A 44,068-nucleotide genomic window follows, 5' to 3' on the forward strand; every position below is an offset into this window, starting at 1 on the left:
ATCGGGTTGCGCTCGGAAGGGCTTTAAGCCACTCGATTGGCTTGAATTTCAGGCATGGCGGCGACAATCCGGCGATTGCGGTCGGCGCCGTCCGTTGTTGCATTCTACATTTGGCGTCAGCCAGTTAAGGCATTCAGGTGATAGCGCCTCCGCACCAAGCGCGCTATATGGTCCGCCGCGGACCGCCGTTTTCGTGTTTCGGGCGGCAATCGGCCTGAAAAACCGTCCGCGCGCAGGAGTTGAAGGCATGACTGAGCCGAGCGAGACCACGCATTTCGGCTATCGCGACGTTCCGCTGGACGAGAAGCAGACGCTGGTCAACGACGTGTTTCACAGCGTCGCCGGCCGCTACGACCTGATGAACGATCTGATGTCGGGCGGCATGCACCGGTTGTGGAAGGACGTGATGATCACGACCCTCAACCCGCCGCGCGACGACACGCCGTTCCGGCTGCTCGACGTTGCCGGCGGCACCGGCGACATCTCGTTCCGTGCCGCAAAGGCCTCGGGCGCTGGCTTTCACTCCACCGTCTGCGACATCAACACCGACATGCTCGAAGTCGGCCGCCAGCGCGCGGTCGAGCGCAATCTCGACGACAAGGTCGATTTCGTCGAGGGCAATGCCGAGAGCCTGCAGTTCGACGATCGCAGCTTCGACGCCTACACCATCGCGTTCGGCATCCGGAACGTGCCGCGGATCGATCTGGCGCTGAAGGAGGCCTATCGCGTGCTGAAGCCGGGCAGCCGTTTCCTGTGCCTCGAGTTCTCGTCGGTCGACGTGCCGGGCCTGTCCAAGCTGTACGATCTGTTCTCGTTCAAGGTGATCCCGGAGATCGGCCGCGTCGTCACCGGCGATGCCGACAGCTATCAGTATCTGGTCGAATCGATCCGCAAATTTCCCAAGCCGTATGATTTCGCCGAGATGATGCGCGACGCCGGCTTTGCGCGCGCCAACTGGCAGGTGATGAGCGGCGGCATCGTCGCGCTGCATTCGGGCTGGCGTTTGTGATAGCAGCACTTACTCATGTGGCGCGGCTCGGCCGCGCCGCCTTCGTGTTCGCGCGCGAGGGCGTGTTCGGCGTGGTCGATCCGGCGTTGATTCCGCCCGCCGGTCAGGTGCCGATCCGGCTGGCGCGGCTGATCGAGCGGCGCGGCGCCAAGTCCGGCCCGCGGCTGTCGCGCGCCCTGACGCGGCTCGGCCCGGCGTACTTGAAGCTCGGCCAATTCCTCGCCACGCGGCCTGACGTCGTCGGCGTCGCGATGGCGCGCGATCTCGAAGCGCTGCAGGACCGGCTGCCGCCATTCTCGCAGGACGAAGCCAACGAGGTGATCGCGACCTCGCTGGAGCGGCCGCTGCGCGATCTGTTCGTCAGCCTCAGCCCCCCGGTGGCGGCCGCTTCGATCGCCCAGGTGCATCGCGGCGAGGTCGAGATCGACGGCGTCCGCAAGCAGGTCGCCGTGAAGGTGTTGCGGCCGAACGTGTCGGCGCGGTTCAGGCGCGACCTGTCGGATTTCTTCTATGTGGCCGACAAGGCCGAGCTGTATTCCGCCGAGGCGCGGCGGCTGCGGCTGGTCGAAGTCATCAACACGATGTCGCGCTCGGTCGCGATGGAGATGGACCTGCGGCTGGAAGCGGCCGCGGCGTCCGAGATGGCCGAGAACACCAAGGACGATCCGGACTTCCGCGTCCCCACCGTCGATTGGGATCGCACCAGCCACAACGTGCTGACGATGGAGTGGATCGACGGCATCCCGCTGAACGATCACGCCCGTCTGAAGGACGCCAACGTCGACACCATCGAGCTCGGCCGCAAGGTGATCCAGAGCTTCCTGCGCCACGCGCTGCGCGACGGCTTCTTCCACGCCGACATGCATCCGGGCAACCTGTTCCTGGATCGCGACGGCAAGCTGGTGGCGGTCGATTTCGGCATCATGGGGCGGCTGCTGCCGAAGGAGCGGCGCTTCCTCGCCGAGATCCTGCTCGGCTTCATCACCCGCAACTATCGCCGCGTCGCCGAGGTGCATTTCGAGGCCGGCTACGTGCCGGCGCATCACTCGGTCGAGAATTTCGCGCAGGCGATCCGTGCGATCGGCGAGCCGATCCACAATCGCACCGCCGAAGAAATCTCGATGGCCAAGCTGCTGACGCTGCTGCTCGAGGTGACCGGCCTGTTCGACATGCGGACCCGGCCGGAGCTGATCCTGCTGCAGAAGACCATGGTGGTGGTCGAAGGCGTGGCGCGGTCGTTCGATCCCAAGCTCGACATCTGGAAGGTCGCCGACCCGGTGGTGCGCGAGTGGATCCAGCGCAATCTGGGGCCGATCGGCAAGGTCGAAGGCGCGCTCGCCGGCGCCGGCGAGCTCGGCCACACCCTGACCAGCCTGCCGACCATCGTGTCGCGCGCCGTCACCGTGCTGAATCAGCTCGAGGTCATGACCAAGGACGGCCTGGTGCTGGCGCCGGAGACGATTGCTGCGATCGGCCGCACCGAGCGCGGCCGTACCCGGGGCCGGACGGTGGCGCTCTGGGTGATCGCGGCAACCTTCATCGGGGTTCTAATCGCGCTGTCGCGGATGATCTGATCGCATTGCATTCATGGCTTGAATGCAATGCCTGCGTCCGCTAGCTTTTCGTCATGGCCAATCTGACGATCCGCAAGCTCGATGACGTCCTCAAAGCCGAACTCCGTCAACGAGCGGCTGCCAATGGCCGCTCAATGGAAGACGAAGTCCGGGTAATCCTGCGCGACGCCTGCCACAGGCGGCTCGGCTTCGCAGAGCCTTCGTCGGCCGACCCTTCCGTGCCCTCAGTCCCGACCCCGGAAGCTCCGCCGGAAGGCGCTCGCGCCCAGCCACAGCTGGGCAGCGCGCGGGTGACGCTGATCGTTGGTGGCGGCATTGCGGCCTACAAGGCGATGGACCTGATCCGCCGGCTGAAGGATCGCGGTGCCGATGTCCGTGTGGTGCTGACCAAGGCGGCCCAGCAGTTCATCACCCCGCTGACCGCGAGCGCGCTGTCGCATCAGCGCTGCTACACCGATCTGTTCGACCCCTCGAGTGAGTTCGATGCCGGGCACATCCGCCTTGCCCGCGACTGTGACCTGATTGTCGTCGCGCCGGCGACCGCCGACCTGATGGCCAAGATCGCCGGCGGTCATGCCGATGACCTTGCGACCGCGATTCTGCTCGCCACCAATCGCCAGATCCTGCTGGCGCCGGCGATGAACCCGCTGATGTGGAATAACGCCGCGACCCGGCGCAATGTCGCCCAGCTCAAGCAGGACGGCGTCGCGATGGTCGGCCCCAATGCCGGCGAGATGGCCGAGCGCGGCGAGGCCGGCGTCGGCCGGATGGCGGAGCCGATCGAGATTGCCGCCGCAGCCGAGACGCTGTGGCGGCCGCAGCCGCCCAAGCCGCTGCTCGGCAAGCGCGTGCTGATCACCGCAGGCCCGACCCACGAGCCGATCGATCCGGTGCGCTACATCGCCAACCGCTCGTCCGGCAAACAGGGCTACGCGATCGCAGCCGCGGCGGCCGCCGCCGGCGCCGAGGTGTCGCTGATTTCGGGGCCCGTCGAGCTACGGGCGCCGGCAGGTGTCGCCCTCACCCGGGTGGAGTCGGCGCGCGAGATGCTTGCTGCCGTTCAATCGGCGCTGCCGGCGGATGTGGCGATCTTCGCCGCCGCCGTCGCGGACTGGCGTGTTGCTAGTGAAGGAATACAGAAGCTCAAGAAGGGCGCCGGCGGGCCGCCACCGCTGCAGCTGACCGAGAACCCCGACATCCTGGCCACGATCTCGAAGCTGACTGAAGGCCGGCCGCCGCTGGTGATCGGCTTTGCGGCCGAGACCGAAAACCTGATCGACAACGCCACCGCCAAGCTGGCCCGCAAGGGCTGCGACTGGATCGTCGCTAACGACGTCTCGCCGGCCACCGGCGTGATGGGCGGCGACCGCAACACCGTGCATCTGCTGATGCGCAACGGTGCCGCCACCGATCTCGAATCGTGGCCGCTGATGACCAAGGACGAAGTCGCGACCGCGCTGGTGGCGCGGATCGCTCAAGCAATGGCAGTTCCCGCATGACCCAAAAGATCACCGTTTCGATTCGCCATCTGCCGCACGGCGAAGGCTTGCCGCTGCCGGAGTATCAGACCGCGCACGCCGCCGGGCTCGATCTGACCGCCGCTGTCCCGCAGGACGCGCCGCTGACGCTTCAACCCGGCCGCTACGTGCTGGTGCCGACCGGACTCACCATCGCGCTTCCGGAGAACTACGAGGCTCAGGTGCGGCCGCGTTCGGGCCTTGCCGCCAAGCACGGTGTCACCGTGCTGAACGCGCCGGGCACGATCGACGCCGATTATCGCGGCGAGATCGGCGTGCTGCTGATCAACCACGGCACCGAGCCATTCACGATCCGCCGCGGCGAACGCATCGCTCAAATAGTGATCGCTCCCGTCAGCCGCGCTCAGTTCGTGGCGGTCGAGGTGCTGCCGGAAACCGGCCGCGGCGCCGGTGGTTTCGGCTCGACTGGCCGCTGAGTGGCGGCGCCGCGTTGAGGTGTTACTTCCCCGACTCAACTAGATTTAGTGTCAAGCACGCCAGGAATCGGCTCGGAGAAATATAAATCGTCCGTTTGCGGACGGTCATGAGTCCGTTCACGGTCTGGACTCTTACCCCCCGAGTCTCGATGGCGATAATGTCCTCCGATTCGGCTATGGCGCGGCTTGTCAGTTGCGCCGTGCGGTTTGGGGCAATCGATGTCAGGCGTATTGGGGTCCATACGTCGGACCAGTCTGTCGTGCACCTCCCTGGTGCATGGTTTGGCTGGGACGGCCGTGATGGTCGCGTCCTCGCCGGCGCGAGCCGCAGACGATCACCTGGCCGCCATCACGTCGTCGCTGCTGCTGGACCTCAACCGCCACGAGATGATGACGTTGATCATCGCGCTCGCGGCGCTGGGCTTTTCGGTGATGTCTGCGATCATGCTGGTGCGGACGCGGCAGCGCGCGCTTGCGCGCGAAGCGGGGCTGCGCGCCGACCTGCAGGGGCTGCAGGCGGAGTCCGATCGCTTTCAGGCGCTGCTGTTCGCCGAGCCGCAGGTGCTGATCTCCTGGGCCGCCGGTGACAGCCGGCCGCAGATCAGCGGCGACACCGCGCTGTTCCTGCCGCCGGAGACGCAGAGCCGCCAGCCGCAACGCGTGCTCGCGTTTGGAACCTGGCTACCGCCCGAGCCGGCGCTGCAGATGGATCACGCCGTCGACGCGCTGCTCGACAAGGGCGAAGGCTTCCTGCTGCAGCTCGTCACCTCGACCGGCCGCTCGATCGAGGCGATGGGGCGCGCCGTCGGCGGTCAGGCCGTCGTCCGCATCCGCGAACTCAGCGGCGTGCGCCGTGAACTTGCCGATATGAGCCGGCGGTTCAAGGCGCTGCAGGACGAAACCGAGATGCTGCGCGGCTTCGCCACCGCCGCGCCGTGGCCGATCTGGACCCGCCGCTCCGACGGCACGCTCAGCTTCGCCAACGCCGCCTATGCGCGGGCGACCGATGCCAGCGACGCCGCGGACGCGATCGGCCGCAATCTCGAATTGCTCGATTCTTCCGATCGTGCCGCGCTGGCGCGGGCGCTCAGCGACGGCTACGAATACTCTGGCCGGCTGCCGATCGTGGTCGGCGGCGAGCGCCGTTACTTCGACGTCCGCGCCCTGAAGGTGACCGGCGGCAGCGCCGGCATCGCGGTCGACGCCAGTGAAACCGCCGCGCTCGGCGCCGCGCTGGAGCGGATGGCCGATGCACATCGGCGCACGCTCGATCAGCTGTCCTCCGGCGTCGCGGTGTTCGACGCTCAGCGCAGGCTGTCGTTCTACAACGACTCCTATCGCAAGCTGTGGGACCTCGACCGCATCTTCCTCGACAGCCATCCCGACGACTCCACCGTGCTCGACCGGCTGCGCGCCGAGCGCAAGCTGCCGGAGGAGCGCGACTTCAAGGCGTGGAAGAACAAGCTGCACGAAGCCTATCGGGCGGTCGAAGCCGAGAAGGACGTCTGGTACCTGCCGGACGGCCGCGCGGTCAGCATCGTCACCACGCCTAATCCGGAAGGCGGGGTCACCTATCTGTTCGACGACGTCACCGAAAGCCTCGATCTCAAGCGCCGCTATGGTGGCCTCATCGACGTCCAGCGCGAAACGCTCGACAATCTTTCGGAAGCCGTCGCGGTGTTCGGCTCCAACGGCTGCGCGCAGTTGTTCAACCCGCCGTTCGCGCGGATGTGGAACCTGTCGGCCGAGGCGCTGCAGAGCCAGCCGCACATCGAGGCGATCGAAGAGTGGTGCCGGCCGCTGTTCGACGACGAGGTGTTCTGGCAGGCGCTGCGCGGCGCCATCACCGGCATCGACGATCGCCGCCATGTCCTGCTCAAGCTCGAGCGCAAGGACGGCAGCGTGCTGGCCTGCAAGACCATGCCGCTGCCCGACGGCGCCACGATGCTGACGTTCCAGGACATCACCGACACCGAGAACGTCGAGCGGGCGCTGCGCGAGCGCAACGAGGCGTTGGAGACGGCCGATCGCATCAAGATCGATTTCGTCCACCACGTCTCGTACGAACTGCGCTCGCCGCTGACGACGATCATCGGCTTCGCGCACTTCCTCAGCGATCCCTCGACCGGGCCGCTGACCGAGAAGCAGGCCGAGTACGTGAACTACATCACGACCTCGACCAATGCGCTGATGGCGATCATCAACAACATCCTCGATCTCGCCAGCATCGACGCAGGCGCGATGACGCTCAATCTCGGGCCGATCGACATCCGCAAGGTGATCGATGCGGCCGCCGAGGGCATTCAGGACCGGCTGGCGCGCGATCAGATCGCGCTGCAGGTCGATATCGATCCGGCGATCGACAGCTTTGTCGGCGATGAGCGGCGGGTCGTGCAGGTGCTGTACAATCTGCTCGCCAACGCGGTCGATTTCTCGCCGCCGCAAGGGGCGGTGCGGCTGACGGTGCGCAGAGGAGAGACCCGCGTCGCGTTCACCGTCACCGACTCCGGTCCCGGCATCGCGCCGGCGTTCAAAGAGAAGATGTTCGATCTGTTCGAGAGCGATCCGCAGGGCTCGCGACATCGCGGCGCCGGGCTCGGCCTGTCGCTGGTGCGCTCGTTCGTCGAGCTGCACGGCGGCAAGGTCCAGGTCGAGTCGGCGATCGGCCGGGGCACGTCGGTGACTTGCGAATTTCCGATCGAGCCGGCCGCTCGACGCCACGCGGCCGAATGAGCGCGGCAGCGACATTCTCGGTCGCGCTCGCCAACGAGACGGCGACCGCGCGGCTGATGGCCGAGGTCGCGCTGCTGATCGGCCCCGGCGATGTCGTGACCTTGTCGGGCGATCTCGGTGCCGGCAAGACAGCCGCGGCGCGGGCGATGATCCGTTATCTCGCGGACGACGACGCGCTCGAAGTCCCGAGCCCGACCTTCACGCTGGTGCAGACCTACGATCTGCCGCCTTATCCGCTGCTGCATGCCGATCTGTATCGGGTCGAGGATCCATCCGAGCTCGAAGAAATCGGGCTGTCGCCGCTGCCGGACGGCACCGTGGCGCTGATCGAATGGCCCGAGCGCGCCGGCGCCGCGTTGCCCGAAGACCGCATCGACATCGCGCTCAGTCATCGTCCGGCCCTGGGCCCGTCGGCGCGCGCGGCGGAAATCACCGGGCACGGCAAAGCCGTGAAGCAAGTCGAACGGCTCGCGGCGCTGCGCAGCTTCATTGAGACCGCCGGCTACGCCGATGCCGAGCGCCGGCACATGCCGGGCGACGCTTCGACGCGCTCCTACGCGCGGCTGCAGCGCGGCGCCGAAAGCGTGATCCTGATGAACGCGCCGCGCCGTCCGGACGGTCCGGCGCTCTATGCCGGCAAGAGTTACAGTGCCGCGGTGCATCTGGCCGAAGATGTCCGGCCGTTCGTCGCGATCGGGCAGGGCCTGCGCGAGCGCGGTTTCTCGGCGCCTGCGATCCATCACGCCGATCTCGATGCCGGCTTCCTGATCACCGAAGATCTCGGCCGCGTCAGTTTCGTCGAGGGCGATCCGCCGGCGCCGGTGACGGCGCGCTATCAGGCTGCCACCGACATGCTGGCGGCGCTGCACGCCAAGCCGCTGCCCGATCACCTGCCGCTGTCGACGCGCGAGAGCTACGCGGTGCCGACGTTCGACGAAGCCGCGATGATGATCGAGGTCGGCCTGATGCCCGAGTGGTATCTGCCGGATCGCGGCGCGCCGCCGTCTGAAGCGTTGCGGGCCGAATTCGTTGCGCTGTGGCGCAAGCTGCTCGCCGGCATAGCGGCCGCGCCGCGGACCTGGGTGCTGCGCGATTATCACTCGCCGAATCTGATCTGGCTGGAGGATCGTCCCGGCATCGAGCGCGTCGGGGTGATCGACTTCCAGGACACCGTGCTGGGCCCGGCCGCCTACGACGTGGTGTCGCTGCTGCAGGACGCCCGCATCGACGTGCCGGAAGCGACGGAATTGTCGCTGCTCGGCCGCTACGTCAAAGCCCGGCTCGCCGCCGATCCGGAGTTCGACGCTCCCGGTTTCGCGCGGCTCTACGCGGTGATGTCAGCGCAGCGGAACACGCGGCTATTGGGAACTTTCGCCCGGCTCAACCGGCGCGACGGCAAGCCGCAATATTTGAAGCATCAGCCGCGGGTGTGGGCGTATCTGGCCCGCTCGCTGGCGCATCCGGCGCTTGCCGAAGTCCGGGCCTGGTACCGGGACCACGTGCCGCCACCGCTCTGATTCGGCGGATTTCCTTTACGCATCTTTAGAATGGGCCCCGTAGTGTTCCGGGGTCGCCGAGGCATGGCCCGGCGCCGCCAAGACCGAACTGCAGGACTTCGAGATGGTTGCCGAACGCAATAAGGACGGCCGCGTCGTTTTCGATCGTGGGTTGCGCGCGCAGATGATGGCGATCGACGGCACCTGGCGTCGTCCCTGCCTGATCGAGGACGTCTCCGAACTCGGCGCCAAGCTGACGGTCGAAGGGACGGTCGAGGGTCTCAACCTCAAGGAATTCTTCCTGCTGCTGTCGTCGACCGGACTGGCCTATCGCCGCTGCGAGCTGAGCTGGATCAACGGTGACCAGATCGGCGTCACATTCCTGCGTCTCGACCGGAAGAAGAAGCGCGCCGCGCAAGTCGAGAACGCCTGAGCCGCGTCTGCGCTGCCTAATGCTCCCGCGCCGAACCGCGCGCCGTCGTATCGTCGTCATGATCGCCGACTACCCAATGACCGCCTCCGATAGACCGTTCGGAGCCGCGTGATACAATCGATTCGCGCCGCCCGGCGCGTTCCGAGTCGGAGACCATGACCGTTCGTCCCCACAAAGCCATGGTGCTGGCCGCCGGCCTCGGCCTGCGGATGCGCCCGCTCACCGATCATATGCCGAAGCCGCTGGTGCGCGTCGCCGGCCGTCCGTTGCTCGACCACGTGCTCGACCGGCTGGCCGAAGTCGGCGTCGCCGAAGCCGTCGTCAACGTCCACTATCTGCCGGATCAGATCATCGATCACGTCGCCGGGCGGACCAGCCCGCGGGTGATCATTTCGGACGAGCGCGATCAGGTGCTCGGCACCGGCGGCGCGGTGGTGAAGGCGCTGCCGCTGCTCGGCGATGCGCCGTTCTATCATCTCAATGCCGACACGATGTGGATCGACGGCGTGCGGCCGAATCTTGCGCGGCTCGCCGAAGCGTTCGATCCGGCCCGGATGGACATCCTGCTGCTGATGGCGCCGACCGCGAACAGCATCGGCTACGCGGGCAAGGGCGACTTTGCGATGAGCCCCGACGGCAGCCTGCACAAGCGCAAAGAGACCGAGGTGGTGCCGTTCGTCTATGCGGGCGCCGCGATCATGTCGCCGGCGATCTTCAAGGACGCGCCGCTGGGCGAGTTCTCGCTGACCAAGATGTTCGATCGCGCCGGCCAGCAGCATCGCCTGCACGGGCTGCGACTCGACGGCTTGTGGATGCATGTCGGTACGCCCGACGCGGTGCCTGCGGCCGAACGGGCGTATCTCGCCAGCGTCGCCTGAGAGGTCGGCCCGCGCCGGCCACCTCCTTTCGCCGGATTTGCCGTGCCATGATGGCGGAGGCGAATCAGGACATCGATGCACCTTTTCAGCGTTCCATCTTCGGCGCCGTTTTTGCGCACGACCATCGCGGCGCTGGTCGACGGCCGGCTGGTCGACGGTTTCGAGGCACGCACCGCGCCGGAGCGGCTTGCCGACGCCACGCTGTATCTGCCGACGCGCCGCGCCGGCCGGATGGCGCGCGAGATTTTCTTGGACGTGCTCGGCGCCGACGCCGTGCTGCTGCCGCGGATCGTCGCGCTCGGCGATATCGATGAAGATGAGCTGGCGTTTTCGCAGGCCGCATCCGGCCTCGCCGATCTGGAGATTCCGCCAGCGCTCGACGGGCTGCCGCGACGGCTGTTGTTGGCGCAGGTGATCGCGAGCTGGGCGGCGCGGCTGAAGCCAGACGATCCGGCGCAGGCGCCGCTGGTGGTTGGCGGTCCGGCCTCGGCGCTGGCGCTCGCCGACGATCTGGCGCGTCTGATCGACGACATGTCGACCCGCGGCGTCGACTGGTCGGCACTCGAGACATTGGTGCCCGATGCGTTCGATCGCTACTGGAGCCTGACGCTCGATTTCCTCAAGATCGCCGGCCACGCTTGGCCGCAATATCTGAAAGAGACCGACCGGATCGAACCGGCGGCGCGGCGCGACCGGCTGATCGACGCCGAGGCGCAGCGGCTGGCGACCCAGCGCAGCGGCCCGGTGATTGCCGCCGGTTCGACCGGCTCGATGCCGGCGACCGCGAAGCTGCTCACCGCGATCGCGCGATTGCCTCACGGCGCGGTGGTGCTGCCCGGCCTCGATGTCGATCTCGACAATGCGGCGTGGGATCTGATCGGCGGCAGCCGCGACCGGCAGGGCAAGCTCATCACGCCGCCGTCGCCGAACCATCCGCAATACGCCATGCATGGCCTGCTCGACCGGATGGGCGTGACACGTCGGGATGTGCAGCAGCTCGGCACGCCCGCTCGACACGGCCGCGAACTCCTCGCCTCCGAGGCGCTGCGGCCGTCATCGGCGACGGCGGTGTGGCACGACCGGCTGAAGGATGCCGAGGTCGATCGCCTGATCGGCGAAGGCACTGATGGACTGACGCTGATCGAAGCGCCGAATTCGGAAGCCGAGGCGCTGGCGATCGCGGTGGTGCTGCGCGAGGCGCGTGAGCAGGGCAAGACCGCAGCGCTGGTCACGCCGGATCGCGCGCTGGCGCGCCGCGTCGTCGCCGCGCTCGGCCGCTGGCATCTGCCGGTCGACGATTCCGGCGGCGACTCGCTGATGGACACGCAGCCAGGCATTTTCGCGCGGCTCGCGGCTGAGACTGCGCTCGAAGGTTGCGAACCGGCGACGCTGCTGGCGCTGCTCAAGCATCCGCTGCTGAGGCTCGGCCGCGCCGATCATGGCTGGCGTAGCGCGATCGAGACCCTGGAGCTGGCGCTGCTGCGTGGGCCACGGCCACCTGCCGGCTGCGACGGGCTTGCCAAGGAATTCGCGATCTTCCGGGACGAGCTTGCCAAGCTGAAGCGCGGCGAGGCCAGCGCGCTGCATCCGTCCGAGCCGCGCACGCGATTGTCCGAACCGAGCCTCGATGAAGCGCAGCAACTCATCGCCGAGCTCAAGGCCGCGCTCGCGCCGCTGGAGACGTTCGGACCGAGCCCGCTCGACCTGTGTGAGATCGGCGCGCGGCATCGCGACGTCTTGAAGGCGTTGACGGCCGATCATGACGGCATCGTCGAAGCGTTCGAAGGCCCGCAAGGCTCGGCACTGCTGCGGGCATTCGACGATCTCGCCGCAGTCGGACCGGCGAGTGGCGTATTGGTCGCGGCGCGCGACTATGGCGAAGTGTTCGAGACCGCTTTCGGCGATCGCGTAGTCCGCCGTCCCGAACGTGCCGAAGCGCCGATCCGCATTTACGGTCCGCTCGAAGCCCGCCTGACGCAGCGGGATCGGGTTGTGCTCGGCGGCCTGGTCGAGGGTATCTGGCCGCCGGCGCCGCGGATAGACCCATGGCTGAGCCGCCCGATGCGGCACGAATTGGGCCTCGATCTGCCGGAGCGCCGCATCGGCCTGTCGGCACACGACTTCGCGCAGGCGCTCGGCGCCGACGAGGTATTCATCACCCACGCCGCCAAGGTCGGCGGTGCGCCCGCAGTGGCGTCGCGCTTCCTGCACCGGCTCGAAGCGGTCGCCGGCGAGGATCGCTGGAAGGCGATGAAGGGGCGCGGGCAGACCTATCTGGACTACACGCACGAACTCGACCGCCCTGAGAGCGTGGCGCCGATCGCGCAGCCTGCACCGAGGCCGCCGCGGATCGCACGGCCGCTGAAACTGCCGGTGACGGCGATCGAGGATTGGCTGCGCGATCCGTACACGATCTACGCCAAGTACATCCTGCGCCTGTCGCCGCTCGATCCGGTCGACATGCCGCTGTCGGGCGCCGATCGCGGCTCCGCGATCCATGCGGCGCTCGGCGAATTCACCGAGCGCTACCAGGACGCTCTGCCGGACGATCCGGTAACTGCGCTGCGCCAAATCGGCCAGAAACATTTTGCGCCGCTGATGGATCATGCCGAGGCGCGCGCGCTGTGGTGGCCGCGCTTCTTGCGGATCGCGACTTGGTTCGCCGCGTGGGAGCAGCAGCGCCGCACCGGCGTCGTGCAGGTGCAGGCGGAGCGCCGCGGCACGCTGATGATCCCGCTTGGTGGCGAGCGCAATTTCGAACTATCGGCGCGCGCCGACCGCATCGAACGGCGCGACGACGGCAGCTACGCGATCCTCGACTACAAGACCGGCCATCCGCCGACCGGCAAGCAGGTGCGAATGGGGCTGTCGCCGCAGCTCACACTGGAGGCGGCAATTCTGCGCGACGGTGGTTTTGAGGATATTTCGGCCGCGGCTTCAGTGAGCGAGCTCACCTACGTCAAGCTCAGCGGCAACACGCCGCCGGGCGATGAGCGCGTGCTGGAACTCAAGATCGAACGCAAGGACGAGCCGCAGCACCCTGACGATGCCGCGGATGAGGCGCGTGCCAAGCTGGAAGGATTAGTCCGCCGCTTCGAGGACGAGAAGCAGCCCTATCGCTCGCTGGTGCTGTCGATGTGGTCGCAGCGCTACGGCACCTATGATGATCTGGCGCGGATCAAGGAATGGTCGGCGGCCGGCGGTCGCGGAGACGCGTCGTCATGAGCCGTGTCATTCCCAACGAAGCCCGTGCCCGGCAGGAGATCGCCTCCGATCCGTCGGCATCGGTGTTCGTCTCCGCCAATGCCGGCTCGGGCAAGACCCATGTGCTGGTGCAGCGCGTGATCCGGCTGCTGCTCGACGGCGTATCGCCGGAGCGCATTCTGTGTATCACCTTCACCAAGGCGGCCGCCGCCAACATGGCGGAGCGGGTGTTCACCACGCTCGGCCATTGGGTGAAGCTCGACGACGACGCGCTGTCCGACGCGATCCGCGCCACCGGCGTCAAAACGGTCGGTCCTTCGCTATTGGCACAGGCGCGAAAACTGTTCGCCTGCGCGTTGGAGACGCCCGGCGGGCTGAAGGTGCAGACCATCCACGCGCTGTGTACGCGGTTGCTGCAGCAGTTTCCGTTCGAGGCCAACGTGCCGGCGCGGTTCAGCGTGCTCGACGACCGCGATCAGGCCGAACTGATGCAGCGCGCCAGCCTCGACGTGCTGCTGCGCGCCGCCGCGGCGCCGGAGAGCGACGCCGGGCGGGCACTGGCGTTCGCGATGACCAGCGCCGCCGACGTCACCTTCCGCGATGTGGTGCAGGAAGCCTGCATGAGCCGCGATCGCTTCATGGCGTGGGTGGCGCAGGCCGGCAGCGTCGAACGCGCGATGGCGCAATTGTCCGCGACTCTCGGCGTTGCGCCGGACGATAGCTGCGATGCCGCCGATCGCGACATTGTCGATGGCCCGAACCTGCCGCGATCCGAATGGGCTGCGGTCGCGGCGACCTTCGAAGGTGGCAGCGCTAACGATCAGGCGCAGGGCAGGCGGTTGCGCGCCGCGCTGGCGCTGGCGGATGCGGCGCAGATCGAGGCTTATCTCCAGGTGTTCTTCACCAAGGACAATGGGCTGCGCAAAAGCCTGATTACCAAAAAGCTCGGTGATGGCGCGCCCGGCCTCGCCGAAAGGCTGCAGCGCGAAGGCGCCCGGCTTGCCGGGCTGCTCGAGCGACGCCGCGCATTGGCGTTGCGCGAACGCACGCGAGCGCTGCTGGTGATCGCCGCGCAGGTCGCGGGCAACATCGCGCGCGAGAAACGCGAACGCGGTCTGCTCGATTACGACGACCTGATCGACAAGACGCTGGCGATGCTCGACAACGGCGCGGCCGGGTGGGTGCATTTCAAGCTCGACCGCGGCGTCGATCACGTGCTGATCGACGAAGCGCAGGATACCTCGCCGAAGCAGTGGAAGATCGTCGCCCGGCTGATCGACGAATTCACCGCCGGCGAGGGCGCGCGCGACGGCGTCCGGCGCACCATCTTCGCGGTCGGCGACGAGAAACAGTCGATCTTCTCGTTCCAGGGCGCGGTGCCGAAAGAGTTCGCCGAGTGGCGTGACCTGTTGCAGCGACGATTCACCGGCGCTGGCCTGACCTTCGAAAAGGTTTCGTTCAACTACTCGTTCCGCTCAGGTGCGGCGATCCTGCAGTCGGTAGATCACGTATTTCGTGACCCGGCGATCTACCGCAGCATCCACGCCGACTCGACCTACCCGCTGCATCAGTCGCTCGCCGATGCCGGGCCGAGCCTGATCGATCTGTGGCCGCTCGAAGTGCCGGACGATCGTCAGCAGATCGAAGGCTGGCAGGCGCCGTTCGACGCGGTGTCCGAAACCAGTCCCGAGGTCCGGCTTGCCGACAAGGTGCGGGCTGAGATCGGTGCACTGATCGCGCGCGGCACCCAGACCGGTCCGATGGGCCGACGCCGGCCGCTGAGCTATGGCGACGTGCTGATCCTGGTGCGGCGGCGCGGGTCGGCGTTCGACGCGGTGATCCAGGCGCTGAAGCGCGGCGGCATTCCGGTCGCGGGCGCCGACCGGCTGAAGCTGACCGAGCACATCGCGATCATCGACCTGATGAACCTCGCCGACGCGCTGCTTTTGCCGCAGGATGATCTGGCACTGGCGGTGGCGCTGAAGAGCCCGCTGTTCGGGCTCGATGACGACGACCTTTTCAAGCTGGCCTGGCAGCGCAAGGGCTCGCTCCGTGCCGCGCTCGCCGATCATGCTGCGGGCGATCAGAGGTTTGCGGCCGTGCAGCGCCGGCTGGAGAGCTACGCGGCGCGGGCGCAGGCCGAAACGCCATTCGGATTCTACGCCTGGCTGCTCGGCGGCGATGGCAGCGACAGCGGCCGCGCCCGAATCCTGCGCCGGCTCGGGCCGGAGGCCAACGATGCGCTCGACGAGTTTCTCGAACTGGCGCTGAGCTTCGAGCGGAAGCGCGCGCCGTCGCTGCAGGGCTTTATGGCGTGGCTGCGTGAGGCCGACACCGAGATCAAGCGCGACATGGAGATCTCCCGCGACGAAGTCCGGGTGATGACGGTGCACGGCGCCAAGGGGTTGGAAGCGCCGGTGGTGTTCCTGATCGACACCACTTCGTCGCCGGCCGACACTCAGCGGCTCAACCTGATCCGGCTGCCGGGCGGCAACGCCGCGCCGGGCTCGGTCGCCGCGATGGTGTGGGCGGGCCGCAAGGCCGACGATCCGAGCGTCGTCGAGCAGGCGCGCAGCGCGATGATCGAGGAGACCGAGGACGAGTATCGCCGGCTGCTCTATGTCGCGATGACCCGCGCGGCCGACCGGCTGATCGTTGGCGGCTGCATGCCGGGCAATCGCAACGAGGTGCGGCCGCACTCCTGGTACGACCTGATCAGCAAAGGGCTGGAATCCTCCGGGCTGGAGATGCAGCCGGTCCCGCCCGACGGCGTGATCAAGCGCTATTGCCGCCCCGAGGACGTGATCGAGGAAACCGGCGCGGCGATGCAGAGCCACGAGACCGCGGTACCGTCCCTGCCGGACTGGCTGCGCCGGCCGGCGCCCGGCCTGCCGTCCGCCGAACAGGTGTTGCGGCCCTCGGATGCGGACGATGATGATCGGCGCCGGTTGCGGCCAGGGGAATCCGACGCCAGTCGCAGCCGCGCGCTGCAGCGCGGCACCTTGGTGCACCGGCTGCTGCAATCGCTGCCGGAGATCGCCGCGGCCGATCGCCCTGGGGCGGCAGCCCGGTTTCTCAGCCGCAACGCGGCGGACTGGAGCGAGGAGGAGCGCGGCGCGCTTGCCGCCCAGGTGCTGGGGCTGATTGCTGATGCCAGGTTTGCGGCGGTGTTCGGTCCAGGCAGCCGCGCCGAGGTGCCGATTGTCGGCCGGCTGCAGCGGCGCGGCGGGCCGGTGCTGGTGTCCGGCCAGATCGACCGCTTGGTGGTGACCGAAACCGAGGTCCTGATCGTCGATTACAAGACCAACCACGCGCCGCCGCGGGTCGAGGCCGAGGCGCCGCGCAGTTACGTCCGCCAGCTCGCCCGCTACCGGGCGGTGCTCGGCGCGATCTATCCACAGCGCACCGTCCGGGCCGCTCTGCTCTGGACCGAAGTCGCTGAAATCATGGAGATTTCGGCCTCTGCGCTGGACGCGGAGCAGGCCGATCTGACGGTGCCGTGAGCCGTGCTTGACCGCACCGCGGCGCGTTCCTACGTTCACCCGTCATCACGGCGCGATTCCCGCCGCCGCTCTTCATCCGGTTTCACGAGGTATCCTATGGCCGTTGGTAAGGTGTCAGACGCCGATTTCGAAAACGAGGTTCTCAACGCCCAGGGGCCTGTGGTGGTGGACTTCTGGGCCGAGTGGTGTGGCCCGTGCCGCATGATCGCGCCGGCGCTCGACGAAATCGCTGGGGCGATGGGCGACAAGGTCAAGATCGTGAAGCTCAATGTCGACGAGAGCCCGGTCACCGCCTCGAAGTACGGCGTGATGTCGATCCCGACCCTGATGATCTTCAAGGGCGGCGAGATGGCCTCGCGCCAGGTCGGCGCCGCGCCGAAGGCCAAGCTGCAGCAGTGGATCAGCGCAGCGGTCTGAACTTGGACGCGCCACGAACGTTCTGAAACGGCCGGCATTCCGCCGGCCGTTTTGCGTTTCGGCCTCTCGTCATTGCGAGGAGCGAAGCGACGAAGCAATCCGGCCCCGTGCTCGGCGCACTGGATTGCTTCGCTACGCTCGCAATGACGGGGATGGGGCGATTAGCAACCAGTGGGTTCGTATCGTGGCAGAGCGGAAATCATCCACCAAGACCTGCGCCGCACCGCTCGCGCCGATGGAAGCGCGGTCGGTCGATGCGATTCCGATCGGGCCGCAATGGCAGTACGAGCCGAAATGGGACGGCTTTCGCTGCCTGATGGTGAGGAGCCGCGATGCTATCGCGCTGTGGTCGAAATCGGGGGAAGACCTCACCCGCTACTTCCCCGAGTTAGTTGTGGCGGCCCTGCGGCTGAAGGCCGAGCGCTTCGTGCTCGATGGCGAGATCGTCGTGCCGCAGGGGCGGAGGTTTTCGTTCGATGCGCTGCTGCAGCGGATTCACCCTGCCGCGAGCCGCGTGAACAAGCTCTCGGTCGAGACGCCGGCGCTGCTGTTGGTGTTCGATCTGTTAGCGAGCCCGCGCGACGACGCGCTGGCGGCGCAGCCGCTGACGCAGCGGCGCAAGGCGCTCGAAGTCTTTGCGAAAGCGCAGTTCAAGGGCCATCCGACGTTCCGGCTGTCGCCGGCCACCACCAGCGACAAGCAGGCCGCGAAGTGGCTGGCGCAGGCCGGCGGCGGCTCCGACGGCGTGATCGCCAAGCGGCGCGACCTCGCGTACCAGTCCGGCAATCGCGACGGCATGCAGAAGATCAAGAAGTTTCGGAGCGCCGATTGCGTGGTCGGCGGCTTCCGCTACGCCAGCGCGCCGCTTAATGGCCGCAAAGTGGTCGGCTCGCTGCTGCTCGGTCTCTATGACAAAGCCGGCCTGCTGCATCACGTCGGCTTCACCTCGGCGCTGAAGCGGACCGAGAAACCGGCGCTGACCGACAAGCTCGAAGAGCTGCCCGGCGAAGGCTTCACCGGCAATGCGCCGGGCGGACCGAGCCGATGGTCGACTGCGCGCTCGGCCGAGTGGCAGCCACTGCGGCCGAAGCTGGTTGTCGAAGTCTGCTACGATCATTTCAGCGGCGAACGCTTCCGCCACGGCACCAGCCTCTTGCGCTGGCGCCCCGACAAGGCGCCGCGGCAATGCACGATGGATCAGCTCAAGCAGAAGCAGGTCGAGCCGATCAAGCTGTTGGCGTGAGCCGAACGATTAGTTCGGTGGTGTGCCGTTGAGGTTCAGCACATGGCCGGCGAGATACAGTGATCCGGTGATCAGGATGCGCGGCGGCAGTTCGTAGGCCAGCGACGCGATGCGTCGCAGCGCGGCCGGCACATCATCGGCCAGTTCGACCCGCAGGCCGAGCGCGCGGCCGGCGTCGGCGAGGCGCTCCGGCGGCATCGCGCCGTCGCGGTTCGGGATCGGCACCACGATCAGGTGTCGCGTCAGCCCGGTGAAGTTGGCGAGAAACGCCGCTGCGTCCTTGTTCGCCATCATCCCGGCGATCAGCACCAGCGGCCGCGATACGCGCTCTTCGAGATCGCCGAGCGCCGCCGCAGCGACGCGTCCGCCGTCGGCATTATGACCGCCGTCGAGCCACAGCTCGCAGCCGGGCGGTGCGTCGTCGAGCAGTTTGCCGGATGTGATCCGCTGCATCCGCGCCGGCCAGTCGGCCGCCAGCAGCCCGGCCTGATAGGCGTCTTGCGGAATTGTGAAGTGCGGTTGCGCGCGTAGCGTCGCGATCGCGAGGCCGGCATTGTCGATCTGGTGCCGGCCGAACAGTTTGGGCGCGGTGAGATCGAGCAGGCCGCGTTCGTCCTGATAGACGAGCCGGCCGTGTTCAAGCTGGACGTGCCATTGCTGGCCGCACGCGAACAGCGGGGCGCGCAGCCGCTTCGCCTCACGTTCGATCACCTCCATCGCCTCGTCGCGCTGCTCGGCGACGATCACCGGCGCGCCGCGGCGCAGGATGCCGGCCTTCTCGGCGGCGATGTCGGCGACGGTCGGGCCGAGAAACTCGGTGTGGTCAATGCCGATCGGCGTCAGCACGCAGGCGAGCGGATGTTCGATCACATTGGTGGCGTCGAGCCGGCCGCCGAGCCCGACTTCGAGCAGGGTGACATCGGCGGGATGCTGCGCGAACAGCCACAATGCCGCGGCGGTCTCGATCTCGAACAGCGTGATCGGCGCGCCGGCATTGACGCGTTCGCAATGCGCCAGCGCGGCGATCAGCTCGTCATCGCGGACCAGCCGGCCGGCGATCCGAATGGTCTCGTTGACGCGGACCAGATGCGGCGAGGTGTAGGCGTGGACCTTGAGGCCGGCGGCTTCCAGGATCGCGCGTAGGAACGCGACGGTCGAGCCCTTGCCGTTGGTGCCGGCGACATGGATCACCGGCGGGAGCTGACGTTCAGGATGGCCGAGCGCGGCGAGCAGCCGCTCGATCCGCCCGAGCGTAAGGTCGATCGCGACCGGATGCAGCCGCGCCAAGCGCGCGCGCAATTCGCCGAGCGAGGCCGGCGGCGCGGTGCCTTCGCTCACGCCTGCGGCGCGGCCGGCTGGGCCGGCGGCTCGGTCGGGGCCGGAGCGGCGGGCTGCTCGGTGGCAGTGGTCTCCGGCTCGGCTTTGGCGGCAGCTTCGGCCGGAGCCTCGACCGCGGTGGTGACGGTCAGGGCCGGCGACTTGGTCAAGATCCGGCACAGCCGTGCCAGGGTCGGGCGCAGGTCGTGGCGATGCACCACCATGTCGACCATGCCGTGGTCTTTGAGATATTCGGCGCGCTGGAAGCCGTCGGGCAGCTTCTCGCGGATGGTCTGCTCGATCACGCGGGCGCCGGCGAAGCCGATCAGCGCGCCCGGTTCGGCGATGTGGATGTCACCGAGCATCGCGTAGGAGGCGGTGACGCCGCCGGTGGTCGGATTGGTCAGCACCACGATGTAGGGCAGCTTGGCTTCGCGCAGCATCTGCACCGCGACGGTGGTGCGCGGCATCTGCATCAACGACAGAATGCCTTCCTGCATCCGCGCGCCGCCGGAGGCTGCGAACATGATAAAGGGCGCGTGCTTTTCGACCGCCAGCTCCATGCCGCGGATGATCGCTTCACCCGCCGCCATGCCGAGCGAACCGCCCATGAAGTCGAAGTCCTGGACGGCGACCACGACCGGGGAGGTTTCGAGCTTACCGAAGCCGACGCGCACGGCGTCATGGGCGCCGGTCTTGGTGCGGGCATCCTTGATCCGGTCGGCGTATTTGCGCTCGTCGCGGAATTTCAGCGGATCGGCCACAACTTCGGGCAGGGCGACGTCATACCAGGTCTCGTTGTCGAAGATCGACCGCAGACGCGCCAGCGCGCCCATACGCATGTGATAGTTGGAGCCGGGAATGACGAACTGGTTCTGCTCGACGTCCTTGTAGAACACGAGCTGCCCGGTATCCGGACATTTGATCCAGAGGTTCTCCGGAGTCTCGCGCCGCAGAATGTTGCGGATCTTCGGACGGACGACGTTGGTCAACCAGTTCATGACGTGCTCCGCGCGTCGCCGGACAAGGCGCCGCCTGGGTTCATGGCGTTGTCAGGATATGGCGGCGGGGCACGGCCCCGTCCAGACCACCGTCCTGCTTCGATTGCTGCTATTCCGCAGCCTGTTTCGCACCGCGAACGCCGGCCGCAAGCGAGGCGACCAGATCCGCCACCGCACCGACCGTGGCCTTGGTGGCGCGGCCTTCGGCGTCGAGGCTGCCCTTGAGCGCATCGATCAGCGCCGAACCGACCACCGCGCCATTCGCCTGCGCGGCGATCGCTTGCGCGGCTTCCGGCGTGCGGATGCCGAAGCCGACGCAGACCGGCAGGTTGGTGTGACGCTTGATCCGCTGCACCGCTGTGCCGACCGCCGAGGCATCCGCCGAGGCCGATCCGGTGATGCCGGTGATCGAGACGTAATAGACGAAGCCCGAAGTGTTGGCGAGCACCGCCGGCAACCGCTTTTCGTCGGTGGTCGGGGTGGCGAGGCGGATGAAGTTGAGCCCCGCCTTCATGGCTGGCAGGCACAGCTCCTCGTCCTCTTCCGGCGGCAGATCGACGATGATCAGGCCGTCGACTCCGGCCGCCTTGGCATCCGCCAGGAAGGCATCGACGCCGTAGATGTAGATCGGGTTGTAGTACCCCATCAGCACCAGCGGCGTGGCGTTGTCGGTGGCGCGGAAGTCGCGGACCAGCCCCAGCGTCTTCTTCAGCGTGGTGCCGGTCTTCAGGGCGCGCAGGCCGGCGGCCTGGATCGCCGGACCGTCCGCCATCGGGTCGGTGAACGGCATGCCGATCTCGATCACGTCGGCGCCTGCGGCCGGCAGTGCCTTGAGGATCTGCAGCGAGGTGTCGAGATCGGGGTCGCCCGCCATCACGAAGGTGACGAGTGCCGGGCGGCCCTGCTGCTTCAGTTCGCCGAAGCGGGTGTCGATGCGGGTGGTCATCAGAACTTGCCCCCGAGATGTTCGGCGACCGACGCGAGGTCCTTGTCGCCGCGGCCGGACATGTTGACGACCATCAGGTGATCCTTCGGCAGCTTGGGCGCGAGGTCGGCGACCTTGGCGAGCGCGTGGCTCGGCTCCAGCGCCGGGATGATGCCTTCGAGCCGGCAGCACAGCTTGAACGCGTCGAGCGCTTCGGTGTCGGTGGCGGACAGGAAGTTGACGCGTCCGACATCGTGCAGCCAGGAGTGCTCGGGCCCGACGCCCGGATAATCGAGGCCGGCGGAGATCGAATGCGCTTCCTCGATCTGGCCGTCAGCATCCATCAGCAGATAGGTGCGGTTGCCGTGCAGCACGCCCGGCTTGCCGCCGGCGATCGACGCCGCGTGCAGCTTGTCCAGACCGTGGCCGGCGGCTTCGACGCCGTAGATCGCGACGCCCGGATCGTCGAGGAACGGATGGAAAAGTCCCATCGCGTTGGAGCCGCCGCCGATGCAGGCGACCAGCGAGTCGGGCAGGCGGCCTTCGGCCTGCATGATCTGCTCGCGGACTTCCTGCCCGATCACCGCCTGGAAGTCGCGTACCATCATCGGATAGGGATGCGGGCCGGCGACGGTACCGATGCAGTAGAAGGTGTTGTGGACGTTGGTGACCCAGTCACGCAGCGCCTCGTTCATCGCGTCCTTCAGCGTGTTGGCGCCGGAGGTGACGGGACGGACTTCGGCGCCGAGCGCCTTCATCCGCAGAACGTTGGGCTGCTGGCGTTCGACGTCGACCGCACCCATGAACACCACGCATTCGAGACCGAACTTGGCGCACATCGTCGCGGTGGCGACGCCGTGCATGCCGGCACCGGTCTCGGCGATCACCCGCGGCTTGCCCATGCGCTTGGCCAGCATGATCTGGCCGAGCACGTTGTTCACCTTGTGGGCGCCGGTGTGGTTGAGGTCTTCGCGCTTGAAGTAGATCTTGGCGCCGCCGAAATGCTCGGTCAGCCGCTCGGCGAAATACAGCGCTGAGGGACGTCCGACATAGTGCTTGAGATGGCCGTCCATCTCGGCGCGGAACGCCGGATCGACCTTGGCTTCCGCGTAGGCCTTTTCCAGATCGAGGATCAGCGGCATCAGCGTCTCGGCGACGAAGCGGCCGCCATAGATGCCGAAATGCCCGCGTTCGTCGGGGCCGGACCGGAAGGAATTCGGCAAAGCTTGGTTCATGTCAGCTCTTGGGTTAGGCCGCGCGGGCGGCGCGGATGAAGTCGCGGATCATGTCCGGGTCCTTTTCGCCGGGTGAGGTTTCAACCCCCGACGACACGTCGACGCCCTGCGCGCGCGTCACCCGCAGCGCTTCGGCGACGTTGCCGGCGTTGATCCCACCGGAGACCAGGAACGGCAGTTTGAGATTGACGCCGTCGAGCAGCTTCCAGTCGAACGTTGCACCGAGCCCGCCGGGGCGGGTGGCGTCCTTCGGCGGCCGTGCGTCGAACAAGATGCGGTCGGCCACCGCCGCGTAGTCCGGCAGCACTGAAAGATCTTCCGGGCCCGCCACCGCAATCGCCTTCATCACCGGCAGGCCGTAGATGCGCTTGATCGAACGCACCCGCTCCGGGCTCTCGCTGCCGTGGAATTGCAGCCAGTTCGGCCGAAGCTGCTCGACGATGGCGTCGAGCAGGTCGTCGTCGGCATCGACAGTGAGCGCGACCTTGGCGGCGCGGCTGCGGACTTGACGGCCGAGCGCATCGGCGAAGTCGATATCGAGGTGACGCGGCGAAGCGGGAAAGAATACGAAGCCGACCATATCGGCGCCGGCTTCGACCGCTGCTTCCAGCGTGTCGGCGGTCGTCAGACCGCAGATTTTTACAATGGTGGACATGGCTGTGCGCTGAATCTGGGTTGCCGGCGCGCTAGGGCGCCGCAGAGAATGCGCAGTCTTACAACGTCGCGCGGGACTTGTCGCGCCCAGCGCCGCTGGAACCGCTCTCGAGCAGCAGGCGGCGCGGCTCGCTCTGCGCCGGCGTGGCGATGCTGGCACGCAGGCTGGCGAGCTGGTTCTGGGCTTCGATCGCTTCGGCCTGATGTCGGCGGGCGGCGCGTCGCCAGCGCCGTTGTCCGAACCAGGTGGCGATACCGCCGAGGATGACGCCGACGATGGCGGTAACGATGATCACCACGAACAGCGGCAGCCGGATGTGACCGAGCGGGTTGCTGGGGTCGAGCGGATCGAACGAGACGTCCACCATGTGGCGGTTGGCGACCGCGAACACCACGAGGATCAAACCGAGCGGGATCAGCACCAGGGCCGTCAGGAATTTCTGCATGTCATTCGCTCGCCTGGCTCGGCAATGGGGCGTCGCGCTACGCGGTATCGCTGGTTTCAGCGTCGTCGCCGCCGTCGCGGTTTAGGCGCTCACGCATTTCCTTGCCTGTCTTGAAAAACGGCACGGTCTTCTGCTCGACCGGCACATGAGCCCCGGTGCGCGGATTGCGCCCGGCGCGTGCCGGACGATGCTTCACCGAGAATGCGCCAAAGCCGCGAAGCTCGACCCGATCCCCACGCGCCAACGCTTCGACGATCTCATCGAGGATCGCGTTGACGATGTTCTCGACGTCCCGCTGGTACAGGTGCGGGTTGTGCTCGGCGATACGCTGAACGAGTTCGGATTTGATCATCGAGGATGTGGTCCGTGCGTGCGGACCGCCATTTCCGTGAAAATGCCGTGAACTGTCAAGACGCTAAATCGGACAGACGCCCCGGCGAAGGGCGTCCGAGGGGCGTCATTGAACCCGCTTTCAGGGTCAAAATACCGCACGGGCTGCACGCCCCGCGGGCAGAGATCACTGACCCGCGGACGGCGCCCACAGCGCCAGCATGCCGTCGAGGCCGAGCCGTTCGACCGACTGCATGGCGCCGGTCTGTTCGACGCGGCGTGCGATCACGCCGAGGCCTGCAGCGTCGAACGCGACGGAGGCTGCGGCGCGCAGGAAGGTGAGATCGCCGAATTGCGGTGAGAGCTTGTAGTCGCGCACCGGCAGACCGGATTTGACGTTCTTGGCCTTCTCCAGCCACGCGATCGCGGTCTTCTCGTCGCCGAGTTCGTCGATCAGTTTGAGCCCTACGGCCTGGCGTCCGGTGAACACCCGGCCGTCGGCGACGACGTTGAGCTGATCGTCGGTCATCTTGCGGCTCTGCTGCACCATGCCGCGGAACCACGCGTAAGAATCCTTCACCAGCGCCTCGATGGCGGCGCGCGCCTCAGGACTGGTCGGCTCGAAACCGTTCGGCGCAGCCTTCAGCGGCGACGATTTTACTTCCTCGACCTTGACCCCGACGGTCTTCAGCAGCTCGGACACGTTCGGATATTGGAACAGCACGCCGATCGAACCGACCAACGAAGTCTGCTGTGCGACGATGTGTTCGGAGGCCAGCGCGGCGATGTAGCCGCCGGACGCGGCGAGCCCTTCGACCACCACGACCATCGGCTTCTTCGCTTTCAGCCGCGCCAGTGCGTCGTGCAATTCCTCGGAGCCCGCGGTGGTGCCGCCGGGCGAATTGATGTGGACGATCACGGCCGAGTAGGACGACTTGCCGAGCCGGTCGAGCGCTTCGACACGCTCGTCATTGCTGCGGATCAGACCCTCGATCTTGATGCGGGCGATCGAACCGGTCGAGGTGAGTGCACCGCGTCCCGCCGGCGACACCATCGCACCGATCGCCACCACGGCGATGATCGCGACCAGCACAGCCGCCACGCGCCAAAACGTCAGCTTCCTTCGCATCCGGCGGCGATCGACGATCACATCGGAATCAAGCGACATCAGCGGTTCTCCGGTCGGCGGCTATCGTTTCGGTTGTCGGATGGGATCGTTGCCGTCCCATGAGCGAAATACATCAATTACAATCCAATATGAAGAAAACATGGTTCGTGCGGCGGCCTGCCCGAACTGCTGCGACCACCGGCGCCGGTCGTCGTATGGCGGGTCACGTGCAACGAAAAAGGGCCCCGGCAATGCCGGAGCCCTTGATGTCGTGAGGTAAGCCTGAGGCTTACTTGTCGCGCTGCTTGAGCGCGGTGCCGAGAATGTCGCCCAGCGTCGCGCCCGAATCGGACGAGCCGTACTGCGCGATGGCTTCCTTCTCCTCGGCCACTTCCAGCGCCTTGATCGACACCTGGACCTTGCGGGCCTTCTTGTCGAACTGGATGACGCGGGCGTCGACCTTCTCACCAACCGCGAAGCGGTCGCTGCGCTGGTCGTTGCGGTCGCGCGCCAGCTCCGAGCGCTTGATGAAGGTGTTGAAGTCGGTGCCGACGATCTGCACGTCGATGCCGCTTTCCTTCACGTCGAGCACTTCGCAGGTCACGACAGCACCCTTCTTGACGTCGCCCGGCTCGGCGAAGGGGTCGCCTTCGAGCTGCTTGACGCCGAGCGAGATGCGCTCCTTTTCGACGTCCACGTCGAGCACCACGGCCTTGACCATGTCGCCCTTCTTGAAGTTGTCGATCACCTGCTCGCCCGGCAGCTTCCAGTCGAGGTCCGAGAGGTGGACCATGCCGTCGACGTCGCCGTCGAGACCCAGGAACAGACCGAACTCGGTCTTGTTCTTGACCTCGCCTTCGACGGTCGAACCGACCGGATGCTTCTCGACGAACACTTCCCAAGGATTGCGCATGGTCTGCTTGAGACCGAGCGAGATACGGCGCTTGACCGAATCCACCTCGAGCACCTGCACTTCGACTTCCTGAGAGGTCGAAACGATCTTGCCGGGGTGCATGTTCTTCTTGGTCCACGACATCTCGGAGACGTGGATCAGGCCTTCAATGCCCGGCTCGAGCTCGACGAACGCACCGTAGTCGGTGATGTTGGTCACGCGGCCGGTGAAGCGCGCGTTCAGCGGGTACTTGGCCTCGATGCCCTGCCACGGATCGTCCAGCAGCTGCTTCATGCCGAGCGAGATGCGGTGGGTCTCGTGGTTGATCTTGATGATCTTGACCTTGACGGTCTGGCCGATGGTCAGCACCTCGGTCGGGTGATTGACCCGGCGCCAGGCGATATCGGTCACGTGCAGCAGGCCATCGATGCCGCCGAGGTCAACGAACGCACCGTAATCGGTGATGTTCTTGACGACGCCGTCGATCACCTGACCCTCTTCGAGGTTCTGCACCAGCTCCTGGCGCTGCTCGGCGCGGGTCTCTTCCAGCACGGTCCGGCGCGACACGACGATGTTGCCACGGCGGCGATCCATCTTGAGGATCTGGAACGGCTGCGAGTTGTTCATCAGCGGCGCAACGTCGCGGATCGGACGGATGTCGACCTGCGAGCGCGGAAGGAACGCCACGGCGCCGTCGAGGTCGACCGTGAAGCCGCCCTTGACCTGATTGAAGATGACGCCGAACACCTTCTCGTTGTTCTGGAAGGCCTTCTCGAGCTTGCCCCAGCTCTCTTCGCGGCGCGCCTTGTCGCGCGACAGCACGGCTTCGCCGAGCGCATTCTCGATCCGATCGAGGAACACCTCGACGGTATCGCCGACCTTGATCTCGTTGTCGCGGCCCGGACCTGCGAATTCGCGCAGCGGCACGCGGCCTTCGGTCTTCAGGCCGACGTCAATGACGGCCATGTCCTTCTCGATCGCGACGACCTTGCCCTTGATAACAGAGCTTTCCTGCAGGTTGCCGCCGGCGAAGGACTCGTCGAGCATCGCGGCGAAATCGTCGCGGGTCGGGTTGTAAGTGTCAGTCGAAGCCATTTGTTCTCCAGATGCGGATGTCGCCGGCAGTTTGGTTGAGGGCCGTCTCGCGCGCACAGTGTCAGGGGTCCGCGAACCTGACGACCGCCCAGCACATCAATGCGGAGCGGGCCGGCAGCATGCCTGCACGGTCGAGACGTTGATCCGCGGTGAAGCGGATCGCAGATTGGGGCATTCCAGCAGAACGTCCGGCGGCAAAAGAAGCGACGAATCCGAGAGGGATCTCGCGGTCTTCATCCGGCCATCGCGGCGGTGGCGGCGGAGCGGGCGAACCTCCAATGACGGCGTCGGTTTGGTCGATTAGACCCGACGCCGGCCCGCTCGAACGGCCTCGACAATGTCGATGGCGGCCCGGACGCCGCCTTCTATATCCAAATAGGAATTATCGAGCAAGACTGCATCCGGTGCTTGCTTGAGCGGCGCCGCCGAGCGGCTCTTGTCGCGTTCGTCGCGCTTGATGATGTCGGCCAGGATCACCGCCTCATCGGCGGGCTCGCCGCGGGACTGGGCTTCCAGGAACCGGCGGTGGGCGCGAACCTCGGGTGAGGCGACCACGAAGATCTTCACCTCGGCGTCGGGACAGATCACCGTGCCGATGTCGCGGCCATCCAGCACGGCGCCGGGCGGCGCGGCGGCGAAAGCCTGCTGGAACTCGACCAGGGCGGCGCGGACTTGCGGATGGGCCGACACCACCGAGGCGGCTTCGCCGACCGCGTGGCTCTTCAGCGCCGGATCGTCGAACCGCGCCGGGTCGAGCGTGCGCGCCACCTCGGCGGCGCGCGCCTCGTCGGTGAGGTTGGCGCCGGCGTCCAACATCGCCTTGGCGACCGCGCGGTAGATCACGCCGGTATCAAGATGCCTGAGGCCGTAATGTGCGGCCAGCCGCTTGGCGAGCGTGCCTTTGCCCGATGCGGCCGGTCCGTCGATGGCGATGATCATTCTCTTGTGCATTCCAATTGGCTTGGTGAGCCTTTCCGGCGGCGGGCGTCCCGACGAGGTTTTGCAGCCGTGAACGACTGGGTATAAACCCGCGATCCGCCGAAGCCAGCCTCGTTGGCGATTTCCTATCAATCTCTGCCCGGACCCTTCCTGGATGGCCACGCCCGCTTTCGTCAAACGCATTACGCGATCGGATGCGGTCCTGTCGCTCGGCGTCAACTTTTCCAAGATCTATTTTAAGTTCGTGATGTGGACCGGCCGATACGACCGACAGGCCGCTCCGATCCCCGAGCCTTACATCCTGGCGATGTGGCACGGGCGGCTGATCATGGCGCCGATGCTGCAGACCAAGAGCAAGCCGCTGGTCGCGCTGATCAGCGGGCATCGCGACGGTAAGATCATCTCCCGGGTCGGGGCCGCGTTCGGGATTCAGACGGCGGTCGGTTCGTCCTCGCGCGGCGGCATGCGGGCGGCGCGCGAAATGATGCGGCTCGGCAAGTCCGGCCACAGCCTGTTCGTCACGCCCGATGGCCCGCGCGGTCCGCGGATGCGCATCAACAGCGAGGGCGTTCTGGATATGGCGCGGCTGACCGGGCTGCCGATTCTGCCAGTCTCGGTCAGCCTGTCTCGTCACAAGCTGCTCCGGAGCTGGGATCGGCTGATGCTGCCCGGCCTTTTTGCCAAGGTCGCGATCCGGTTCGGCGAGCCGATCACCGTCGAGGCGGGCTCGCCGACCGCAGAGATCGCGGAGCGGCTGCAGGCGGCTCTGACCGCCGCGCAGAACGAAACCGACCGGATCGTTGGCCTTCAGCCGGTCGAAGCGGCCTGAGGCTTAGCCGAATTCGGCACCGAGCCGCTGCATCATCGGAACGAAGTCCGGGAAGCTGGTGGCGATGAAGGCGGTGTCGTCGACCGTCACTGGCTTGTCCGAGGCGAGGCCCATCGCGAGCGCCGACATCGCGATACGATGATCCATGTGGGTGGCGACCACGCCGCCGCCCGGCACATGCCCCTTGCCCTCGACGATCAGATCGTCGCCGGCGATCTCCACCGCGACGCCGTTGACCCGCAGCATCGCCGCCGTCGCTTCCAGCCGGTCGCTTTCCTTGACCCGCAATTCGTGCAGGCCGCGCATCACGGTGGTGCCCTCGGCGAACGCAGCGGCGACCGCCAGCACCAGATACTCGTCGATCATCGACGGCGCCCGCTCCGGCGGCACCTCGACGCCCTTCAGCTTCGATCCACGCACGCGGAAACGGGCCATCGGCTCGCCGGCATCGCCCCGGACGTCGCTGTCCTCGATCGAGGCGCCCATTTCGCGCAGCGTCGTGATCAGCCCGGTCCGCAGCGGGTTGGTCATCACGTCGGTCAATTCGATGTCGGAGCCGGGCACCACCAGCGCCGCCACCATCGGGAAGGCGGCCGACGACGGATCGGCCGGCACCACCACCGGGGCGCCGCGCAATTCGGGCTGGCCGGTTAATGAAATCTTACGGCCATGGGCACCTTCGGCTTCGGTGACGATCGTGGCGCCGAAGTGCTGCAGCATCAGCTCGGTATGGTCGCGGCTGGCTTCGGCCTCGATCACCGTCGTGACGCCGGGCGCCGACAGGCCGGCGAGCAGCACCGCGGATTTGATCTGCGCCGACGGCACCGGGGTGCGGTACAGAATCGGCAGCGGATCGCGGGCGCCCTGCAGGGCCAGCGGCAATCGGCCGCCCTCGCTGCTTGACACCACCTTGGCGCCCATCAGCTCCAGCGGATCGACGATTCGCCGCATCGGCCGGCTGCGCAGCGACGCATCGCCGTCGAACGTCGCCAGGATTGGCGATCCGGCGACCGCGCCCATCGCCAAACGGCAGCCGGTGCCCGAATTGCCGAAATCCAGCGGGGCTTCCGGTGTGGCGAAGCCGGCGACGCCGACGCCATGCACGCGCCATTCGCAGTCGCCGGTGCGTTCGACCTTGGCGCCCAGGGCGCGCATCGCCTTGGCGGTGTTGAGAACGTCCTCGCCCTCGAGCAGGCCGGAGATTCGGGTCTCGCCGACCGCCAGCGCACCGAGAATCAGCGCCCGGTGCGAAATCGACTTGTCGCCCGGGACGCGCGCGGTGCCGTGCAATGCGCCGCTCTTGCGCGCCTGCAGCGGCGTCGGCTGGTTCGAATCAGTCAAGATTGTGGTCCCTCGCGGCTGCGGGTGATTCGGCCTGGCATTGCGGCCGTCCTCGCGGCCTTCGGCATAAACCGCTATTGACAGCGGCGTGCCAACTAGCCAAGTGAAGCACCGTTTTTCAAGAAATCCCAAGGTTGCACAAGTGGCGAAATCCGATCTCGGAACCAAACGCATTTGCCCGACGACGGGCAAAAAGTTCTACGATCTGAACAAGAATCCCGTGATCTCGCCCTACACCGGCGAGGTGGTGCCGATTGCACCGGTCACGGCGCCGCGCACCCGTGCGGATCAGCGCTCCGCGGCCCCCATGGACACCGAGGCGCCCGAGGCGATGGAAGCCGAAGAGCTGGTGTCGCTGGAAGAGGCCGATGCCGAGGAGAACTCCGGCAAGGTCAAGGCCGTGGTGCCGGAATCCGAGGACGACATCGAAATCGACGAGGCCATCGACGACGATGACGACGATTCGACCTTCATCGCCGATGAAGAAGAAGAGGATGAAGACGTCACGGACATCATTGGTGACGTTTCTGGCGATGAGGAGACTTGAGATCGTCGCCGATATGTGATCAACGATTGCCGCGCGGCCGATTTTGATTTGCGCCGCGCACCCAGGGTAAGGGGCCATAGCTCAGCTGGGAGAGCGCTTGCATGGCATGCAAGAGGTCGGCGGTTCGATCCCGCCTGGCTCCACCATCCTTCCCTCAGGCTTCCGTAGCTTTTGTCTCGCTCAGGCGCACACCCAGCGCCGCCGCTCAGGCCCGCAGCACTGAAGCCTCTCACGCGCTGCGAACGAAGCCGACGCCCGCCGGGCATTTGCCAAGACGGTGTTGGGGGCGATAAGTTCTCCGCTCCTGCAAAGCTTCGGTAAGAAAGCCCTTATGACCTCTGCATCGATGCCCGGCGCGATCGCCGGATTGCGCGTAATCGATCTGACCCGCGTGCTTGGCGGGCCCTACTGCACCCAAATCCTCGCCGACCACGGCGCCAACGTCATCAAGGTCGAACCGCCGGCCGGCGACGAGGTGCGCGACTGGGGGCCTCCCTTCCATGACGAGGACGCGGCGTATTTTCTCGGCGTGAATCGCAACAAGCGGTCGATCGGCCTCGATCTCGCCTCGCCCGGCGGGCGCGAGGTGCTGTTGAAGATGCTCGAAGACGCCGACGTGCTGATCGAGAACTTCAAGCCCGGCACGCTCGACAAATGGGGCCTCTCCAACGAGGTGATTCGCGAGAAGTTTCCGCGGCTGGTGCATTGCCGGATTTCGGGCTTCGGCGCCGACGGCCCGCGCGGCGGCAACCCCGGCTATGACGCCATCATCCAGGCGATGACCGGCATGATCGCCGCGACCGGCTCGCCGGAGAGCGGACCGGTGCGAATCGGTGTGCCGCTGGTCGACATCACCACCGGCCTGTATGCGACCATTGGTATCCTGATGGCGCTGGCGGAACGTGAGCGCTCCGGCAAGGGCCAGTTCGTGGAGACCACGCTGTACGAAACCGGTCTCGCGATCATGCATCCGCATACCGCGAACTATTTCCTGCATGGCAAGCCGCCGGCGCTGACCGGCAACGAGCACCCGAACCTGGTGCCGTATTCGACCTTCAACGCCCGCGACGGCCAGATCTTCACCGGCGTCGGCAATGACGGCACGTTCCGCAAGCTGTGCAAGGAAATCGGCAAGCCGGAGCTCGGCACCGATCCGCGCTTCGCGCGCAACAAGGATCGCATCGCCAACCGCGCTGCGCTCCGCGCCGAACTCGAGGCGGTGTTCAGCCAGCACGATGCGGTGCCGCTGTGCGACCGGCTGCTCAACGCCGGCCTGCCCGCCGGCCCGGTGCAGTCGATCGACAAGGCGTTGACGAGCCCCCACACCGCCTACCGCGGCGATGTGATCGAGAAGGATTGGTACAAGGGCGTTGCCTCGCCGATCCGGTTCGAGCGCACCAAGGCCAGCTTGCGCGGCCTGCCGCCGACGTTCAGCCAGCACGCCAACGAAGTGCTCGGCGAGTTCGGCTATTCGGCGGACGACATCGCCAAGCTGAAGGCCGACGGCATCGTCAGCGGCCCCGAGCGCAAACGCTGATGAGAGCGGCGCCGGCCGCGATGCCGGCGCCGTTCATTCTGCTTTCGCTACGCACCCAGCTGCGATTACCGCAGTGCAGGAACTCTTGCACTGCATCATAAGCTGTTGCGACGACAGCGATGCCGCCGCTTCCTCCCCGGCGGAGCCTCGCTTATACGGTCATGTGTCTGTCATCGCGCACTGCTACGCGCGCCCACCACGACAGCACGTGCCCAACCGGGAGGTTTTCATGGCATTTCGATCCTTTGGCCTGACCGCGGCCGCCGCGACGGCGATCGCCGCGACGCTGGCGATGGCTGCGCCGGCATATGCGGTCACCGAAATTCAGTGGTGGCACGCGATGACCGGCGGCAACAACGACGTCATCGTCAAGCTGGCCAATGACTTCAATGCCGCGCAGAGCGACTACAAGGTGGTGCCGACCTACAAGGGTGGCTACGCCGATACCATGAACGCCGGCATCGCCGCGTTCCGCGCCGGCAACGCGCCGCACATCCTCCAGGTGTTCGAAGTCGGCACCGCCACCATGATGGCGGCGACCGGCGCCGTGAAGCCGGTCTACAAATTGATGCAGGAAACTGGCGAGCCGTTCGACCCGAAGGCGTATCTGCCGGCGATCACCGGCTACTACTCGACCTCCAAGGGCGAGATGCTGTCGTTCCCGTTCAACTCGTCGTCGATGGTGATGTGGGTCAATCTCGACGCGCTGAAGAAGGCCGACATCGCTGAGATCCCGAAGACCTGGCCCGAGGTGTTCGAAGACGCCAAGAAGCTGAAGGCTGCCGGCTACGCCACCTGCGGCTTCTCCACCGCCTGGGTCACCTGGGCCAATCTCGAGCAGCTCTCGGCCTGGCACAACGTGCCGCTGGCCAGCAAGGCGAACGGTCTCGACGGCTTCGATACCAAGCTCGAATTCAACGGCCCGGTTCAGCTCAAGCATCTGCAGAAGCTGATCGAGCTGCAGAAGGACAAGACCTACGACTATTCCGGCCGCACCAACACCGGCGAGGGCCGCTTCACCTCGGGTGAGTGCCCGCTGTTCCTGACCTCGTCGGGCTTCTTCGGTAACGTCAAGTCGCAGGCCAAGTTCAACTGGACCAACGCGCCGATGCCCTACTATCCGGACGTCAAGGGCGCGCCGCAGAATTCGATCATCGGCGGCGCTTCGCTGTGGGTGATGGGCGGCAAGAACGCCGCCGAGTATAAGGGCGTCGCCAAGTTCCTGGCGTTCCTGTCCGATACTGATCGCCAGGTCGCGATCCACAAGGCCTCTGGCTATCTGCCGATCACCAAGGCGGCCTACGAGAAGGCCAAGGCCGACGGCTTCTACAACGAGCAGCCGTATCTCGAGACACCGATCAAGGAACTGACCAACAAGCCGCCGACCGAGAATTCGCGCGGCCTGCGGCTCGGCAACATGGTGCAGCTCCGCGAGCTGTGGGCCGAGGAGATCGAGCAGGCGCTGGCCGGCAAGAAGACCGCCCAGCAGGCACTCGACGCCGCCGTCGAACGCGGCAACGCCATGCTGCGCCAGTTTGAGAAGACGGCGGTGAGGTAAGCACCGTTACCCCTGGCGTCATGCCCCGCGAAGGCGGGGCACCCAGTATTCCAGAGCGTTGCGATTTGAACAGCAACGACATGGAGTACTGGGTCGCCCGGTCAAGCCGGGCGATGACGGACAGGATGCTTGTCGAGTCTTCCGGCCACAGGTAAGCAACTCGTCACATGCTCAAGCAGGCCGTCTTTCAGTCGAAACTGCTGCCTTATTTGCTGGTGCTGCCGCAGCTCGTGGTGGTGCTGGTGTTCTTCTATTGGCCGGCCGTACAGGCGGTGATCCAGTCGTTCCTGCTGCAGGACGCCTTCGGCCTGTCGACCATGTTCGTCTGGTTCGACAATTATCGCGAACTGCTCGATCAGCCCGACTACTTCGCCGCGATCATCCGGACCTTCGTTTTTTCCTTCGCGATCGCGCTGTCGTCGCTGTCGCTGGCGCTGCTGCTGGCGGTGATGGCGGACCGCCCGCTGCGCGGCTCGACGTTCTACCGCACCATGCTGATCTGGCCCTACGCGGTGGCGCCGCCGGTGGTCGGCGTGCTGTGGGTGTTCATGCTTAATCCGTCGCTCGGCGTCATCGCCCATGGGCTGCGCGCGCTCGGCGTCGATTGGAACCCGCTGCTCGATGGTGATCAGGCGGCGCTGCTGATCGTGCTCGCGGCGGCCTGGAAGCAGATCTCTTACAATTTCCTGTTCTTCCTCGCCGGGTTGCAGGCGATTCCGTCCAGCGTGATCGAGGCGGCGGCGATCGACGGCGCCCGGCCGATGCGCCGGTTCTGGACCATCATCTTCCCGCTACTGTCGCCGACCATCTTCTTCCTGGTGATCGTCAACGTCGTGTACGCGTTCTTCGACACCTTCGGCATCATCGACACCATGACGCGCGGCGGGCCGGCGAAGGCGACCGAAACCCTGGTCTACAAGGTGTATCAGGACGGCCTGCTCGGCTCGAACCTCGGCAGTTCGGCGGCTCAATCGGTGATTCTGATGGCGATCGTGATCGCGCTGACGGCGATCCAGTTCCGCTTCGTCGAGCGCAAGGTGAATTACTGATGGTCGAGCACCGGAAGTTCGGAAACCTGGTGCCGCACGTGATCCTGTGGATCGGCGTCGCGATCGTCGCCTTCCCGGTCTATCTGGCGTTCGTCGCCTCGACCCAGGACAACGCCACCATCGCCAACGGCCAGATGTCGCTGCTGCCCGGCGGCCACTTGCTGGAAACCTATTACAAGACCATCTTCGTCGGCTCCTCCGGCACCACCCGCGAGCCGGTCGCCAGCATGCTGTTCAACTCGTTCGTGATGGCGATGTCGATCGCGCTCGGCAAGATCGCGATCTCGATCATCTCCGCCTATGCGATCGTGTATTTCCGGTTTCCGTTCCGGATGACGATCTTCTGGCTGATCTTCATCACCCTGATGTTGCCGGTCGAGGTCCGGATCTACCCGACCTACAAGATCGCCGCCGACCTCAATCTGCTCGACAGTTACGCCGGGTTGGCGCTGCCGCTGATCGCGTCGGCGACCGCGACGCTGCTGTTCCGGCAATTCTTCATGACGGTGCCGGACGAACTGTTGGAAGCGTCGCGGATCGACGGGGCCGGGCCGCTGCGGTTCTTCTGGGATACGCTGCTGCCGCTGTCGCGCACCAACATGGCGGCGCTGTTCGTGATCCTGTTCATCCTCGGCTGGAATCAATATCTCTGGCCGCTGCTGATCACCACGCGCGACGACATGCAGACCATCCAGATCGGCATCCGCAAGATGATCGTGACCTCGGACGCGCTGACCGAGTGGCCAGTGGTGATGGCGACCGCCGTGCTGGCGATGCTGCCGCCGGTCGCCGTGGTGGTGCTGATGCAGAAACTGTTCGTGCGCGGACTGGTCGAGACGGAGAAGTAGCAACAGTGGCCAACGTCGTTCTCCGCTCTGTCCGCAAGACCTATCCGGGTGGTTTTGAGGCAATTAAAGGCGTCGATTTCGAAGTCGGCGACGGCCAGTTCTGCGTGCTGGTCGGGCCGAGCGGCTGCGGCAAGTCGACCCTGCTGCGAATGATCGCGGGGCTCGAAACCGTCACCGGCGGCGAGATCGGCATCGGGGATCGCGTCGTCAACGACGTCGAGCCGGCCGATCGCGACATCGCGATGGTGTTCCAGAACTACGCGCTCTACCCGCACATGACCGTGTACAACAACATGGCGTACGGCCTGCGCAACCGCGGCATGGCCAAAGCCGAGATCGACGCACGGGTGCAGGAAGCGGCGCGCATTCTCGAACTCGGTCCGATGCTGACACGGAAGCCACGGCAATTGTCCGGCGGCCAGCGCCAGCGGGTCGCGATGGGCCGCGCCATCGTGCGGCATCCCAAGGTGTTTCTGTTCGACGAGCCACTGTCGAATCTCGACGCCAAGCTGCGGGTCGCGATGCGGGTCGAGATCCGCAAGCTACAACGCCGGCTCGCCACCACGGCGATCTACGTCACCCACGACCAGCTCGAAGCAATGACGCTCGCCGACATGCTGGTGGTGATGAACGCCGGCCAGGTCGAACAGATCGGCTCGCCGCTCGACGTCTATGCCAAGCCGGCGACGACCTTCGTGGCCTCGTTCATTGGCGCTCCGCCGATGAACCTGCTGACCCTGGCAGACGACCTGCGGAGCCAGCTCGGTGGCGCGCCGGCCGAGGCGGGCATTCTCGGCGTCCGCCCGGAGGACCTCGTCATTGGCCCAGGGGCGGCAGCTCACGGCGGGCTGGCGCTCCACATCACCGTCGAGGCGATCGAGCGGGTGGGACCGGAGACGTTCGTCTACGGGGTCCGCGCAGGGCATGAGGCGCAACCGGTGGTCGCCGGGAAGCCCGGCGAAGGGGCCGGCGGCGACATCATCGTCCGGATTCCCGGCCAGGTCGCGCCGGCGGTCGGAGAGCGCATCACGGTCGCGGCGCCGCCGCCCAGCCTGCATCTGTTTTCCGCCGACGGGCGCCGCCGGATTGCCGGCTAGCCGGCCAGTAAGCTACTGGTGGAATTCGCTGTTCTGGCCTTCTTGAACAGTTCTTTTGCACTGCCCATATTGGTTTGGACTGGACGGCGAGGTGCCGGACGGTCGATGGGGTGCCGCAAGGACCCCCTCAAAGTCGCTTCGAGAGGACTTTGTGATGTCTCGTGTTCCTTCGTTATCTAGTCCCTTTCTGCTGGGATTCGACGAGATCGAGCGTGCGCTCGACCGCGTCGTCAAAGGCGCCGACGGGTACCCCCCGTACAACATCGAACGGTGCGAACGCAGCAACGGCGATCCCGAAAAGCTGCGCATCACACTGGCGGTGGCTGGATTCACCCGCGATCAACTCGATGTCACAGTTGAGGAAAATCAACTGGTGATCCGGGGCCGGCAGCAGGATGACAAAACTCGGCAATACATCCACCGCGGCATTGCCGCGCGTCACTTCCAGCGGACGTTCGTGCTGGCCGACGGGATGCAGGTGTTGGGTGCGGACCTGAAAAACGGGTTGTTGTCCATCGACCTGATCCGACCTGAGCCGGAAAGGGTCATTAAGACAATCGCCATCACCGAACACGAATAATGGAACGAGTAGCGGACTCGACCGCTTAGTCTCCTAGAGGAGTCGAGACCATGACTGAAGCTGGTACTACGCTTGAAAATGTGGGCGTCACGCCGGAAGCGTTGGCGCATCTGGGCGAAGGCCACATCGCCTATGTGAAGCAGATCCGCTCCGAAGACGTACCTGGGCTATTCCCGCAGGCGCCGCAGATCGCGCCGGGCCTCAAGCTGTTCGCGCTGCATTCGGCCGATGGCACGCCGATCATGCTGACCGACAGCCGCGAAGCGGCGATCGCGAATGCCTGGAGCCAGGAACTGCAGGCCGTCAGCGTCCACTGAGTTGCGGCATTATGAGCTGGATGGGCAGGGCGCTCCCTGCCCTTATCCGGTTTGTTGCGAACCGATTAGGGATCAACAGCCTCGGCTCACGGCCGAGGGATTTTTGGTAGCTGAGCTTTCCCTTCCAGTTGGTAATCAGCGAGCTTTCGCACTCTTCGGAAGACCGACATTAGGATTTTTAGAGAGACCAGAGGTTTATTTGTTCGAAGATGAATGGAGAATGCTGAATCCAACTGAAGAATTTCAGCCATCTCCTGAGAGTACTTGATTACGAGTTTTAGTTCTTCATCTGCCAGGGCGATTTTTTCTTTTTCTACCTCAATGCGCAGCAATTGCCGCCTCGTGAGATCTGCGACTATCTTGTGATAGACTGCAGCGCACGCTCCAATTGAGCCTGCTACACCGGCAACGATGCCTGCTACTTTCGCGGCTTGTTCCAAGAACAAAAGCAATTCCATGTAGCCGGGTGAGGCGTATTGGATTGCTACAATCTGTGGCCTATATCGAGGCGGAGTGGCGTATTTAAGCTGATTATAGAAATTTACAGCGCTATAGCCGCCGCGCCATGGGAACGCTTGAAAAGCTCGACTGATGCGCTCTTCATCAGAGTTGCTTTCTGAAGGCGTGATCGCCTCAAGCGCGAAGTAGACTTGCTCATAGGTGCGGGGGAAGACGTAGAGATCATCAAGGGTCCAACGCTCATCCATCAGGATGCGGTACCCGCCGAAGTGCGCCATTTCACACCAATCGCCTGAAAATATCCCTTAAATATCTTCTGTGTTGCCGGCTGCGAACAGAGCCAACAAACAGAACCACTATTCAAGTCTCAGAGCATTGTAAATCTAGGCGCCGCCAATCAGCTCGGCAGCTGCCGGCCAGCAATGCCCCGCGCTGTTACGCCGCGGTGGCCGGGGGCAGCGCGAGCACCGAATAGATCGCATGGGCGTCGCGGGACGCGCGCAGCTTCTTGGCGACGTCCTGGTCGCGCAGCAGCCGGGCAATCCGCGCCAGCGCCTTGAGGTGGTCGGCGCCGGCACCTTCGGGCGCCAGCAGCAGGAAGATCAGGTCGACCGGCTGGCCGTCCATCGCTTCGAAATCGATCGGCCGTTCCAGCCGCGCGAACAGCCCGAACAGCTTTTCGAGCTTCGGCAGTTTGCCGTGCGGAATCGCCACCCCGTAGCCGACCGCGGTGGTGCCGAGCTTCTCGCGCTGCAGCAGCACTTCGAAGATCGAGCGCTCGTTCTGACCGGTGAGTTCAGCGGCGCGCGCCGCGAGTTCCTGCAGCGCCTGCTTCTTGCTGATCACCTTGAGCGCCGGGATGACGGCCTCGGGCGCGACAAGATCCGTAATCGTCATCAGGCGTTCCGGGGGTGTTGGTGCGGTCCGGGTGAAATAGGACGGCGGTGGGTTGCGTCAAGCGTTCGATCCGAGAAGCGCCGCGCGATTTCCTGATCGCGGCTAAAACGCTTCTGAAATCATGATCCTAACTTAAGTCTAGCATTCCTGCCGGCGGCCGTAAAATGCCGTCGGCGGTCCGCCGAAAAGCGGCGGACCATAGGCAGAGCGTTGCACGGGCGTCAATGCCTCGCGGAGGTTCCGCTTGCGGCTTTCCCGCGAGGCAATGCGCGGGTCAGTTCGTGCCGTTCAGCACCGGCGGGTCGATCCAGCCGATATTGCCGTCGGCGCGACGATAAATGATGTTCACGCGGCCCGAGCTGCCGTGCTGGAACACCACCACAGGTGCGCCGGTGAGATCGAGCTCGACCACCGCCTCGCTCACCGACAGCCGCTTCATCGCGGTGGTGGCCTCGGCGATGATCACCGGGTTGTAGGCGTCCTCGTGATGCTCTTCGTCGCCGGGCGCTTCGATCACGTAGCTGGCCGCGTCCACCGGCGTGCCGAGCTCGGCGAGCGCGTTGGCCTCGGCGTGAGCCTTGCGGGCCGAGCGATCCTTCAGGCGGCTCTTGTAGCGGCGCAGGCGCTTCTCGATCTGCACCAGCGCCTGATCGGCGCTGACATAGGCGTCGGCGGCATTGGACTCGGCTTCAAGCGTGATGCCGGAATCGAGGTGCAGCGCACAATCGGTGCGGAAGCCGAAACCGTCTTTGCTGAGCGTGAAGTGCCCCGAATAATTCCCATCGAAATACTTGCGCAGCACCTCCTCGGTGCGTTCGCTCACGCGGCTGCGCAGCGCTTCGCCGATGCTGATGCTTTTGCCGGATATCCGGATGGTCATGGCAGTGCCTCGATTCACATGTGGGGAGGTGAGTCTAGTCAGAGCAGGGCGACGCAATCAAGCTGGGGCTGTGTCGCGGGAGCGGTTCGCTGCCGCAGACGGCGTGCCCAGCATGTTCTGCTTGTCGCGACGGCGCTGCACTGAAGAGGGAATGCGCATCGCTTCGCGATATTTCGCGACGGTGCGACGCGCGATGTCGATGCCGGCCTCGCGCAGACGTTCGACGATCGTATCATCCGACAGGATTGCTGACGGATCTTCACTGTCGATCAGTTGACGAATCTGGTGCCGTACCGCTTCGGCCGAATGCGCTTCGCCGCCGTCGGCGGAAGCGATCGACGCAGTGAAGAAATACTTAAGCTCGAAGGTGCCGCGGTTGGTCGCCATGTATTTGTTGGCGGTGACGCGCGACACCGTGGATTCGTGCATCTGAATTGCGTCGGCCACAGCTTTCAGATTCAGCGGCCGCAGATGCTTGACGCCGTGGGTGAAGAATCCGTCCTGCTGGCGCACGATTTCGGTCGCCACCTTGAGGATGGTGCGGGCGCGCTGATCGAGCGCGCGCACCAGCCAGGTGGCGTTCTGCAAACAGTCGGAGAAGTACGACTTGTCTCCGTCCTTGCGGATCGTCTTCGACAGCTCCGAATAATACGACTGATTGACCAGCACCTTCGGCAGCGTGTCGCTGTTGAGTTCAACCAGCCAGCCGCCGTCGGGGCCGGGCCGGACGAACACGTCGGGCACAATCGTCTGCACCCGCGACGAGCCGAACTTCAGGCCCGGCTTCGGGTCGAGGTGACGGATCTCGCCGATCATGTCGACGAGGTCTTCGTCGTCGACGCCGCAGATCTTGCGTAAGCTGGCGACGTCGCGCTTGGCGAGCAGGTCGAGGTGTTCGACCAGAGCCTGCATGGCCGGGTCGTAACGATCACGCTCGCGCAACTGGATGGCGAGGCATTCGCTCAAGTTGCGCGCGCAGATACCGGGCGGGTCGAAGGTCTGCAGCACCTGCACAACCGCTTCGACGTCGTCCTGACTGGCGCCGAGCCGTTCGGCGGCATCGCCGAGATCGGCCGGCAGGTAGCCGGCGTCGTCGACGAGGTCGATCAGGTACTGTCCGATCAGCCGCTGCGACGGCGTCGTGACCGCCACCGCGAGCTGTTCGGCGAGATGGTCGGCCAGCGAAGTCTCGGCCGCCACGAAGGCTTCGAGATTGTAGCCTTCATCCGAAGACGCTCCGCCGCCCCATTCGGTATAGGAAGCCGGCGCGCTGTCCTGCGCGGCGCGGGCCGCAGCTTCGGCAGGCTCTTCGGGAAAAACGTTCTCCATGCCGGTATCGAGCGTCTGCTCGATATCGCTCCGGCTGCCGAGATCGCGATGCATCCATTCTTCGGTGCCGGGCTCGAACGCACCGGCGGCCGCGGGGTCGGTGAAATCCGAAGACCCTTCGCCGCCGAAATCTTCGCCGCCGCTCGCGCCGAACTCACCGCCGCCCTCGGCGCCTTCCGCCGTGGCCTCACCGGCCACCGGCGGTTCCGCATTGTCGCCGGCGCGATCGAGCAACGGGTTCTTCTCGATCTCGTCCTCGACGAAAGCCGCGAGGTCGAGATTCGACAACTGAAGCAGCTTGATCGCCTGCATCAGTTGCGGGGTCATCACCAGAGACTGGGTCTGACGAAATTCGAGACGTTGCGACAGCGCCATGGTGGCCAGAAACGGTAGTTGGTCCGTTTCTTGCTTACGCCTTTCCGGAGCGGTTGTACACGCCTTGACGGATGGGAAATTTGGAGTAGAGGCGCCGGCCCTTCGGGCGGATATCTTTCCGGTATCTAGGTAGTTCTGATCGCGCCTCACGATCAGGCCGGTAAAGGTAATCATGGACCCACCGGCTCTAAACCGCAACCGGCTTTACAGTCGGAATTCTTCGCCAAGGTAAAGCCGGCGCACATCCGGATCATTGACGATGTCTTCGGGCGTACCTTCGGTCAGGATCTCGCCCGCGTAGACGATGTAGGCGCGATCGGTGAGGCCGAGCGTTTCGCGAACGTTGTGATCGGTGATCAGCACGCCGATGCCGCGATTGGTCAGGTGTCGCACCAGGTCCTGAATGTCGCCGACCGCAATCGGGTCGATACCGGCGAACGGCTCGTCGAGCAGCATGTAGTTCGGGCGGCTGGCGAGCGCGCGGGCGATTTCGACGCGGCGGCGCTCACCGCCCGACAGCGCGATCGACGGCGATTTGCGCAGCCGCTCGATGTTGAATTCCTGCAGCAGATTGTCGAGCTGCGCTTCGCGCTTGCGCTTGTCCGGCTCGACCGCTTCCAGCACCGCGCGGATGTTCTGCTCGACGGTGAGGCCGCGGAAGATCGAGGCTTCCTGCGGCAGGTAACCGATGCCGAGCCGCGCGCGCTGATACATCGGCAGCTTGGTGACGTCGTGGCCGTCGAGTTCGATCGCGCCGTTGTCGGCCTTGATCAGCCCGGTGATCATGTAGAACACGGTGGTCTTGCCGGCGCCGTTGGGGCCGAGCAGGCCGACCGCTTCACCGCGGCGAACATAGATGCTGACGCCGCGCACGATCTTGCGGGTGCCGAAGCTCTTCTCGACGCTGTGCACCGCCAAGTAACTGGATGCCGGTGCGGCCTGCGGCGCGACGGTGCGGCGCGGTGCTGCAGCCGCGGCCGGTTGTCGCTGCGGAGCCGCGTATGACTCGCTGCGTGCGATCGGCGGCGCGTCGCGCACCGGCGTCGCCAGCAGATCGCCGACGTCGTCGCTGTATCCGGTAATGTCGTTGCGCGCGCTGCCGAACCCGGGAGCTTTCGGGCGCCGACGGAACATGCCGCGAAGATCCACCATGCGCTACCGAACCTGTCCCGTGAGGTGCGCCCCCGCAAGGCTCGCGGTGACGTCATTGGCGTCTGCCGAAGCCGTGCGGACGCGGCAAAGCGACGCTTCGCTGGCGCTGTTACAGGCGGCCGCCGTCCGGTTCAACACTCGGAGTGCTTGCTGGTGATCCGATACGGTCACTTCGGCTTGCCCGAACTGGTCGGCGGGCCGAGTGGCAGCGGACCGCCGCCATTCGCGCCCGAGGATTGAAACAGGCCCTGCACCCGGCCGCTGTCCGATTCCACCCGCGATACGCCGGTGGTCATGTCGACCAGCAGCCGGTCGCCGCGCACCACGTTGCGGGCCTGGGTCAGCACCACGTTGCCGGTCATCGTCACCAAATTGGTCTTGGTCTCGAACACCGCCTTGTCACCGGTGACGACCTGATCCTTCTGGGTGACCACGACGTGGCCCTTGGCTTCGAGACGCCGGATCGAGGAGGCGCCGTCCGGGCCCGGCGCGGCCGCCGGCATCGGCTTGCCCTTGGCGCCCTTCGCCGGCGTCTGATCCTGGTCGTAGAACACCACCAGCGTCTGCGACGTCATGGTGGTGTCGCCCTGCACGACTTTGACGTTGCCGGTGAAGGTCGCTTCCTTGTTCTTGTCGCGCACTTCCAGGGTGTCGGATTCGATCTGGATCGGCTTGTCGCGGTTCTGCGAGAAGCCCTGCATCGCGTTGGGCACGCCCTGCACGGCGCTCTGCGCCGCCGCCGGCACCGTGCCGGCAACCGACAGAGCAACCAGCGCGGCACTGGCCAGCGCGGCCGGGCCACGAAGCCGGTGAAACCAAACAGCAATGTGCATTGTCGAGATCACCTCGCGACGGCCCGCTGGCCGGGATTGGGGGCCGCCCGCGAC

39 protein-coding genes and 1 tRNA gene (1 of these 40 running past the window's edge) are annotated in these 44,068 nt (G+C 65.8%); 22 read left to right on the forward strand and 18 right to left on the reverse strand.

All coding sequences use genetic code 11. The annotated features are described in order from the left end of the window. Window positions 1–2, reverse strand: a 2-nt sliver of a protein-coding gene (gene mutM, locus DY467_RS15705) for a bifunctional DNA-formamidopyrimidine glycosylase/DNA-(apurinic or apyrimidinic site) lyase (RefSeq protein WP_164637342.1). The gene continues 874 nt to the left of window position 1, outside the view; just 2 of its 876 coding nucleotides fall inside the window; the start codon is cut by the window's left edge — 2 of its three bases fall inside, at window positions 1–2; its stop codon lies beyond the left edge, outside the window. 245 nt (window positions 3–247) lie between these two features. On the opposite strand from mutM, the gene ubiE reads away from it, so the two are divergent. The 12 genes from ubiE to DY467_RS15765 all read left to right on the forward strand — a co-directional run bounded on the left by ubiE (window position 248) and on the right by DY467_RS15765 (window position 18,444). After that, on the forward strand, window positions 248–1,009 hold the full coding sequence (gene ubiE / locus DY467_RS15710; protein ID WP_164637344.1) for a bifunctional demethylmenaquinone methyltransferase/2-methoxy-6-polyprenyl-1,4-benzoquinol methylase UbiE: 762 nt from the start codon (window positions 248–250) through the stop codon (window positions 1,007–1,009). After that, window positions 1,006–2,583, forward strand: coding sequence for a 2-polyprenylphenol 6-hydroxylase (gene ubiB, locus DY467_RS15715; RefSeq protein WP_164573281.1), 1,578 nt, complete (start codon window positions 1,006–1,008; stop codon window positions 2,581–2,583). The genes ubiE and ubiB overlap by 4 nt, the downstream gene beginning before the upstream one ends. Before the next feature lie 53 nt (window positions 2,584–2,636). Beyond that, window positions 2,637–4,082 (forward strand): bifunctional phosphopantothenoylcysteine decarboxylase/phosphopantothenate--cysteine ligase CoaBC, encoded by a 1,446-nt coding sequence (coaBC, locus tag DY467_RS15720; protein ID WP_164637346.1) that lies wholly within the window; start codon window positions 2,637–2,639, stop codon window positions 4,080–4,082. Further along, window positions 4,079–4,537 (forward strand): dUTP diphosphatase, encoded by a 459-nt coding sequence (dut, locus tag DY467_RS15725; protein ID WP_164637348.1) that lies wholly within the window; start codon window positions 4,079–4,081, stop codon window positions 4,535–4,537. Before coaBC ends, dut begins: the two co-directional genes overlap by 4 nt. 219 nt (window positions 4,538–4,756) lie before the next feature. Next, window positions 4,757–7,270 carry a sensor histidine kinase gene (locus DY467_RS15730; protein ID WP_164637350.1) on the forward strand — a complete coding sequence of 838 codons (2,514 nt, stop codon included), beginning with the start codon at window positions 4,757–4,759 and terminating at the stop codon, window positions 7,268–7,270. Next, on the forward strand, window positions 7,267–8,787 hold the full coding sequence (tsaE, locus tag DY467_RS15735) for a tRNA (adenosine(37)-N6)-threonylcarbamoyltransferase complex ATPase subunit type 1 TsaE (RefSeq protein ID WP_164637357.1): 1,521 nt from the start codon (window positions 7,267–7,269) through the stop codon (window positions 8,785–8,787). Before DY467_RS15730 ends, tsaE begins: the two co-directional genes overlap by 4 nt. 103 nt (window positions 8,788–8,890) lie before the next feature. Beyond that, a complete protein-coding gene (locus DY467_RS15740) occupies window positions 8,891–9,199 on the forward strand; it encodes a hypothetical protein (protein ID WP_011155648.1) in 309 nt (102 codons plus the stop codon). Between the two features lie 155 nt (window positions 9,200–9,354). Then, window positions 9,355–10,077 (forward strand): nucleotidyltransferase family protein, encoded by a 723-nt coding sequence (locus DY467_RS15745; protein ID WP_164637358.1) that lies wholly within the window; start codon window positions 9,355–9,357, stop codon window positions 10,075–10,077. Between the two features lie 75 nt (window positions 10,078–10,152). Then, the gene (gene addB / locus DY467_RS15750) at window positions 10,153–13,302 is read left to right on the forward strand and encodes a double-strand break repair protein AddB (protein WP_164637359.1); all 3,150 of its coding nucleotides are present in this window, start codon (window positions 10,153–10,155) and stop codon (window positions 13,300–13,302) included. Then, on the forward strand, window positions 13,299–16,784 hold the full coding sequence (gene addA, locus DY467_RS15755) for a double-strand break repair helicase AddA (RefSeq protein ID WP_164637360.1): 3,486 nt from the start codon (window positions 13,299–13,301) through the stop codon (window positions 16,782–16,784). The genes addB and addA overlap by 4 nt, the downstream gene beginning before the upstream one ends. 96 nt (window positions 16,785–16,880) lie before the next feature. Beyond that, complete coding sequence (trxA, locus tag DY467_RS15760; RefSeq protein ID WP_011155644.1) at window positions 16,881–17,201, forward strand: thioredoxin; 321 nt, start codon at window positions 16,881–16,883, stop codon at window positions 17,199–17,201. A 184-nt stretch (window positions 17,202–17,385) separates the two neighbouring features. Continuing rightward, entirely contained in the window at window positions 17,386–18,444 is a 1,059-nt protein-coding gene (locus DY467_RS15765) for an ATP-dependent DNA ligase (protein WP_349627647.1), read from the forward strand. A 9-nt stretch (window positions 18,445–18,453) separates the two neighbouring features. On the opposite strand, the gene DY467_RS15770 is transcribed toward DY467_RS15765, so the two are convergent. From DY467_RS15770 to cmk, 10 genes are all read right to left on the reverse strand, one after another. Further along, window positions 18,454–19,782 carry a bifunctional folylpolyglutamate synthase/dihydrofolate synthase gene (locus tag DY467_RS15770; protein ID WP_164637361.1) on the reverse strand — a complete coding sequence of 443 codons (1,329 nt, stop codon included), beginning with the start codon at window positions 19,780–19,782 and terminating at the stop codon, window positions 18,454–18,456. After that, on the reverse strand, window positions 19,779–20,762 hold the full coding sequence (gene accD / locus DY467_RS15775; protein ID WP_164637362.1) for an acetyl-CoA carboxylase, carboxyltransferase subunit beta: 984 nt from the start codon (window positions 20,760–20,762) through the stop codon (window positions 19,779–19,781). Before accD ends, DY467_RS15770 begins: the two co-directional genes overlap by 4 nt. A 109-nt stretch (window positions 20,763–20,871) precedes the next feature. Continuing rightward, the gene (trpA, locus tag DY467_RS15780) at window positions 20,872–21,708 is read right to left on the reverse strand and encodes a tryptophan synthase subunit alpha (protein ID WP_164637364.1); all 837 of its coding nucleotides are present in this window, start codon (window positions 21,706–21,708) and stop codon (window positions 20,872–20,874) included. Continuing rightward, window positions 21,708–22,922 (reverse strand): tryptophan synthase subunit beta, encoded by a 1,215-nt coding sequence (trpB, locus tag DY467_RS15785; protein ID WP_164571893.1) that lies wholly within the window; start codon window positions 22,920–22,922, stop codon window positions 21,708–21,710. Before trpB ends, trpA begins: the two co-directional genes overlap by 1 nt. Before the next feature lie 13 nt (window positions 22,923–22,935). Then, a complete protein-coding gene (locus DY467_RS15790; RefSeq protein WP_164637366.1) occupies window positions 22,936–23,577 on the reverse strand; it encodes a phosphoribosylanthranilate isomerase in 642 nt (213 codons plus the stop codon). Between the two features lie 58 nt (window positions 23,578–23,635). After that, window positions 23,636–24,022 carry a lipopolysaccharide assembly protein LapA domain-containing protein gene (locus DY467_RS15795; protein WP_107342338.1) on the reverse strand — a complete coding sequence of 129 codons (387 nt, stop codon included), beginning with the start codon at window positions 24,020–24,022 and terminating at the stop codon, window positions 23,636–23,638. Between the two features lie 37 nt (window positions 24,023–24,059). Beyond that, window positions 24,060–24,374, reverse strand: a complete 315-nt coding sequence (locus DY467_RS15800; RefSeq protein ID WP_107342337.1) for an integration host factor subunit beta — start codon at window positions 24,372–24,374, stop codon at window positions 24,060–24,062. A gap of 165 nt (window positions 24,375–24,539) precedes the next feature. After that, on the reverse strand, window positions 24,540–25,520 hold the full coding sequence (gene sppA, locus DY467_RS15805) for a signal peptide peptidase SppA (protein ID WP_164637368.1): 981 nt from the start codon (window positions 25,518–25,520) through the stop codon (window positions 24,540–24,542). A 229-nt stretch (window positions 25,521–25,749) separates the two neighbouring features. Next, on the reverse strand, window positions 25,750–27,447 hold the full coding sequence (gene rpsA / locus DY467_RS15810; RefSeq protein ID WP_011155635.1) for a 30S ribosomal protein S1: 1,698 nt from the start codon (window positions 27,445–27,447) through the stop codon (window positions 25,750–25,752). 300 nt (window positions 27,448–27,747) lie between these two features. Next, on the reverse strand, window positions 27,748–28,386 hold the full coding sequence (cmk, locus tag DY467_RS15815; RefSeq protein ID WP_164637388.1) for a (d)CMP kinase: 639 nt from the start codon (window positions 28,384–28,386) through the stop codon (window positions 27,748–27,750). Between the two features lie 154 nt (window positions 28,387–28,540). On the opposite strand from cmk, the gene DY467_RS15820 reads away from it, so the two are divergent. Beyond that, complete coding sequence (locus DY467_RS15820) at window positions 28,541–29,215, forward strand: lysophospholipid acyltransferase family protein (RefSeq protein WP_013499910.1); 675 nt, start codon at window positions 28,541–28,543, stop codon at window positions 29,213–29,215. Window positions 29,216–29,218: 3 nt separating this feature from the next. Here DY467_RS15820 and aroA read toward each other — a convergent pair whose 3' ends face one another. Then, window positions 29,219–30,556 carry a 3-phosphoshikimate 1-carboxyvinyltransferase gene (gene aroA / locus DY467_RS15825; RefSeq protein WP_164637370.1) on the reverse strand — a complete coding sequence of 446 codons (1,338 nt, stop codon included), beginning with the start codon at window positions 30,554–30,556 and terminating at the stop codon, window positions 29,219–29,221. 142 nt (window positions 30,557–30,698) lie between these two features. Here aroA and DY467_RS15830 point away from each other — a divergent pair, with 142 nt between their 5' ends. The 9 genes from DY467_RS15830 to DY467_RS15870 all read left to right on the forward strand — a co-directional run bounded on the left by DY467_RS15830 (window position 30,699) and on the right by DY467_RS15870 (window position 38,089). Further along, window positions 30,699–31,103, forward strand: coding sequence for a TIGR02300 family protein (locus DY467_RS15830; RefSeq protein WP_107342333.1), 405 nt, complete (start codon window positions 30,699–30,701; stop codon window positions 31,101–31,103). A 70-nt stretch (window positions 31,104–31,173) separates the two neighbouring features. After that, window positions 31,174–31,249 (forward strand) — tRNA-Ala (locus DY467_RS15835). Window positions 31,250–31,434: 185 nt separating this feature from the next. Beyond that, window positions 31,435–32,640, forward strand: coding sequence for a CaiB/BaiF CoA transferase family protein (locus DY467_RS15840; protein WP_164571482.1), 1,206 nt, complete (start codon window positions 31,435–31,437; stop codon window positions 32,638–32,640). Window positions 32,641–32,869: 229 nt separating this feature from the next. After that, window positions 32,870–34,198 carry a sn-glycerol-3-phosphate ABC transporter substrate-binding protein UgpB gene (ugpB, locus tag DY467_RS15845; protein WP_107342331.1) on the forward strand — a complete coding sequence of 443 codons (1,329 nt, stop codon included), beginning with the start codon at window positions 32,870–32,872 and terminating at the stop codon, window positions 34,196–34,198. Window positions 34,199–34,365: 167 nt separating this feature from the next. After that, window positions 34,366–35,247 carry a sn-glycerol-3-phosphate ABC transporter permease UgpA gene (gene ugpA, locus DY467_RS15850; RefSeq protein ID WP_164637372.1) on the forward strand — a complete coding sequence of 294 codons (882 nt, stop codon included), beginning with the start codon at window positions 34,366–34,368 and terminating at the stop codon, window positions 35,245–35,247. Further along, window positions 35,247–36,095, forward strand: a complete 849-nt coding sequence (gene ugpE, locus DY467_RS15855; protein ID WP_164637374.1) for a sn-glycerol-3-phosphate ABC transporter permease UgpE — start codon at window positions 35,247–35,249, stop codon at window positions 36,093–36,095. Before ugpA ends, ugpE begins: the two co-directional genes overlap by 1 nt. A gap of 5 nt (window positions 36,096–36,100) precedes the next feature. After that, window positions 36,101–37,192, forward strand: coding sequence for a sn-glycerol-3-phosphate import ATP-binding protein UgpC (locus DY467_RS15860; protein ID WP_164637376.1), 1,092 nt, complete (start codon window positions 36,101–36,103; stop codon window positions 37,190–37,192). 154 nt (window positions 37,193–37,346) lie between these two features. Continuing rightward, window positions 37,347–37,772, forward strand: a complete 426-nt coding sequence (locus tag DY467_RS15865) for an Hsp20 family protein (protein WP_011155625.1) — start codon at window positions 37,347–37,349, stop codon at window positions 37,770–37,772. A 50-nt stretch (window positions 37,773–37,822) separates the two neighbouring features. Then, window positions 37,823–38,089 carry a BQ00720 family protein gene (locus tag DY467_RS15870; RefSeq protein WP_107342327.1) on the forward strand — a complete coding sequence of 89 codons (267 nt, stop codon included), beginning with the start codon at window positions 37,823–37,825 and terminating at the stop codon, window positions 38,087–38,089. 86 nt (window positions 38,090–38,175) lie between these two features. On the opposite strand, the gene DY467_RS15875 is transcribed toward DY467_RS15870, so the two are convergent. The 6 genes from DY467_RS15875 to DY467_RS15900 all read right to left on the reverse strand — a co-directional run bounded on the left by DY467_RS15875 (window position 38,176) and on the right by DY467_RS15900 (window position 44,014). Beyond that, the gene (locus DY467_RS15875) at window positions 38,176–38,826 is read right to left on the reverse strand and encodes a hypothetical protein (RefSeq protein ID WP_164637378.1); all 651 of its coding nucleotides are present in this window, start codon (window positions 38,824–38,826) and stop codon (window positions 38,176–38,178) included. Between the two features lie 157 nt (window positions 38,827–38,983). Beyond that, on the reverse strand, window positions 38,984–39,445 hold the full coding sequence (ptsN, locus tag DY467_RS15880) for a PTS IIA-like nitrogen regulatory protein PtsN (protein ID WP_107342326.1): 462 nt from the start codon (window positions 39,443–39,445) through the stop codon (window positions 38,984–38,986). A gap of 274 nt (window positions 39,446–39,719) precedes the next feature. Next, the gene (gene hpf, locus DY467_RS15885; RefSeq protein ID WP_107342325.1) at window positions 39,720–40,325 is read right to left on the reverse strand and encodes a ribosome hibernation-promoting factor, HPF/YfiA family; all 606 of its coding nucleotides are present in this window, start codon (window positions 40,323–40,325) and stop codon (window positions 39,720–39,722) included. 57 nt (window positions 40,326–40,382) lie between these two features. Continuing rightward, window positions 40,383–42,029, reverse strand: a complete 1,647-nt coding sequence (gene rpoN, locus DY467_RS15890) for an RNA polymerase factor sigma-54 (RefSeq protein ID WP_164637380.1) — start codon at window positions 42,027–42,029, stop codon at window positions 40,383–40,385. Window positions 42,030–42,233: 204 nt separating this feature from the next. Next, on the reverse strand, window positions 42,234–43,181 hold the full coding sequence (lptB, locus tag DY467_RS15895; RefSeq protein ID WP_205502430.1) for an LPS export ABC transporter ATP-binding protein: 948 nt from the start codon (window positions 43,179–43,181) through the stop codon (window positions 42,234–42,236). A gap of 167 nt (window positions 43,182–43,348) precedes the next feature. Further along, window positions 43,349–44,014 carry an LptA/OstA family protein gene (locus DY467_RS15900; protein WP_164637384.1) on the reverse strand — a complete coding sequence of 222 codons (666 nt, stop codon included), beginning with the start codon at window positions 44,012–44,014 and terminating at the stop codon, window positions 43,349–43,351. Window positions 44,015–44,068 lie beyond the last annotated feature (54 nt).

The sequence above is a fragment of the Rhodopseudomonas sp. BR0G17 genome (assembly GCF_010907025.1).
In the GTDB taxonomy this organism is placed as follows: domain Bacteria; phylum Pseudomonadota; class Alphaproteobacteria; order Rhizobiales; family Xanthobacteraceae; genus Rhodopseudomonas; species Rhodopseudomonas palustris_H.

Bases quoted from the DNA above. Each gene is read 5' to 3' on its own strand.
- ubiE (WP_164637344.1), top strand. From the start codon at position 248: ATGACTGAGCCGAGCGAGACCACGCATTTCGGCTATCGCGACGTTCCG.
- coaBC (WP_164637346.1), top strand. From the start codon at position 2,637: ATGGCCAATCTGACGATCCGCAAGCTCGATGACGTCCTCAAAGCCGAA.
- dut (WP_164637348.1), top strand. From the start codon at position 4,079: ATGACCCAAAAGATCACCGTTTCGATTCGCCATCTGCCGCACGGCGAA.
- DY467_RS15730 (WP_164637350.1), top strand. From the start codon at position 4,757: ATGTCAGGCGTATTGGGGTCCATACGTCGGACCAGTCTGTCGTGCACC.
- tsaE (WP_164637357.1), top strand. From the start codon at position 7,267: ATGAGCGCGGCAGCGACATTCTCGGTCGCGCTCGCCAACGAGACGGCG.
- DY467_RS15740 (WP_011155648.1), top strand. From the start codon at position 8,891: ATGGTTGCCGAACGCAATAAGGACGGCCGCGTCGTTTTCGATCGTGGG.
- DY467_RS15745 (WP_164637358.1), top strand. From the start codon at position 9,355: ATGACCGTTCGTCCCCACAAAGCCATGGTGCTGGCCGCCGGCCTCGGC.
- addB (WP_164637359.1), top strand. From the start codon at position 10,153: ATGCACCTTTTCAGCGTTCCATCTTCGGCGCCGTTTTTGCGCACGACC.
- addA (WP_164637360.1), top strand. From the start codon at position 13,299: ATGAGCCGTGTCATTCCCAACGAAGCCCGTGCCCGGCAGGAGATCGCC.
- trxA (WP_011155644.1), top strand. From the start codon at position 16,881: ATGGCCGTTGGTAAGGTGTCAGACGCCGATTTCGAAAACGAGGTTCTC.
- accD (WP_164637362.1), bottom strand. From the start codon at position 20,762: ATGAACTGGTTGACCAACGTCGTCCGTCCGAAGATCCGCAACATTCTG.
- trpA (WP_164637364.1), bottom strand. From the start codon at position 21,708: ATGACCACCCGCATCGACACCCGCTTCGGCGAACTGAAGCAGCAGGGC.
- trpB (WP_164571893.1), bottom strand. From the start codon at position 22,922: ATGAACCAAGCTTTGCCGAATTCCTTCCGGTCCGGCCCCGACGAACGC.
- DY467_RS15790 (WP_164637366.1), bottom strand. From the start codon at position 23,577: ATGTCCACCATTGTAAAAATCTGCGGTCTGACGACCGCCGACACGCTG.
- DY467_RS15795 (WP_107342338.1), bottom strand. From the start codon at position 24,022: ATGCAGAAATTCCTGACGGCCCTGGTGCTGATCCCGCTCGGTTTGATC.
- DY467_RS15800 (WP_107342337.1), bottom strand. From the start codon at position 24,374: ATGATCAAATCCGAACTCGTTCAGCGTATCGCCGAGCACAACCCGCAC.
- sppA (WP_164637368.1), bottom strand. From the start codon at position 25,520: ATGTCGCTTGATTCCGATGTGATCGTCGATCGCCGCCGGATGCGAAGG.
- rpsA (WP_011155635.1), bottom strand. From the start codon at position 27,447: ATGGCTTCGACTGACACTTACAACCCGACCCGCGACGATTTCGCCGCG.
- cmk (WP_164637388.1), bottom strand. From the start codon at position 28,386: ATGATCATCGCCATCGACGGACCGGCCGCATCGGGCAAAGGCACGCTC.
- DY467_RS15820 (WP_013499910.1), top strand. From the start codon at position 28,541: ATGGCCACGCCCGCTTTCGTCAAACGCATTACGCGATCGGATGCGGTC.
- DY467_RS15840 (WP_164571482.1), top strand. From the start codon at position 31,435: ATGACCTCTGCATCGATGCCCGGCGCGATCGCCGGATTGCGCGTAATC.
- ugpB (WP_107342331.1), top strand. From the start codon at position 32,870: ATGGCATTTCGATCCTTTGGCCTGACCGCGGCCGCCGCGACGGCGATC.
- ugpA (WP_164637372.1), top strand. From the start codon at position 34,366: ATGCTCAAGCAGGCCGTCTTTCAGTCGAAACTGCTGCCTTATTTGCTG.
- ugpE (WP_164637374.1), top strand. From the start codon at position 35,247: ATGGTCGAGCACCGGAAGTTCGGAAACCTGGTGCCGCACGTGATCCTG.
- DY467_RS15865 (WP_011155625.1), top strand. From the start codon at position 37,347: ATGTCTCGTGTTCCTTCGTTATCTAGTCCCTTTCTGCTGGGATTCGAC.
- DY467_RS15870 (WP_107342327.1), top strand. From the start codon at position 37,823: ATGACTGAAGCTGGTACTACGCTTGAAAATGTGGGCGTCACGCCGGAA.
- DY467_RS15875 (WP_164637378.1), bottom strand. From the start codon at position 38,826: ATGGCGCACTTCGGCGGGTACCGCATCCTGATGGATGAGCGTTGGACC.
- ptsN (WP_107342326.1), bottom strand. From the start codon at position 39,445: ATGACGATTACGGATCTTGTCGCGCCCGAGGCCGTCATCCCGGCGCTC.
- hpf (WP_107342325.1), bottom strand. From the start codon at position 40,325: ATGACCATCCGGATATCCGGCAAAAGCATCAGCATCGGCGAAGCGCTG.
- rpoN (WP_164637380.1), bottom strand. From the start codon at position 42,029: ATGGCGCTGTCGCAACGTCTCGAATTTCGTCAGACCCAGTCTCTGGTG.
- lptB (WP_205502430.1), bottom strand. From the start codon at position 43,181: ATGGTGGATCTTCGCGGCATGTTCCGTCGGCGCCCGAAAGCTCCCGGG.
- DY467_RS15900 (WP_164637384.1), bottom strand. From the start codon at position 44,014: ATGCACATTGCTGTTTGGTTTCACCGGCTTCGTGGCCCGGCCGCGCTG.